Genomic DNA, 53822 nt, shown 5'->3' on the forward strand with positions numbered 1-53822 from the left:
CGGCAACATTGCCCTCAAGACCGCCGAGGGCACCGCCAAGCAGTTCGCCCAGTATTTGCGCGCCGCGATGGGCCGGACTTGGCGCTCGCGGCTCGGCTACCTGCTGGCCAAGCCGGCATTCGATACGCTGCGGGAAAAAATGGATCCGCGGAAGGCCAATGGCGGCGTCTTTCTTGGCCTCAACGGCGTTGTCATCAAAAGCCATGGTGGCGCGGATGCCGAAGGCTACGCCTCGGCGATTGATATGGGTTACGACATGATCCGGTACGAGCTTCTCGCCAAGATCGGCCAGTCCTTGGCGCGCGATCTGAAGGCGCGCGCGGCCGCCCAGGCAGGCAGAGACGCGGTGACGGAACCGGCGGCGAATGGGGCGTCCACGTGAGTGTTATTCGGTCGGTTATTCTTGGCTGCGGCAGCTATCTGCCGGCGCGCATCCTGTCCAATGACGAGTTGGCCAAGACGGTCGATACGACCGACGAATGGATCGTGCAGCGCACCGGAATCCACGAGCGCCACATCGCGGCCGAGGGCGAGCTGACCTCGGACCTGGCGACCCACGCGGCCAAGGCGGCGCTGGCTCATGCCCATGTCGAGGCGGACAGCATCGACCTGATCATTCTCGCCACCGCCACGCCCGACCAGACCTTTCCGGCGAGCGCGGTGACGGTGCAGAACAACCTCGGCATTTCGACCGGCGTCGCCTTCGACCTTCAGGCGGTCTGCTCGGGTTTTGTCTATGCGCTGGCGGTTGCCGACAGCATGCTGCGGACCGGGCCGCACAAGCGGGCGCTGGTGATCGGCGCCGAGACCTTCTCTCGAATTCTCGATTGGAGCGACCGCACCACCTGCGTGCTGTTCGGCGACGGCGCCGGCGCCGTGGTGCTGGAGGCCCAGGAGCAGCCCGGGACCAATACCGACCGCGGCTTGCTCACCACCCATCTGCGCTCGGACGGCAAACACCGCGCCAAGCTCTATGTCGACGGCGGTCCGTCCTCGACCCAGACCGTCGGCCATTTGCGGATGGAAGGACGCGAGGTGTTCAAGCACGCGGTGGCCATGATCACCGACGTGATCGAAGACGCGTTCGCTGCCACCGGCACCAGTGCCGCCGATATCGACTGGTTCGTGCCGCATCAGGCCAACAAGCGCATTATCGACGGATCGGCCCATAAACTGGGCATTTCTCCGGAAAAAGTGGTGATGACTGTGGACCGCCATGGCAACACCTCCGCCGCCTCGATCCCGCTGGCGCTGGCCGATGCGGTAGCCGACCGCCGCATCAAGCGTGGCAACCTGATTTTGCTCGAGGCGATGGGCGGCGGCTTCACCTGGGGCTCGGCTCTCCTACGCTGGTAGGGTGAAAAATGCGGCGCCCGGCGGGGGTCCATTGCCTCAAATCGGCCGTTGACCGCACCCTGTAGAGCTAATATCGTCGATTATTCAGCGAGATATCTTCGCCATGGGTTGGGCAGGGCGATGTCCGGTAAAACAGTAACGAGAGCGGATCTCTGCGAGGCAGTCTACCAGAAGGTGGGGCTGTCGCGGACCGAATCCGCGTCTTTGGTCGAATTGGTCCTGAAAGAGATCACCGATTGCCTCGAACGTGGCGAGACGGTGAAGCTTTCGTCATTCGGCAGCTTTGTCGTGCGCAAAAAAGGGCAACGGATCGGCCGAAATCCGAAAACCGGCAAAGAAGTTCCCATTTCGCCGCGCCGGGTGATGGTGTTCAAGCCGTCCGCCATCCTCAAGCAGCGGATAAACGGGCATAACGTCGCCGACGAAGTCGAACGCGCGTAACAAAGCCGCCGCTTTCGTGTAGATTCTCCGCTCCAAGCTCTAGGCAGGTGAGGCCGCTTTGGACAACAAGGCGCCGGACGCATTCCGCACCATCAGTGAAGTGGCCGACGAACTCGATCTGCCGCAACACGTCCTGCGCTTCTGGGAAAGCCGCTTCGCCGAAATCAAGCCGATGAAGCGCGGCGGCGGCCGCCGCTTCTACCGTCCCGACGATATCGATCTTCTGCGCGGCATTCGTCATCTGCTGTACGGCGAGGGCTACACCATCCGCGGCGTGCAGCGGATCCTGCGCGAGCAGGGCATCGATTTCGTGCAGTCGATCTGGCAGGAGGGCGCCGCGCCGCTGCCCGCCGACGACGCCGAAGATGACCTTGAAGAAGCGATCGAGGCCGAGGACGAAGAACTCGAAGAGCCGCGCGGCTTGCGCGATCGCATCTCCTCTCTGATCGGCCGCGATCTCGGTGACTCCGGCGACGTCGATAATGATCGTCAGGAACCGCCGATGCAGAGCGCGCCGATGCCGCGCATTGATCCCGGTGAGCGTATCGGCACCGCGCCGCGGCCGGCCGATCGGCCGACGCCGCTCGACATCGCGCCCAGAACTGAACCAAGAACCGAACCAAGAGCCGAGCCGCAGCCGGCGCCGCAGGCCGCTGCTTCGGTCGCCATGCCCCAGGACAAGCTGGAGCGCCTCAAGTCGCTGCTCGATGAGCTCAAGGAATGTCGCAGCCTCATCGATGCGGCGCTCGCGCCGGCGAGCAAGTAACGGACCTCCATCGGCACCGAACTATCGCTCATTACCCTCGGCCGCGGTCGATTGGCGGCAGCTTAGGTGCATGTTAGGCAAGGCCGCTTTCCTTCAGTCGCTATGCAGGCCTGTTCCAAGGATATCTCATGACCGAGCCCGATCCGCTTCTCGTCGAACATCCCACCGACGACATCGTCGTGTTGCGGCTCAACCGGCCGCAGGTGCGCAATGCGCTGAGCCTGACGTTGCGTCAGCGGCTGGCGGAGGAGGTCCTGCGCTACGGCAGCGACGCCAAGACGCGCTGCATCGTCATCACCGGCGACGACAAGGCTTTCGCCGCCGGCGCCGACATCGGCGAGATGGCCAAGGCCGGTCCTATCGAAGTGATGGCGCGCAATGTGCAACAGTATTATCGGCCGGTGGTCGAATGCCCGAAACCGGTGATCGCGGCGGTCGAAGGTTTTGCGCTCGGCGGCGGCTTCGAACTGGCGCTGTGCGCCGATTTCATCGTTGCCGGCGAGGGCGCCAAGCTCGGCCTGCCTGAGGTGAAGCTCGGCATTCTCGCCGGTGGTGGCGGCACCCAGCGGCTGGTGCGGCTGGTCGGCAAGCAGCGCGCGCTGATGCTGCTGATGACGGGACGTTTCTTCTCCGCAGCGGAAGCGTTAGCGATGGGCGCGATTGCCGAGATGGCGCCGACCGGACAGGCGCTGGCCCGCGCGCTCGACATCGCCCGCGAAATCGCTGCGATGCCGCCGATTTCGGTGCAGCAGATCAAGGAAATCGTCAACGCCGGCCTCAACGCGCCGCTCGAAACCGCGCTGATGCTGGAACGCAAGGCGTTTCAATTGCAGTTCGCGACTCAGGATCAGAAGGAAGGCATGGCCGCCTTCATCGAGAAGCGCAAACCGACCTACGAAGGCAAATAGGCAAGATTCGTAATGACCGTTGACCTGTTGAAGTCCGATCTCGTCGTCGCCGTATTCGGCGCCGGCACCATGGGCCGCGGTATCGCGCAGGTCTGTGCACAGGCCGGCATCGATACGCTGCTTTATGACGCGCGAGCCGGTGCGGTCGATGAGGCGATCGCCGCCGTTGGCAAGGGCCTGGACGGTCAGGTCGCCAAGGGTCGCATCACCGAGGACGCCAAGCGCGCGGTCATGGCCAAGCTCAAGCCGATGTCTTCGCTGGCGGAGGCCAAACCCGCGGGCCTGGTAATAGAGGCCATCGTCGAGGATCTCGGCGTCAAACGCGACCTGTTCCAGAAGTTGGAGAAAATTCTGGCGGCGGACGCGGTGATCGCCACCAACACTTCGTCGCTATCGGTGACGGAGATTGCCGCCGGCTGTTCCAAGCCGGAACGCGTCGGCGGCCTGCATTTCTTCAATCCGCCGCCGGTCATGAAGCTGGTCGAGGTCATCGCCGGCCTGCGCAGCGATCCGTCGCTCGCCGACGCGCTCATCGCCGTCACCAAGCGCATCGCCAAGACGCCGATCGTGGCGACGGATACGCCGGGCTTCGTCGTCAATCACGCCGGCCGGGCCTACGGGCCGGAAGCGCTGCGCATCGTTGGGCAGGGCATCGCCTCGCCGCGCGAGGTCGATGAACTGATGAAGGAAGCCGCCGGCTTCCGCATGGGGCCGTTCGAACTGCTCGACCTGATCGGCGGCGACGTCACCCATGCCGTGATGGAAAGCATGTACGGCCGTTACTACGAAGAGCCGATGTATCAGCCGTCGGCGCTGCTGGCGACGCGGGTTGCTGGCGGTCTGTTGGGACGCAAGAGCGGCGCCGGATTCTACGACTACAAGAATGCCGAGGCCCCCAGTGCGCCGACCATCGCCGTCGTGCCGCAGCCGGTGCCGACCGCAGCCTGGGTCGCCGATGAAGACGGCGGCCGCGATCTCGCCGCGGTCCTCGAAGCCAACGGCGTCAAGGTGACGATTGGCGGCGCGCCGGCCAAAGGCGCACTTTGCTTCGTCACACCGCTTGGCGAGGACTGCACCGGCGCCGCGCTGCGATTGAAGCTCGACCCGGCAAACGTCGTCGCGGTGGATATGCTCGGCCGCTTCGGCAAGCGCCTGACGGTAATGAAGAACCCGCTGACCGCGCCGGACATGCTCGGCCAGGCCGTCGCCGCGCTCGCCGCCGGCGGCGCAGTGGTCACTGCGATCAACGATTCAACCGGCTTCGTCACGCAGCGGCTGCTGTCGATGATCGTCAATATCGGCACGCGCATCGCCGAGCTGCGCGTCGCCGCGCCGGCCGATATCGATACCGCGGTCGAGCTCGGCCTCAATTATCCGAAAGGTCCGTTGGCGCTCGGCGATGCATTGGGATCGTCACGGGTGCTCGCCGTGCTCGACGGCATGTTCGCGCTGACGCATGATCCGAAATACCGCGCCACGAACTGGCTGCGCCGCCGCGCCGCCTTGGGCGTTTCGTTGCGAACCCCTGATTGATCTTCCGGCCTTAGCTTGCCTGAGCGCCGCGGGCGCGGCCGGCCAGATGCTTCTCCACCAGCGCAAGCACGGACGCGCTCGCCGGATTGGTCGTCTCGATCGGCGAGGCCATCACGAGATCGACGTGAACGCCTTCGGCGCCAACCAGCGGGCGCAGAACCGCGCCCGCCGGCGCGCAGGCCTTGGCCGACTCCGGGACCACAGCCATGCCGACACCTGCCGCGACGCAGCCGAGGATCGCATGCGTCTGCGTGATGTACTGAATGGCTGACGGATAGACGCCGGCCGCCTGAAACAGTCCGGTGACCATGCCGTGGAAGTAGGGGCCCTCGACCGGCGGATAGGTCACGAGCACATTCCCGCCGAATTCATCGATATTGATATGGCGCCGCTTGGCCAGACGATGTTTCGCCGGCACCGCCGCCAACAGCCGCTCCCGTAGCACGCGCGTCGTTCTGATATTGGGCAGCGCAACCGGCGGGCGCAGCAGACAGATGTCGACCTGTCGCGACGCCAGGGCGGCGAGTTGCTGCGGCGTCGTCATCTCGCGCAACGTCAGCGCGATGGCCGGATAATGCTTGCGCAACAGCGCGATGAGCGACGGCACGAAGGCGTAGCTCGACAACGCGGTGAAGCTGATCGTGATCTCGCCGGCATCGCCGCTCGCGATCTGCCGGGTCTGACGATAGGCATCGACCGCTTGATCAAGGATGCGCTGCGACAGTCGCGCAAAACTCGCGCCGGCGGCGGTCAACTGTACCGAGCGGCGGTTTCTTGCCAATAAAGCGGCGCCGATTTCATGCTCGAGCGCCTGGATGTGTCGCGACAACGGCGGCTGACTCATGTTCAGCCGGCGTGCCGCCCGCCTGAAGTTCAGTTCTTCCGCCAACGTGACGAAGCAACGAAGCTGGACGAGCGTGAACATTGATACCCATCTTGTATCAATTGATAACGAACTAAATAAAGACAGGTATCACCGTAGGTGTCTAGTCTGAACGCAACAATGCAGGCCGGAACTTCGGCCAAAACATCAGGGAGGACTCGATGTCTAAGAAGGCTTCCGACGGCCTGTCACGCCGTCACGTGATGCAAGCCGGCTTGGCGGCTGTCGCGGTGTCCGCGAGTGGCGGCATCGCTTTCGGCCAGAGCCGCAAGACGACGATGACTCCCGCCGGTTTCGAGACGTCCGCCGACCTGGCCAAGGCCGAGGCCGAGGGCGAGATGCTGTTCTATACCCATGACAGCGATCCTGCCGGCGCCGCGATCGTCGCCGAGTTCTCCAAGGACTTTCCCAAGATCAAAGCGTCTTATCTGCGCGCTCAGAACGGCGCGCTGTACTCCAAGCTGCTCGCCGAACGCAGCGCCGGACGTTTCGCCGTCGATGTCGTGCAGTTTTCGGAAGTGTCCACCGCGATCGATTTCAAGAAGAAGGACGGCTACGAGCAATACGATTCGCCGCAGAGCAAGGCTTATCCGAAGGAGGCCTTCGGCACCGGCGCCGGATATTACTTCTACTCCGGCATCGATTTCGTGGGCATCGTCTATAATTCGGAGAAGGTGACCGGGGCGGATGTCCCGAAGAACTGGAAGGATATGATCAAGCCGCGCTGGCGCAATGTGATCAGTTCGAAGCAGTCGACCAGCGGCATGCAGTTCGTGCAATGGTACGAACTCAAGCGCCTTTACGGCGACGATTACTGGAAGGAGTTTGCCAAGCTGCGGCCGCACGCCTTCGACTCGCGTGCGCAATTGTTCGAACGTCTCGCCAAGGGCGACGATCAAGCAACCATCCTCGGCGAATGGGCTGGTTACCAGCTGGTCAAGGATCGCGGCGCGCCCGTGGTGTTCGTCGCGCCGGAAGACGGCTGTCCCGCGACGCCGCTGGTGACGGGCATCGTCAGCAAGGCACCGCATCCGGAATCGGCCCGGCTGTTCCTCGACTGGCTGATGTCGTCCAAAGGCCAGGCACTCTACCAGTCCAACAAGTTCCTGTATTACCCGTCGCTGCGCAAGGATGCGCCGCCGATGCCGGGCGGCATGAAACTGGCGGACTACAAACTGCTGTTCCCGCAGGATATGGATGCCTACGAGAAGGCGCATCCCACCTACGTGAAGGAATGGAACGGGATGATTGGCTTGTAAGAGCCGGTCATGCCTCGCAGCGAAAGCAGTTCGGCTCAGCTGATCGTCGGCGGGGCGGTGGCGCTCGTTGTCGCCGCCCTGGTGCTGTACCCGGTCTTCTACCTGTTCCAGGCAGCCTTCGACGTTGGCGATCCCAACGTCAGGCCGCCGACTGCGTACGGTCTCGACAATTTTCTGACGCTCCCGAAATACTGGGAGATCATGGTCAATACGCTTGTCGTGGCCTCGGCCGCGACGGTGATGGCGTTGGTCTTCGGCTTCATCGCGGCCTGGATCCTGACGCGCACCAATGTGCCGATGCGCGGCACGCTCGAGCAGCTCATGGCCGTGCCGTATTACGTGACGCCGCTGCTGGGCGCGCTGGCGTGGAGCCTGCTCGGCGCACCGGAAAGCGGCTTCATCAACCAGCTCTGGCGCGCGATGGGCGGCAAGGAGGCGTTGTTCGATATTTCGGGCCCGCTCGGAATCGCCTGGGTGATGGCGCTGTTCGAGGGCGCGGTCGCCTTCGTCATGATCAGCGCGGTGATGAAGTCGATGGATCCCGCGCTCGAGGAAGCCAGCCAGGTGATGGGCGCCGGGCGGCTGCGCACCATGCTGCGCGTGACGTTGCCGCTGGTCGCACCCGGCGTGCTCGGTGCCGCGGTTTATGTCTTCGCCGAGATGCTCGGGTCGTTTTCCGCCGCGCTGGTGTTGGGCTCGCCGAACCGCTTTTACGTCCTTACCACGGCGATCTACCAGCTCGTTTCGCAATACCCGCCACGGATGCCGCTGGCGGCCGCGATGGGCGTTTCCCTGTTCGCGATCATGTTCGGCCTGGTCTTTCTGTATCGCCGGCTCACGCTCAACCGCAGCTTCACCACGATCAGCGGCAAGGCGTTCCGCCCGCGGCCGATGGATGTCGGCCCGCTGCGCTGGGTGCTGTTTGCGGTCTGCGCGGTCTATCTGTTCCTGTCCGTGTTCCTGCCAATGGCGACGCTGATGTTCGCCTCGGTGCAGCGACTCGCGACCGTTATGCCGACATTGTCGAACCTGACTCTGGAACATTACACCACGGCGTTCTCGCTCAACGCGGTGCGCTCGGCGATGGGCAACAGTCTGTGGCTGGGCTTCTGGACGGCGACGATCGGCATCGTTCTGACCGGCCTGATTGCCTGGTTCATTCAGCGCTCGAAGCTGCCCGGCCGCCACTTTCTCGAATACATCGTGATGTTCCCGCAGGCCGTGCCGCGTCTGGTCTTTGCCTTCGGCATGATGTGGGCCTGGCTGGTCTTTCCGATCCCGATCTACGGCACGCTGTGGTTGCTGCTGATCGCTTACCTCACGGTGTTCCTGCCGCTCGGCGTGCGCACGATCTCCGGGGTCATCGTGCAACTCGATCGCAGCCTCGAGGAGTGCGGCGAGGTGTGCGGCGCCAACTGGTTCTACCGCATACGGACAATTACCGCACCGCTGCTGCGGCCCGGTCTGGTCGCGGCATGGTTCCTGATCTTCGTTGCCAGCGTGCGCGAACTCGGCGCGTCGATCCTGCTGATGGGACCGAACAGCAAAGTGCTGACGCCGGCCATCGTTGAATCGTTCTTTTCATCGTCGAGCGAACTGACGGCCGCGATGGCGCTAATTCAGACCGTCGTCGTTGGCGCGGCGATGCTGCTGTTCCTGATCTCGACGCGTCGCCTGTCCAGAATCGAGAGCTGACCATGACCGCCGCGCCTCATATCGAAGTCGAAGATCTGGTCATTCGCTACGGCGCTGTGCAGGCCGTCGGCCCGGTCAGCTTTCAGGTCAAGGCGGGTGAACAGATGACGCTGCTCGGGCCGTCCGGCTGCGGCAAGACCACGACCTTGCGCGCCGTCGCCGGTCTCGAGAAGCCGCACTCCGGCCGCATCCGCGTCGGCGGCCGCGTCATGTTCGACGGCGAGGCGGGTATCAACCTGCCGGCGGAAGAGCGCGGCCTGTCGATGGTGTTCCAGTCTTATGCGATCTGGCCGCACATGACGGTGTTCGAGAACGTCGCCTATGGCCTCAGGGTACGCCGGAAAAGCCAGGCCGAGATTCAGGACCGGGTCAGGGAGGCGCTGGCGCTCGTCAAGATGGAGGCCTTCGCCGATCGCCATGCCTCGCAATTGTCCGGCGGCCAGCAGCAGCGTGTCGCCGTGGCGCGCGCCTGCGCCTTCTCGCCCTCGGTGCTCTTGTTCGACGAACCGCTGTCGAACCTCGATGCCAAGCTGCGCGGCAATATGCGTATCGAGTTGCGCGAACTGCAGCACCGGCTCGGCGTTACGTCGCTCTATGTGACGCATGATCTCGAGGAGGCGCTGGCGATGTCGGATCAGATCCTGGTCATGAATGCCGGCCATATCGAGCAACACGGGTCGCCGGATGCGATCTACAACAGTCCGCGCACGACTTTCGTCGCCGACTTCGTCGGTTCGTCCAACCTCATTCGCGGCAAGGTCCTGCGCGAGCGTTCGAGCGCCGACATCGTCGTCATCGAAGCGGACGGCGGCGAGGTCATCCATGCCGCGACCTGCGGCCGCCAGGTCGGCGACCAGGCGTGTCTGTCGGTGCGGACCGTTCACCTCGACATTGCCGACGCCGCGTCGACGCCGCCCCGTCACCCGAACCACTGGCCGGCGACCATCCAGCGCTCGGTCTTTCTTGGCGACCTGACCCAGATCCACGTGGTCTGGGGCGGGCGTGAATTGATCATTCGCCGCGCAGGTCCGCAGCACTGGCAGGAAGGTCAGCAGGTGATGCTGAGCGCCGATCCAGCCCACTGCACCTTGCTTGAGGACAACTGACGCGGTCGTCTCTAGAGAGCCTGATATGAAGCATTCGCCGACCCCTGACACGGTCACCCGATCCGTGGCCGAATGGGAGCGTTTTGCAGCGTCGCTATTCGCGGCCGCTGGCCTCGCGGCTGACAAGGCGGCGTCGGTCGCGCGTCTGCTCGTGCTCACGGACGCGATGGGACGCGGTACGCACGGCCTCGCGCAGTGCCCGGCCTATCTCGACGAACTGGCGGGCGGCGGCATGAGCAAGGAGGGCGAGCCCGAGATCGTTCGCGATACCGGGGCAACCATCGTCTGGGACGGCCGCTATCTGCCGGGCCTCTGGCTGATGGAGAAGGCCCTCGAAACGGCCTTCGCCCGTATCGAGGCCCACGGCGTCGTCACCTTCGCCATGCGGCGCAGCCACCACATCGGATGCCTCGCCGCGCTCGCCAAATATGCGACCGATCGCGGATGCTACATCATGCTGGCGTCGTCCGGCCCGCACACCAAGTTCGTGGCGCCGTTCGGCGGCAGGCAGGGGCTGTTCAGCCCCGACCCCTTTGCCATCGGCTTCCCGGCCGGGGCCAGCCCGGTGCTGTTCGATGCCTGCGCGTCGCTGACGACCGTATCGATGACGCGCACCAAGGTCGCCGCCGGCGAGCAGTTCGAGCATGCCTGGCTGCTCGACAGTGCGGGACGACCAACGCGGGATCCGGCGGTGATGGAGGGCAGCGGCAATCGCGGCAGCCTCATGCTGCTCGGCGGCGCGGAGGCCGGCCACAAGGGTTTCGGCCTGGCGCTGATGGTCGAAGCGCTGACGCAAGGCCTGTCCGGATTCGGACGTCGCGACGCGCCGACGCGATGGGGCGCCAGCGTCTTCATGCAGGTGATCGACCCGCGGGCCTTCGCCGGCCCTGAGGCCTTCGAGGCGCAGACCGCGTTCTTCGCCGACCAGTGCCGGGCCAATGCTCCCATAGACCCAGCGGCACCGGTACGACTGCCGGGCGATCAGGCGGCGCGCAACATCGCTATGGCGATGGAGCAGGGCATCGCTTTGCCAAGAGCGACCGTAGCCGAACTTGAACGTTGGGCGAAACGGCTTCAGCTGTCCGATTGACCGCCGATGCTGAAATGCCTGTTAGCCGCGTTTGGCGCGGCAGAACTGCATCATGTACAGCGCGCGATCGGTATTCGGATCGGCCCCGAGGGCGGTAAGCCCGGCGGCCTCGACGGCGTCACAGCCGGCGTCGGCGGCCTCCGGCGAGACGGCTTCGATCAGGATCAGCCATTTGGGAATGCCGACCGTTCGGCCCTTGCGCTCGGCGGTCTCGACATCGCTGGCCGCATGATCGGCGATGCACAGATGAACTCCGACCACGCCGGGGGTGTCGATGACGCTCGGCAAGGCCTTGTGGCGCAAGGCGCGTTCGAGCGTTTCGTCCTCGCCGGCGCGCGGGCCGAACTGCAGCGTGATCAGGTAACCGCCATCGCCGCAGGACTGGCTGAATTTCAGACGGCATACGCCACGCGACGTGGCGCGGAAATAGGCGGGTACGACGCTTTTTGTCCATGGCGTCGGATTATTGAGACGATTGAAATAATCCTGGCCGCTGAGCACTTCGGGACTTTCGGCCTCATACAGCGTGAAGTATTCGGGGTGACCGTATTTGGCAATGTAACGGCGGCCCCGAATGAAACCCGGAATACCCGCCCGCTCGGGCATGTGTTCCCGATCATGCCATTCGTAGAACTGCTCACGCCCCTCTGGAGCGATACCGTTCCAAATGGCGACCACGCCGTGTCCGAATATCGACATTTACGCCTCGTTGCGGATGATCAGTGACCCAGCGATTCCGAAAGCCCTGAGCCCTGGTGGAAAACGCCGCGCGACAGGAAGATGTTCGTGATCTCTTCGGTAATCCGGAGAAAGGTCGGATCACGTCGCGCGCCGAGTCCGCGAGGCCGCGGAATATCGACTTCGATCACTTGTTCGATCCGGCCAGGGCGCGGCGACATCACGACGACACGGTCCGCGAGCAGAACCGCCTCGTCGATGCCGTGCGTTACGAACAGCACGGTCTTGCGGGACTTGAGCCACAGGGCCTCGAGATCCACGCGCATTTGCTCGCGAGTCAGGGCATCGAGCGCGCCGAAGGGCTCGTCCATCAGGAGCAGCGACGGATTATGGACCAGCGCCCGGGCGATGGCCGCACGCTGGCGCATGCCGCCGGACAATTCGCGCGGATAGCGATTGAGAAAATCACCGAGGCCGACCGCTCCCAGTAGATTTCGTGCCCGATCGCTGAAATCCTTGGCCTTGATGCCGCGCAGTTCGAATTGGATCAGGACATTGTCGAGAATATTGCGCCAGTCGAGCAGGACCGGGCTCTGGAATACAATGCCGACATCCGTGAGCGGACTGGTGACGACGCCGTGAGGCGTCGTCACAGTGCCTGTCGTCGGCTTTGAAATGCCGGCGACGATGCGCAGGAGTGTGCTCTTGCCGCAGCCCGAGGGGCCAACAATCGCGATAAATTCGCCGTCCTTGATCGTGAGATCGACGGACGACAACGCGACGATCGGTCGATCCTCGGTGCCGAATGTCTTCGACACACCTTCGGCGCGGATGGCCGATTGCTTTGTCGACAAGTCGGTCACGTCCGGAAGCCGGTCGGTCGTGTTGGCATTGCGGGTCCGATTACTCATTCTTTCGGCATGTAGTCGTTCGAGTAGAACGCCGAGGCCGGCTTGTCGGTCTTGAGGTCACGGTACTCGGTCAGGATTTTCATGGTGCGCTCCCAGTCCTCGGGTTCGCTGTATCCGAAAGGCTTGCCCTTGCCGTGCGCCGACTTGATGAAGGAGATATCGGCTTCGAGCTGGCCTTTCTGCGACACACGATCGAGATCCGGCCGGGTTTTCAGCAGGGCATCGATCGCGGCATCTGGGTTCTTGATGGCTTCCTGCCAGGACTTGGCGGTTGCGCGCAGGAAGCGCTTCACCAGATCGGGATTCTTCTGGGCAAAAGCATTGCTCGTGACGACGGTAAGTCCGACCGTGTTGGCGCCGTGGTCGGCGAATTTCATGCCGACGGGGTTGCCGCCCTTCTGTTTGACCAGAAAGTACTGGTCGTCGAGACCGCCGATGATTGCATCGACCCGTTTCTCCAGCAGCGCTACGACCTTGCCGGCAGGGTCGATCTGGACCAGCGAGATCTTGCTGCGGTCAATGCCGGCGCTCTTGGCGAAGGCCGGAAACAACTGGGTCAGCGCGTCGCCGGCGCTGATCGCCATGCGTTTGCCTTCGAGATCCTTGGGTCCCTTGATGCCGGTCTCGGCAAGCGAAATGATGCCGAACGCACTATTGGCGTGGATCGTCATGACGGATTTGACGTCGGCTCCCTTCGAGGCGAGGAGCATGACGCTCGAAGAGTCGGCGACGCCGAAGTCGTCCGATCCGGCCGCGACCGTCTGAACGGTGTTGGCCGAACCACGGCCTTCGTTCAGCGTGAGCTCGATGCCTTCGTCCTTGTAGTAGCCGCGCTGCACGCCGAGGTGGAACGGGGCATGGAAGCCGCCGTAATACCAATTCATCCGGAACGTGACCTTGTCGAGTGCCGCTGCCGGGCCCGACATCAGAATGGTGGCAGCCGCCAAAGCGGGCACCAGCACTTTCAGCATCTTCATGGTTTCCTCCCTCGTTTTGTTTATTTTTAGTCGGTCGCTCAGGTTACGTCGGTGTGACCGCCTGGCGGAAGCCGCCACGGCACGAAAATTCGTTCGAGCAATTCGGCCATGAAGTAGATGGCGACGCCGATGGCGCTCAGCAGGATGATGGCGGCGAACACCATGCGGGTGTTGAGGTCGCCGTTGTATTGCAGGAGCAGGTAGCCGAGGCCGCGATCCGAAGCGACGAACTCGGCGACGACCGCCGCGGTCGCCGAAAGCGCCGCGCCGACCTTCAATCCGGTGAAGATCTCGGGCAGGGCGTGGGGCAGCCGGATCTTGAAGAAAGTGCGAAAACCGTTGGCGCCGGTCGTTCTCACGAAATCGACAATCTCGGGGTTGATCGACTTGAAGCCGGCGATGGCGGACACGACGATCGGGAAGAATGAAAGCAGAAACACCAGCAGCACCTTCGGGGTGAACCCGAATCCGAACCAGATGATGAAAAGCGGCGCCACGGCGATTTTCGGCACGATCTGCAGGAATACGACAACCGGGTAGATGGTTTCCTCGAAGAGGCGTGAAAAGGCGATCAACAGGGCGAGTGGAATGCTGATGGCAATGGCGAGCGCATAACCGGCGATGATCTCGACCGTGGTCGTCCATGCATTGGTCAGCAGGTTCGGCCAGTGCTCGATAAAGCCGTAGAACACGCTGATCGGCGACGGCAACACGTATTCCTTGACGCCGCTCTGTACCGCCAGCTCCCACAGCGCGAACAGCAGGACGAAGCCGACCAGAAAGCGTGAGCGTCGGAGAATGTGACCATTGATGATAAGCCGGGCCGACAAGCCCCGCGGTTTGCTGATTTCGTCAGGCCCGGCCATCTGATCCTCACACTGTCGAAGCGAAGCCACCGCCGTCCATAAGGAGGTTCTGACCGACGATGAAACTGGCATGCACGCTGCAGAGGTAGGCGCAGGTGTTGCCAAATTCCTCGGCGGTGCCGAAGCGGCGGGTCGGGACTTGATCGGTTTGCTGCTTGACGAAGGTCTCGTAATCGATGCCGGCCTGCTCGGCGCGGCCGCGCATCGGTCCCATCTGACGCTCGGTCGCGAAGGGACCGGGCAGCAGATTGTTGATGATGACATTGTCCTTGGCGACTTGGCGGGCGAGGCCGGCGACCATGCCCGTGAGACCGGCGCGCGCGGCGTTGGATAACGGGAGGTGGTAGAGCGGTGTCTTCACTGACCGCGAGGTGACATTGATGACGCGGCCGAACTTCCGTTTCGCCATGCCGTCCACGGTGGCCTTGATCAGCATGATCGGCGCGACCAGGTTCGGCACGAGCCCCTTGAGCCATTGGTCTTCATCGAGGTCTCGAAAATCGCCGGGCGGCGGGCCGCCGGCATTATTGATGAGGATGTCCGGCTCGGGACAGGCCTTCAGCAAAGCGTCGCGGCCTTCCGGCGTCGTGACGTCGGCGACCACCGGCGTTACGTTGACGCGGCTGTTCTGGCGGATCGCGTCGGCCGTGGCCATCACCTCGGCCTCGTGACGGCCGTTGATGACGACGTCGACACCTTCCCGCGCCAGTGCCTCGGCGCAGCCGCGTCCAAGGCCCTTGCTCGAGGCGCAAACAATCGCGCGGCGCCCCGCGATTCCAAGATCCATACTTCAACTCCAGAACGACACGTGAAACTGACCGAGATCAGACCGGGATCCACGCCAATGCGCGGGTCTCGGTGAGGCGCCGCGGCAGGGCTTCCCAGCTGTCGCCGCCGTCGTCGCTGCGGAAATACTGGCCGAGCGCGGTCGATGAGAAGAGCAGGTCGGGGTTGGCGCGATTGGCAGCGACAAGCCAGGCCGAGCTTTGCAGATCGCCCGGCAGACCGGCGTTTTCCCAGTGCTCACCGAAATCGCGGGTACGCAGGAGGCGCCCCCATGATCCGGGAGGGCCATCGCCGTTGGCGACAAAGGCCACGCCGGAGTCGTCGGCACGCGGCGTGATGGTGCGGGTATAGGGCTTTTTGGACGCAAAGGGCATCCGCGCCCAGCTATCCCCGTTATCGCGACTGATGTTGAGGCCTTCGTTGGTTGCGGCAAACAGCACACGTTCGTTGCGGTGATGCATGATGCCCACATCGTGGACGTCGTCCGAGATCAGACCTGACGAGGTCATCGTCCAGGTTTTGCCGGCGTCGTCGCTGCGATAGACCCCGCCCACCTCAAGGCCCGCCCAGACCAGATTATGCTCCTTGGGGTCGAATAGAATTTTGGTCACTCGCGGCGAGCCGACATAGAGACAGGTCGCGGGGATGCCGGTGTTGCACCTTTCCCACGACTGGCCGCCGTCGGTGGAGCGGAACACGTTGCCCGGCCGTGTCCCAGCGAGGACCAGATCCGGTTCGCTGGGGCTGCGCGCGATAGACCACACTTGCATGGCGTCCATGGGCGACTGCAGATGTGTGAACTTGTGGCTTGCGACATCGAGGCGATGAACGCCGCTGTCTGTGCCGACGAGAATTTCGCCGGGCCGGTCGGGATGCCAGTTGAGCGCCCAGACGCGGGTTTCGCTGTAGAGGCCTGTCGAGCCCCAGAGACGATCGAAGGTCTGGCCGAGATCGTTGCTGAACCAGACCGAAAAACCACCAGTTCCGACATAGAGACGCGGTGTCACGGCGTTTCCTCGTGTTTGCGCATGTCCGTCATTGGTTGGCGCGGACATTGCGAACCTGTACTTTGTCGAGTAGACCAATCGCCAATATTGGTCAATCAGTCTGAGGCTTTGAATCATGCGAAATCCGCAGATTAGCAAACCAAGTGATCGAATTGGTTTGCATCGTGGCGACTCCGCCGCGGCTTTGCGTCGAATGCGCAGCATGATCGAACGCGGACGCTTTCAAGGTCGGTTGCCGCCGGAGCGCGAGCTCGCCGTTGAGTTGCAGGTCGGTCGCACGACATTGCGCAAGGCGCTCGAGGTGCTCGAGGCCGAAGGCCAGATATGGCGTCACGTCGGTCAGGGGACTTTCGTCGGCCGCCGCCCGCAGGTCGCGGGCGTTGAGCAAATGCTGAAGCTCGGCAAGGTGTCGCCGAAGGAGTTGCTCGACGCGCGCCTTATCCTTGAGCCGTCAATTGCGGCGTGCGCCGCGGCCACGGCGCGATCTTCCGATATCGCGCGCATGAAGATGTGCGCGCTCAAGCGGGAAACCACGAAGGAGCCCGACGCCTACAATCTGTGGGATCACCAGTTTCATCTGGCGATTGCCGAGGCGACGCAGAATCCTATTCTGTCGGCGTTGCTTGAGCAGCTCAATTTGCTGAGGCGGACCCCAACTTGGGCGACCTACAAAAAGGACCGGATGCGGGATCCGTTCTATTCGGTTTCCAAGCGTGAACATCGGGCGATCATCGCCGCTATTGAGCAGCACAATTCGGCCGCCGCATTTCAGGCGATGAAAACGCACATTATGGGTGTGCAGGACGGGTTCTATGGCTGGGCCGAACAGGCGTCGGCGACGCAAGGCGCCGTGACGTAGCGCGGCTGGGGAATTCCCCAATCGTCGCGCTTACATAAGTATCTGACAAAGCTGATAAAATGGTCGGGGCGGCGAGATTTGAACTCACGACCCCTAGTCTCCCAGACTAGTGCGCTAACCGGGCTGCGCCACGCCCCGACCGGAACGGCGCGGACTATAGGGACGCGCCTACCGCGGCGCAACCGGGGAAGCGCCGAAAGTCCGTGGTGCCGCCATGCCGAGTTTCATGGTCCGGGTCGCCGCGGCGAGGCCCCAAATCACGCCCAGCACCAGGAAGAAGCTGCGCCAGTGGTCCGTGTCGATGATGAAGCCTTCCAGCACCACGCCGAGGAACGTGCCGGCCGCGGTAATGGCATAACCCTGCCACGGCGTGCGTTTGACGGCGTTGGCAAAGCCCACCCACAAGGTTGTCAACACCAAGAGCACATAGGCAAACCCGCCGCCCCAGCCATAGACCAGGAAGGCCTGCAGATAGACGTTGTGCTGCTGCAGACCGAAGACGCGGGCGAATTCGAACGGGCCCATGCCGTTCGGGAAGTCGAGCACCGAGCCGATGGCCAGTTCCTGCAATACGAAGCGACCGCCGGTGCCGACGTCATAGCTCTGCACGAGCTGGGCGCGGGTCTCGAACATGGTGGAGAGCGACGTTGCGGTCAGCAGAAACACCAGAAGAACGGCGAGCACGGCGGCGCCGACGACGCTGATGGTGACGATGCGGGTGCGCACACGGTGCGTCGGCGCTGTGACGAAGCTGAACGCGACGACGATCAGCAGCCCGACCGAGAAGTTGAACCAGGCGCCGCGCGAGAAGCTGAGCAGCAGACCGAACATGATGATGCCCGTGGCGATCAGGCTGCGGACGTCGATGCGCTGGGTGAGCATGCGCTCGAGCAGCATCAGCGCCGGCAGGATCAGGAACGGCCCGTAGACGTTGGGATCCTTGAACGGCCCCATGGCGCGATCGTAAAGCGTGAACATGCCGGCGCCCGGAAACAGATGGAAATACCCGGCCGTGCCGCAGAGCGCCGCGATCGCGGCAGCGACCACATAGGCTTTGCGCATCGTCGCCATGCGCTCCATGGTTTTGTCGGCGAAGATCAGCGCGAAGAGAAGTGCGGCAATCGCCAGATAAACCGAAGTTGCAGCATATTGCTCGGTCTTCTCCTGGCCCGGAACGTTCAGCAAGGAGAACAGACCGAAGACGTTCCAGACGATCAGCAGCGTGAATGGGATCAGCAGGATGCGGTGGAAGCGGATGCCGGCCGCGAGCGCGGCAATCGCAAGAACGCCGACCAAGCCGTCGTGCGGCGACGGCTCGATGAAGGCGACGCAGCTCGCCAGCACGGTGACGAACAGTACAGCCGTCAGCAGCCGTTCGCGGAACGGCGCCTTGCTGCACGCCGCAGCCGGCGGGGCGATCGCATAAGGGGCCCGCGGCGCCAGGACCGCGACCGGAGCCATATCGCGGGCGGTGATCAATAGGCGTTCTCGGACTTGAGCAGCGAGACCGGCGTGCGCAGCAGGATCGAAAGGTCAAGCAGCAGCGACCAGTTTTCAATGTAATAAAGGTCGTGCTCGACGCGCGCCTGTATCTTCTCGTGGGTGTCGGTTTCGCCGCGCCAGCCGTTGATCTGCGCCCAGCCGGTGATGCCGGGCTTGACGCGGTGGCGGGCGAAATAACCGTCAACCGCATCGGCGTAGAGCCGTGCCTCGGCCTTGGCATTGACCGCGTGCGGTCGCGGCCCGACCAGCGAGAGGTTGCCCTTGAATACCACGTTGAAGAGCTGCGGCAGTTCGTCAATGCTCGTCTTGCGGATGAAACGGCCGACCCGGGTGACGCGCGGATCGTCCTTGGTGACGAGTTTGGCGGCGGTGGCGTCGGTCTTGTCGGTGTACATCGAGCGGAATTTATAGACCTCGATCAGGTCGTTGTTGAAGCCATAGCGCTTCTGCCGGAAGATCACCGGGCCCTTGCTGTCAAGCTTGATGGCGACGGCGGCGGCCAGCAACACCGGCGACAACGCGATCAGCGCCAGCGTGCCGATGACCTTGTCGAACAGCCACTTCATCACAACGTCCCAGTCGGCGATCGGACGGTCGAACACGTCGATGACCGGGATCTTGCCGATGTAGGAGTAGGAGCGCGGGCGGAATTGCAGCTTGTTGGTGTGCGCGGCCAGACGAATGTCGAGCGGCAGCACCCACAGCTTTCTCAGCATATGCAAAATGCGATTTTCCGCCGTGATCGGCAGCGAGAAGATGACGAGATCGACCCGCGTGCGGCGACCAAATTCGACGAGGTCATCGACGGTGCCGAGTTTCGCCAGACCCGCGCATTCGTCACCGCCGCGGTCACCGCGGTCGTCGAACATGCCGACCAGCTCGATGCCAGTATCTTTTTGACGGCGCAGTTCCGTGATGACGCGTTCGCCCGGCTCGCCGCCGCCGACAATAACGGTGCGGCGGGTGAGGCGGCCTTCGTGCGTCCAGCGGCGGACGATATAGAACAGGACCTTGCGCGAGGTGATCAACGCGGCAAGGCCGAACACGTAGTAGGCGCCGAGCCAGACCCGCGAAAACATCTCGCCGGCCTTGAGGAAGAACGACGCACCGATGACGATCAGGAACACGACTGACCAGGCGGAAGCAAGACGCATGTACTGCTTCTCGTGGCCGCGGAATGCGTGCACCTGGTAGATGTCGGCGATCTGGAAAGCCAGCGTTGCCAGCGTGGCGACCACCAGTACCGCCGCAAAATAGCGCGGCAGCTGTGGCTGGATCGGCTCGATATAGACGAGAAAGATCGCGAGCCCGACGAGGACCATCAGCGCAAATTCGGCGACGCGCACTGTGCCGGCGAGCACGATCGGCGAGATCGGCGCGGCCATCGGTTTGTCGATGATGGCGCGAGCTTTATCGGAAAGCGTGCGCGCCGTGGATTGTTCGCGCGGACCTTCGCGCAGCCGGTCGAGGACCGCAGCGGCGCCGGCGCCGGCCGCATCGAGGGCGGGACGGGATTCGGTGTCGAACATTTCGGTTACGCCATACTGAGACGGCCACGACGACAGCCGCCGAACTTCGTAAATACGCGTAAATATCTACGGAAAGACTCTCAAAAAAGGTTTAGCGAACATCGCGAAATCCGGTTAATGGCGGCCCGATTCACGCACGTTTTGCAGGGCTGTCTGGTAACCATCCAGGACCCCTGCGACCATGGCGTCGATCGAGAATGAGCGGGCGACCCGCTCGTTCAGTGCCAGCGTCCGCTGGCGCATGGCGTCGGGGTGGTCGAGGGCATCGGCGATTGCCGTCGCGATGGCCGTTGAATTGCCGGGCTCGACCAGAGCCTCGGACAGCGGGCCGTAGATCTCCGGGATACCGCCGACGCGCGTGGTGACCAGGGGAACTTGGCCGGCCGCGGCTTCCAGAACGACATAGGGTAGCGATTCCGCGCGCGACGACACGACCATCAGACGGCCAAGCTTTAAGGCCTCACGGGCCGACATGGCGCCCGGAAAGGCGATGGAGTCGGATAATCCCGCGTTAGCGACCCGTTGGATCAAGGCGTCGCGGTCGGCACCGGCGCCGACCAAGGTCGCGGTGAGGGGTCGGCCCTGTCGGCGCAGCGAGGCGATGGCGTCGATCAGGAGATCGATGCCTTTGACGTGGCGCAGTTCGCCGATGAAGATGATGTCTGTGGCGTCCTTGGCCGGGACTACGGGCTCGAATTCGGCCTTTGACACGCCGTTGTGCACGACGCGTAGCAGGCCGTGCGGAAGGCCAACTTTGCTGCGCGACATATCGGCGCTGTACTGGCTTTCGAACAGCAGCAGGTCGCTGCGCCTCATCAGCAGGCGTTCGGTGGTCAGATAAATCTTGCCGGCGAGGGTGTCGTGGCCGAACAGCAGGCTGCCGCCATGCGGCGTATAGGCGCGCACCGCACCTCGGTTGCCGAGTGCCAGACGGGCATAGGCTCCGCCCTTGGCGCCATGGCCGTGCAGGACGTCGGCCTTGACGGCGCTGCTGCGCCGCATGACGTGCAGAACCGGCCTCCAGTCGCCGGGACCGACCTGCCGGCTCATCGGGATTCGCGTAATGCCATGGGCCATCAGGGGCGCAATTGCGTCGAAGGCCGCCGCCGCCCGGTCGCCACCGGTATTGCTGTCGGCGATCAGGCCGACCCGGTGGCCGCGCTCGGCCTGCGCCCGGGCAAGGTCCATCACATGGCGGAAGAGGCCCCCGACCGGCGCGCGGAAAACGTGGAGAATGTTCAAAGAACTCATGCGGCCGATATTTGGGATCAGTGATTGAGGCGAAGCAAACGCGTTCCCGCTAAGCGCCCGTGCGGTTAACAAAACCTTTCGATCCTTCCGTGACCGCCGGATTAACGGCGTAGCAACCATAATCGGGTCACATCCCATCACCGTCTCTGGGACGGGTGTTGGAGTCGCCATGTTCTTCCGTAAGAAGACCCAAGCCGCAGCGCCGCAGCCGGCGCCGAGACCGGTTGTCATCCCCGCGGTGTTGCCGACGATTTCCTCAGGCGACATGGGCGGCGAACCGGACCTGCGCAGCATCGGTCGCGCCTTGTGGCGGAAGAAGACGATGATCTTCGGCGTCACGTTCTTCTGCACCGCAGCCGCCTTCCTCGTCGTCAACGCTGTGACGCCGCGCTTCCAGTCGGAAACGCGACTGCTGCTCGAGAGCCGCGAAAACGTCTTCATGCGGGCGGATGCCGATAAGGGCCTCACCGACCGCGGCACGATTGATCAGGAAGCCGTCACCAGCCAAATCCAGCTCGTGCTGTCGCGCGATGTGGCGCGCGAGGTGATCCAGAAGGAGAATCTCGACAAGCTCCCCGAATTCGATCCCGCCGTCGGCGGTCAATCGGTCAGCCAGATTCTGCTGGGCATGATCGGTCTCGGCCGAGACGTCTCTTCGATGTCGCCGGAGGAGCGCACGCTCGCCGCCTATTATGACCGCGTCAACGCCTACGCGATCGAGAAGTCGCGCGTCATCGGCGTGGACTTCAAATCCGCCAACCCGGATCTCGCCGCCCGCGTCGCCAATGCGATTGCCGAGGCCTACCTTTCGTCGCTGCGTTCGGCCAAGACCGACCAGACCCGCGCCGCCAGCACCTGGCTGGCCAGCGAAATCGAAAAGATGCGCGTCAAGGTCGCCGACGCCGAGGCCAAGATCGAAGCCTATCGCTCGCAGTCCAATCTGTTCGTCGGCTCGAACAATACCTCGCTGCCGAACCAGCAGCTCACCGAAATCAACTCGCAGATCGCGGCCGCGCGCGGTCAGAAGGCCGATCTCGAGGCGAGGGCGAAGCAACTGCGCGAACTGGTGCGTTCGGGGCAGCCGATTGATTCCTCCGATATCGCCAATTCGGAATCGATGCGCCGACTCACCGATCAGGGCGCGGCGTTGCGCGCGCAACTTGCCGAACAATCGACGACGCTGCTCGACCAGCATCCGCGCATCAAGGAATTGCGCGCCCAGATCGCCGAGGTCGAACGCGCGAAGCGCGCCGAGGCCGATCGGCTGGCGCGTCAGCTCGACAACGACGCCAAGGTCGCATCCGACCGGCTCACCGCGCTGACCGCGAGCCTCGATCAGGTCAAGAAGGTTGCTTCGACCACCAACGAGCAGGACGTCCAGTTGCGTGCGCTGGAGCGCGACGCCAAATCGCAGCGCGACATTCTTGAATCCTATCTAGTGAAGTACAGCGAGGCCTCGGCCCGCGACAACATCAACGCCTCGCCGCCCGAGGCGCGCATCATTTCGCGGGCGACGCCGGCGATCAAACCGACTTATCCGAAAAAGCTGCCGACGATTTTGATCGCGGCGTTTGCGGGGCTGGCGCTGTCGACCGGCTTCGTCGTCGCCGGCGCGCTGCTCGGGGCGCCGCCGGTGGGCCCGGCCGCTGGCTATGGCTATGCGCCGGTAGGATTCGTCCAGCCGAATTTCGCCGATCCGCATGCGCCGCTGCCGATTTCCACCATGCCTGCAAGCGGCATGGCCATGACAATGGCGCGACCATTGCCGCATGTGGCGTCGCCGCCGCTGACGCCGCAGATGAAGCCGGCCGCGGCGTTTGGCGCGCCGGTGCCGCCGCTGCCGGTGAGCACGATCGAGCAGATCGTGCAGAGCCTGCGCCACGCCGGTGAGGCGGGCCGCCGCGTCACCGTGGCGGGCACCGCGCGCAACGCCGGCACCACCTACGCCGCGATCACCCTGGCGCGGTCGCTGGCCGAGGGCGCCAGCGTCGTGCTGGTCGATTTTGCCTTCGGCGCGCCGAACCTGTCGGTGATCTCGACCGATCCGAATGCGCCCGGCGTTGCCGAACTGGTCCGCGGACAAGTGAACTTCGGCGACATCATCAGCCGCGACCAGTATTCGCAGGTTCACGTCGTCGCCACCGGCAATGTCTGCAACGATGCGGCGGCGCTGGCGGCCTCGCCGTATCTGTCGACGATCGTCGAAGCGCTGGCGCAGAGCTACAACTACGTCGTCATCGATGCCGGGTCGGTGGCGGATGCCCCGGTCGAATATTTCGCGCGGCTGGCGCAGCGCTCGGTGCTGGTGACGGCCGATCCCGCCGATGTGCAGACGCGCTCGGCGCGCGAGCGCATGGCGACGGCGGGCTACGGCGACGTGGTGCTGCTCGCCGGCGCGACGCAGGCGAGCGTCGCTTAACCGGCCTTGTCGGCCTTCATCAGCCGCGCCTTGATGCGGCGCGCGGTGACGATGACCTTCCAGAGCACCGGATTCTGCTTTACGGCGCGCTTGGCGGCGGCGAATCCGCGCCGCGCGGCCGCGAAGGCCTGGCCCTTGGCGCTGAGCGGCCAATAGCTGTCGAACATCGGATCGGCGTCGCAGAACAGGCTCTTGTAGCTTGCTTCGCCGACGCCGAGATCGAAGGTGTGCAGGCCGCGCTCGCAGCAGTCGCGCACGACGCGCACCAGCAACTGCTCGCCGGGGCTTTCGGTACCGAAGCGGCCGTGAACGATCGAGGAGAACATGGCGCTGAACCGGCCATCGGCGCAGACGCCGCCCATGGTGGCGACAATCGTGTCGTCGACCGACAGCGTATAGAGCTCGATCAGCCGCGAGCTATCGGCCGGCGTCAGCGCACCGGCGGTGACGAAATCGCGCACGTCCTGCGCGGCGAATACGTCCGGCAGGCCGATGGCGCGCATGCGTGCGCTCTTCTGGGTGAAGAAATCCTCGGTGACGCGGCGGATGTCCTGTTCGTTCGTGGCGCGGGCGAATGTGACGTCGCCGAACTCCGCCAGCGTGCGTTCCTTCTTGCGCATCTTGCGGCGGCCGACCGCGCTGGTGCGGTCGTTGAACAAGGCTTCGAAGTCGGGGGAGAGCGGGCCGGAAAAGCCGAAACTGGGCGATGGCTGGTGAGGCAGCAGCGCCAGCGGATTGTCGCGGCCGGCCCAGGCCAGCGGCTGATTGCCGAGCACGACGACATCGGCATGCCCGCGCAAGGCGGCGCTCACGGCATCAAGATCCTGCGCCGTGACCGCGCCGAGGAAATCGGCGCGCCACAGGCCCATGTTGAAATTGGCATGTTTGCCGCCGAGGAATTCGACGACGCGCAGGCCGGCCGCGCCCCGGCGGCGGCCGAACGGCAGAAGAAACAACGGGGCGCCGGCGGCATCGAAACCGACCACGATGAAGGGCGCGACGCCTTCGCCGGCGCCGATATGACGCTGCCACAGCGCGAGGAAATCGAAGGCCTGGTAGGGCGTCTTGAAGGCGCCGCCGCGTTCCAGCGCGCGCCAGAACGGCTCCGCCGCCGCCATGTCGCGGAGGATATCGACCCGGGTCAGACCGGCCGAGGCAGCCGCCGGCACGGCGGTATCGGCGGGCACGGGGCGGGTGGCGATAGCAACGGACATGCGACAAAACCGCGGTTGGAGACGGGTCGCGGCACCGTCGCAAAGATTTATCAATAGAACGTTGTGAAGATCGCCGACTTTCCTAACTATTTGTTTTTGCGCGACGTTTTCGGGTGCGTCGGGTTGTATTTAGCAGAACCTGCCAAATGTTTTACATGGCCGCGTTCGGTTTGCGTTCCGTTCCCGGTCATGCGCAGCACCGTCGCATCGGCCCGAATGCGCTGATCGGCCAGTCGGCGATAGATACGAACGGTCTGTTCGTGCAGGCCGTAGAGGTTGGCGATCTCGCCATCGCTCAAGCCCTTCATGCCGGCATTGACGACCGCGGTGGCGCGCAGCCCGTGCAGCGAAAGGCCGAGCTCGGCGATCGGCGCCAGCGCCGGATTATTCTTCCGCTCGTACCAAAACCACCACGACAGTTCGTTGCCGCGCTTGAACGCGCGGCCGTCGGGGTGCGGCACGATCGGCGCGAACGGCTCGATCTTCCATCCTTGCATGGTCGCCCAGACGGCAGGATCGAGGCCAACCCAGATCACCTTGTCAGTTTTCTTCCGGCGCAGGTTGATGCCACCACCCTCCAGGTCGCGGCCTTGGAATTTCACGAGGTCGCTGACGCCCTGCGCCGTGTTGGCACCGACGTAAACGGCGCGCTGCAGCCACGGCGCGCCGTGCTCAATCGCAAGCTCAACCGCCCAGGCGGGCCATGGTTCGTTGCCGCCGCCATCGTAATGCACCGCGACGCCCGTCATGATCGTGCGGGGCAGCTTGTCGCGCACGATCGCCCAGGACTCGATGGCGCCGAGCAAGGTCTTGGCGTTGACCCGCACGCCCGGTTTGGCGGCGAGCCCATCAAGGAAGGCCTGCGAAATGCTCGGCCGTATGTCGGCGATAGCGATGTGACAGATAGCGTCCGCATCCTTGGTCCGTTGAATATAGAGCCGCGCCGTGCGCTCGTAGCTGACATAGGTCGACGGCTCTACCGTGCCGGACTCCTTCAGCCATGCCAAATATTCTTGGGTCAGATCACCGAACGTCGGATTCGTCGGCGAGGTCAGCGCACGCCATGCCTGCCAGAATTCGGGGGATGTTGCGTCGTCTGGAAGCTTGCTGCGTTTGCCCGGATTCTTCGATCCGCGGCGCGGCTGGTGATAGTGATACGTCTTTTCCCAAAGCGAGCCGTCCGGCCGGCGCCGGCGAACCGTCACCGCATATACGTCACGCGGCAGACCCACGGCTTGCTCTCTCCGCCGCAAGGCGCACTCTTTCCGTTATGTCGCCGGAACCGCCCGGCGCCTGGGGCGGCGAGTGTGCCTTAACCGCCCCGGGGCCGGCAACCGGCCAGCCGCGGATGTACACCTTGACCTCTTCCCAATCGTAAAGCGGTACGCCCTTGCCCTTGCGCGGCCGGGGGAGCAGGCCTGCGGCGACGTATTCCTCAATCGTCGTCTCGCCGAGGCAAATGTGCGCGGCGAGCGTCTTGGCGTCCTGATAGGGCGGCGGGTAAGGCAGGCTCATCGCCGCACCCATTCGCCGGACATCTTGTGCTTCCAGCCGCTCGCCTTCGTCCCGGCCATCGGCCTCGACTTCGGCACCCTGGCTCCGATGAACCGCTGCCGCACGCGCTTGATCTTCCAGTAGAGCGGTGTGTCGTGTTCGTTGTTATGGCGAAGGTTACAGGCTTCGTGAGCGATGCCGGTGACGTCGCCGCCCATGTGACGGGGAATGGCCGGGTCGTGGCTTTCGTGCCAGCGGTCGCGCCGGCCGTCGATCGGCGCGCCACATAGATTGCAGATGGGAAGATCGCCCAGGCCAGCGGCGCGCGCCTTATCACACTCTGCGAGGTAGAGCTTTTCGCGGGCTGTGGATGAGAGGCGGGGCATCTCTAAACCTCTTCCCTCTCTTCGTCCGCGTACACGGTCGGTGAATCTTCGAAATCATCCGGGTTGAGCGTCGCGGCGACTGAGACGAGCGCCTGCAGCGCGATCAACTGGCGGTCTTTGTCGTTGAGCACGAAGAGACGGAGCGCGGTTGACAGGCTTCCGCCCGTGCGGTCGGCATCCACCTGGGCGACGATGGCGCCGATGGTGGTGCCGCGCCTTGCGGCGATGTCGCCGATGGCTTCGTAAAATGCCTTCTCCAGTGAGAATGTCGTCTGTATGCCGCAATGCTTCGTGACGCGCTTTTCTGGCGCGGTGCGGATCAGCTTTGGACGATGGACATTCTGTCGGAGCATGGAGTGTTGATGCGTGTTCAGCGCGCAGCTTTCAGCGACCGGATAGCGGCGCAGAAAGCATTCGTATTGACATTGTCGGGGTAGCTCGCCTGCAACATCGCGGCGGCCTCCTCTAAGGCTGCATCGCGCGCCGCGACGACCTCGGCGCACTTCTCGTCCCACTGCTTCTGGAAACGCAGCGCGGCGGCTTCACTCATGCCGGCGTCGGACAAGGCAAGAAAATTGCTCGCGCTAGTCAGCGGGTTGGCGCGGACAATGGTGCGGCGTGCCTTATCGTAAACAAGGCGGCCGCTTCCGCTCATGTCGATGTTGGGTGCTTGGTCAGGCATCAAACGGCTCCCTTGTCTGGCGTCACTGGCGCGTCGGAAGCGGAAAGCCGGATCGACGGAAACGGCCACGACCGATCATCATCGCCAATCCACCACCCGCTCTGTTTCCAAATGCGTCCGCAGTCAGTCTTGACGATGCGCCCGGAGGCCATGACCACTTTTCGTTGACTAAGAACCTTGTGCTCGCGGTCGAGCACATCAACCACATCGCCAACTTTGAAGGAGCGGGTCGGCGTTATCGGCTGTTTGTAGGTCAGGTCCGTCACGTCACTATCCTCTTAGTTGTCGTAACTCACGCCTTCCCGATCTCCCGCAAATGGCGGGAGTGTTCGCGAATGGCATTGGCTTGTGTGTTTTCGCCGTAGCGGATACCGGCGGACCATTTGCAGGTGCAATGAACCGTTGCCGTGGCACCGACGTGTGAGCCGATCCAAGCGAGATGCAGATCGTGCTCTTCGACGAGTGTGTCGGCGACGGCGTCGGCGATCCTGGCGCCTTCGGCGGTCAGTGTGTGGAAGGTCTTGCCTTCCGGCTTCTCTGTGAGTCCGCGTTCGGCAAGCGATCGGAATGTCGAGAGGGTGAATGGCGGCACTTCGAAATTCCGTCGCAGCCGGTGCCAGATATGCTGATGGCAATGCTCATGGCTCGCCTGCATCAAGGCCATCTGTTCGGATTGCGTGAACTGATCAAAGTTCATCGCGGCGCGTTCGTCCGCGCGACTGGCTTCGATCTCTTCGGCGGATAGGATCTTGCCCCATGGCTTGACCGGGGCGGTGCGCGCGTTCATCCGCGCGTTGAATTGATCGGGCGATTCTCGGCGCGCTGCGGCGCGGCTGTAGCTTCTACGCATGACACAAACTCCACGGTTACAAACAATTCCGTCCGCGCCTTGCCCTGAATACGCGGGCAACAAAGGCGCGGACGGATACCCTCCGAATGACAAACTCGGACGCCACGACGCTACGTTCACGATCGCCCGCGCATTGATCAGCGTGAGCGAGAAAAGGCAGGCGCAGATGAACACCGTCGCCAGCTTCATAAGATCTTGCGCCGTGGCCTTTGACCGGGGTGGGTTACCTTCGGCAGGCCACGGCGCAAACCCGCCGGACATGGGGTGACGGCTTGGGAGCGTCGGGGAACGCTCTTTGTGTCCGGAGGGGAACATGGTCATTCTCCGACCGTCAGTGAGACGACGGGATGAACGGAGCCCTGAATGTGCAGGAAGATCGGCTTGCCTTCCGCGAGGCGCTTCAACTCAGCGGGCGAAGGTTGCCACGCCGATATCATGAAGCCGTCGTGGTCAAGGATTTCGAGGGTATGGCAGACGCCATCCTTCTCGTGATCCCATGTTATCGGGGCTCCGAGACGTCGTGTTGCGTCGGTGAGCGGAAGACTTTTCATGCGCGCCCCGACACTTCCGGCTGACCTTCAAAGCGCGCGATCTGCTCGCGAAACAGCGTGCAGATATCCTTGCGGTCGGCGCCGTTGGAAATGTAGTTGGCGCGGCCTTCGTGGCCGTCATACGGGAAGACCAGCAAGACGAAGCCGATCTTCTTTGCGTTGCCGGTCAGCCCGGGGTTGAGGGCTTCATCGAGCGCGACGGCAAGCGCCTGCATCAGGTCGCGATGCTTTTCCTCGATCGGAGCATCGCCAAGACTGGTCGCCATCTTCCCTCTCCCGTCTGAAAAGCGGTGAGGGGAGGCATCTGCCATGTCCCTCTCCGATATTCGGTAGAGGGAAGGTTACACCTAGTGCAACAGCCGTCAAGCCGAAAGTTGCGGTACATGCAACAATCTTTTGGCTAGGGGCGGCTCATGGCATAGGCTGCCAGCATCAGTAGGCCGATAGCGAAAACTGTGACGGCGGCGCGCCCAAGCTTGGCCATGGGGCTGCGTTGGTCCCACGATGGCAGGCGCTCGAAGCGAGAATCGTGAGCCGATAAATCGGGCTCCCGGGCGGGCAGGGCGAGGACCAGTAGCCCGGCCAGCATCGGGCTAAAGATCACGGCGCCGACGAACCATAGGGCAGGATTTCGGTTCCTGGTGTTTGCTGCGACGCCGACGATCACCGCGAGAGCCAGCCAGAAAACGACAATCCCCATTCCCATGGCTTAGCCCGTTTTGTTCAACGTTTTCGCTATTTCTATGATTTGCCGCCGGGTGCCGGGCTTCGCCTGGTCCCAGATCGTCCAAATAGAATCCTCATCGGTCGGATTGCGCATGATGAGAGAAGCCGGATCGGTGCCAAGCGCGTCAGCGCAGGCTTCCAAAAAATCCTGTGAATAGGGCTGCAGCCCCGTTTCGATTCGCGAGAGCTGCGCTTTCGACATTTCAAGCCGTTCTGCCAAGCGATCCTGCGTCAAATCGCGGAATTCGCGCCACTCGCGAATGAAGGTCTTGCGTCGGCGCGCGGATGGTTTTTTCGCAATTCTGTGTGACATGTCAGCATGTTACGCCATGCGCAACATGCTGTCGTGAACACTGGGTGCAACAAGACTTGACTGAAGGGTTGCATGTAGCGTAACAAAACCTACATGGCTGAACCGCTCAAGGCCCTGCAGGACTGGCGCAAGCGCGAAGGCGTCTCGTTTGACGATCTCGTTGCGAAGCTGCGTCAGCGCGGGATCGAGACGACCAAGGCGACGCTGTCGCGAGCCGAAGCCGGGAAACATCCCCTTGACGTCAAGGTGGCGACACACCTTCGCGCGCTGACCGGTCTCAGCGGAACGGATTTGCGGCCCGACCTTGCGGACCTCATGCAAGTCGAGGTGAGCACATGACCTCACACCGCGATCATATTCGCCGGCTCCATGGTCAGCAGCGGCCCGGCATCCATCGCGGCCATCAGTCTGTCGTGCACGGCCTTGAGGCGCTCCGGCTGCCATTCGACACGGCAGGTGACGACGCCGATCAGCGAGCCGTCCGGTTCGATGTGATGGGTGAGCAGGGTGAGAAGCACATTGCCATTCGGCAGGTTGTGCATCAGCAATTCGTGGCCGGGAACGACCGGCACACAGTGCGGATCGACGATATCGGTTACGCCGGGCGTGCCGACGCGCGCGGAAGAGTGCCGCTCCATCTTCTAACCCCCCACCGTTGTACCCCGGCTTATATGCGCCGGTTACACGATTACAGCGGGAAAGATGGAACAGTTCTACTGAAAATTTTAGGTGAGTTTTCACCGTATTTTCAGGGCTTTTTGCTAGCCGCGCGTTTCGGTTTTGACACCACACGCGGGCCGGCGGCGCACGCAAACTCCCTATCCATCGCCGCCGGCCCGCGTCATCGCCAACCCCAGGGGGACCAGGGTGGCGAAGCCTCAGTTCTGTTTTGTAATGCGTATGAGGATCGTTGTTCATGTCAGTCAGTCTCGCTGCACGTCCGCCCGCGCGGGCGGAAAAGTCTTCCGCAATCTCGGAAAAGGTTTCCGAGCGCTCGGAAGCCATGCGTCTCGTCAAACTTGCTGCCGAGCCTCGGCCCGTCGGCGATAGCGTCAGCGCTGCAATCGGCCGCGCCGCAAAGCGCCTCGACTGGTCATACGCGCGCGCCGGCGACATCTGGTACGGCGAAGCTCGCCGGATCGACTGGCGCGAAATGGACGCGCTTCGCGCCATCGAGCAGGAGCGCGATCACGCCGCAGAGCGGGCGGAACAGCGCCGGCACATGCAGCAGCTTCACGCGCTCCGCGCAAAGCTTCAATTCAACGATCCCGACTTTCACGCGGCCGATATCGACGCGATCAGTTGGCTGCTCGATCATCATCGTTAACGGAATTCTGGGCGGGGTTGTCGGTGCCTGCAGCGGAATCAAATGCGGAGAGAACCGTCGGCAGGGATCGAAGCCTGATGAGATCCACGGAACGCCGCAAGCACTAGGCGTGACAGCTCGGAGAGACGGCAACCAATTCGGAATGCAGGCGCGCCAGCTTCGGCAGGGCCTTAGTCGGCCGGTAATAGATTCGGCTGCCGCACGGAGAGGGTCGCCCGGCGGCGCGCTGGTCCTCTCAACCAATTTCAGTTCCGGCGACGGCCTTGGCATCCATCAGCCCAGGTCGAATGAACAGGGAAGGGCGCGTGACCGCGTCATATGCCCCGCCGTCGCCGGAAAACATTCCATGCGAGGTGCGGCATGAGCTCGATCCCGGAATTGACCCGTCGGCCGCTTCCTTCGTTCGACGAATGGCTCAACACGCATGGCAACGGCAAGCGTGGCGACGGCTTTGAAGCCTTCCGCGATCTTGCGGAGCGCACGCACGTCCAGAAGCTCGGTGCTTACGACGAGGCGACGACCTCATTTTTTCGCATGGTCACCGGCTTTCAGATCGCGATCGTTGAACTTTGCAACATCGAAGAGCGGTTCGGACGAAAGCCTCATGAGATCATTTCGGTCATGCCGAGAGCGCTCGCGTGCTGCGCGGTCTATGCGACCGCCTCCGTCCTTCAAGACGAAGCGCCGATGCGCCGCCTAGCAAAGATCCTGACCGAAGAATTTCGTTTCGCCGCGAAAGAGGCGGCCGACCAAATCGAGGCCAGAAAGCTGAAACAATCGGAGGCCTCTGATCACCAGTCGTGATCCATCAGCTTACTGATGCGGTCATTGTCTCAAAATTCTTCTGCCCCTGTACCAAGTGCGTAACCCGTAAATCTTTTGTTGCGTGCGTGATCGAGTTTCGAATGACCGGGATAACCCCGGCCAATTCTTACCCGAGGGGGAAGCTATGTCTGAATTTCAGTTCAAAGTGTCGCAGCGTGTTTTTCTGCCGGCCGAGCTGATTGCTCACTACGGCAGCGGCGCGCTGATCCAAGGCGTCATCACGTCGCGCGAAAGCTTCCTCGGCCGCGAACCGAAGTATAATTTTCAGTTCCTGGCGCACGATGAAGTCGGCGAAAACGGCGCGCTTCAGGTGTTGCCCGGTAGCTGTGCCGAGTCGGCGCTGATCGCGGCTCAACCCGAGTTCGCGGCGGCTGCGACGGCGAAATCCAAGTCCAAGCGCAATCGTCGCTAACCGGACTCCGCCGCCATGCCCGTCACGCCCATACAGCGCCTGCAGTGCGCCTTGAAAGCCCGCCCGCGTCGTGATCGCCCGTCGATCGCGCGCGCGGCCGGCGTCGGGCCCACGGCGCTTGCCCGGGCCGCGGCAGGCCAAGACGTCCGGGCCGACGCATATCTCAAGATTTGCGCCGGCCTGGGCATCGACTCACGAACCGGAGAGGCGTCGCCGAGCCGGCGTCTCGGCGATCTCAACTGGAAGATGCTCGGCCTTGCCATCGAACTACGCCGCCGGGTCCGCAAGCTTGGCTCGCAGCGTCACGTGGTCGCCCTGATCGGCGGACGCGTCTCACTCGCCACGCTCTGCCGCGTCGAAAACGGCAAACCGATATCGGTCAACAACCTCCTGACCATCTGCGAATTCCTCGGCATTCCGCCGGAGCACTACTGCGCCGAGCCGGATTTGTCCCACGTGAAACGCATAAGTGAAACAAACGAGGGGAGGGCGGCATGACGGTCGAATTCGAAACCCTGCGCGAAGCCAACCTCGTCCGCCAGGCCGAATGGGATAAGGCGGGTGGTATCGATCTGGCCTATCGCGGTAATGAAATGGCCGGTGAGATCGGCGAGGTGTTCGAAGTCGCCTATTCGCTGATCGACCAGATGGCGCGCTTTGCTGAAGACCTCACCGACCTGCGCTCGCAGCTCGCCGACGAACTAGCCGATGCCGAAATCTGCATCGACCTGATCGCCATGAGCGAAGACCTGCCGGCGGTCGAGGCGCAGCTCGATGTTCGTCCCGAACACCAGGGTCGCTATAGCCTGCTCGACAAGGCCATGATTGCCATGGCGCTTGGCGCCGGCGCTGGGCAGGCCTGCAACATCATTAAAAAGCTGGCCCGCGAACGGCTCGGCATTCGCGGCTCACGCGCGAGCAAAGCGGACTTATCCGCGGCGCTGTCAAAAGCCCTTCACGCTGCGCACCTTCTGGCATGGGTTGAGGGCATCGACTTGGATGCCGCCGTGCGCCGGAAGTTCAACGCGACGTCAGCGAAGGTTGGACTGCAAACCCGCATGAAGGTGGCCGCGTGAAACAGTCCCGCGCCATGTCGCTTGTTGAAAGCCTCGCGAATATCGCGATCGGCTACGGCATTCAGTGCGCAGCGTTCGCGCTGTTTCTGCCGCTCTTCGGTTTCCGCCCGAGCCTGCACGACACACTTGTCTTCGGGCTGATCATGACTGTGGTGAGCGTAGTGCGTTCATACGCGCTGCGTCGTCTCTTCGAAGCCATCCGCATCAGGGGTGCAGCATGAAAGACACGATTATCGCGACCGCGCAGTTCATCGGCATCATGGCCATCCCCGTCGGCATCCTCGTCATCGTCATGCTGCGGTACTGGAACAACCGCCTCAACCGCGCGGACGAAAGCGACGTCACCGGCATCAACGCCATCCCGGCCGAATGGCCTGCCGATTCGCTTTCTCGTGAATTCGAACAAGAGCCGAGGGGGATGTGATGGCGCCAAGACCTTGGACGAAGGCCGACAACGATCTTTTGCTCGATTGGTACGGGTTGAAACACATCGGATGGGGCTCGATCGGGCTCAAGCTCAATCGCACGCCGCAGGCATGCGCCGCTCAATACCAGCGCCTTCAAAATCCGCAGCGCGAAAAACCCTTCATGACGCTGTCGGAGATTCACGACGCGCGCCTCACGGAACGCGGGCGCAAGCGTGAAGCCGAGCGCGAAGCCCGAATCCAAGCGGCAACGGCGCGAGCCGAGGCGGAATTAGCCGAAGGCCGCATCACCTCGACCTATTTCGGCGATCCGCCTCCTGGCTGGTCTGCGCTCGACCGCAAACGGAAGGTCGAGCACGCATGAGCGCTCGCATTCCCGAAACAGCAATCCGCTGCGCCTATCTCTGGCCGTGCAATCTCGCGCATGCGGCATTCACGCTGTCGAAGTCGTGGTCCACGAAGATCACCGCACATGATCTCGACGTGCTGTTCGACGCGCACTGCGTCAATCACCCGCTGCTGCATGAACTCGGCGCGCGGCCGGTCAAGGGATTCGACCAGGCCAACGAGCACGTCAAGCTGGCGAAACGCCTTATGGAGGATGACCACAATGCTTGCGCCGAACTCTGAGCGTGAACGGCTTCCCGACTGCGTAGGCTGTCGCAAGCCACTGTTCGTCGGCGATATGGGCTTCGCCTATGAGGATGAACTCTGCTGCGCCGAATGCGCGCCGACCTACGAACAGGCCAAAGCCGAGTGGGAAGAGCAAAAGGACGAGCCTCAAGACAACCCCGAAGCCTACGCCGAATTCTGCAAAGCCTATGACGCGCACATCGCCGCCGGCGGCAAGCCGAGCGATCAATGCGTCACGGTGCTGTGATGACCGATGCCCTGACCCTTGTCGTCGGCACATTCATGGCGGTCGTGGCCGGCGCGATGGCCTTCACCTTCGGCGCCGCCATCGTATGCCGCTGGCTCAAATGGGCGCCCGTCAACATCAACGTCACGATCAACCCGTCGGAGGAACCGTGACGCAGCTCGCCCTTTACGAGACCGCGCGCGCCGCGCTCGCCGAGTGCCGCCGCGTCGACGAGGTCAAGGAAATCCGCGACAAGGCGGAAGCCGTCCGCGCCTACGCCCGCATGGCGCGCGACGTGCAGCTCGAGATGGACGCCGCCGAACTGCGCCTGCGTGCCGAACGACGCATGGGAATCCTCGTCGCCAGCATGAAAGCCACGGGCGAACTGCACGTCGGCGGCCGTCCGAAAACCGGTACCGATGAGGAACCGGTTTCCAAGGTCAAGCTCGACGATCTCGGCATCGACAAAAAGCTCTCCGCGCGCTCACAGAAGGTCGGCGGCATCGCCGAGCAGGCATTCGAGGCCATGGTCGCGCGGACGCGCCAGCGCATCGCGGACGGCGCTGGCAAGGTATCTCTCGACGTCATCAACGATCTGAAAAAGGCGGATGCCAAGGCCGCGCATGCCGCCCGTGTTCATCAAGGTTGCGACGTTGACGACCTCGCTACACTGATCGCCGAAGGCCGGAAGTTCGGCGCCATCCTGATCGACCCGCCATGGAAGTTCGCCGCCCGCGGCGCGGGCGGCGACGGCCGATCTGCCGGCGAGCACTACACGACGTCCGGCCTCGATCCGATCAAGGCGCTGCCGCTCGCCGATCTCGCCGCCGACAACTGCGTCATGTTCATGTGGATGGTCGATTGGTGCCCAAAGTGGGCGTTCGAACTGATCGAGCATTGGGGCTTCGATCACAAGACGACGGCTTTCACCTGGGCCAAGGAAAATGCTTCGGGTGAAGGCTGGCACATGGGGCAGGGTTATTGGACCCGCTCCAATCCGGAAGATTGCTGGCTCGCAACGCGCGGTCATCCGCAGCGCATGAATGCCGACGTGCGGCAACTCATTGTCGCGCCGGTCATGGAGCACAGCCGCAAGCCCGATGAGATCCACGACCGCATCATGCGGCTGGTCGAAGGCCCGTATCTCGAAATCTATGCGCGCCGGCCGCGTGACGGCTGGGTGACGTGGGGCAATGAAATCTCACGCGAGCAATTCGCGCGCGACGCCGCCGGCCAACCCATCACCCACGATGAAAAGACAGGGGAGGTGGTGGAGTGACCCGTCACCGCTGGGATCACGACAAAGAAAAGCGCCTCGCCGCATGCGAAAGCCCGGACGGAAACGGACGGACGGAACGCCCATGCGAGCGCTGCGGTCTCATCAAGATCACCGTGCATCCGCCTCAAGGCCTTCCCTGGAGAGAGTGGCGAACGAAGGAAGGTTACCCACGGCAGGGCGAGATGACGCCGCCGTGTGTCGCGCAAACGGTGCCTGAGATTGCTTCAGAGACGACGGCAGAGGTGATTGCGGTATGAACACCGAAGGTCTGACAAAACAGCAAATCCGCGTGCTCGAATTCATCATCGAGTCGATCGAGCATCGAGGTCTGTCGCCGACGCTCGAGGAAATCCGTGTTCACCTCGGCCGCAAGAGCCGTGGCAGCGTGCATCAGATCCTCGTCGGCTTGCGTGACCGCAATCGGATTCGGTGGACCGAAGGCTGCAACCGCTCCATCACCATCGTCGGCAACAAGGCACAACATCGCTTGCCGGCCGATCTTCAAGCCAAGCTGGAAGCCTATTGCAAGGCTCACAATGAGCGGCCGAGCGATGTGCTGGCTGATGCCCTGACTTTGCATTTTGACGCGCTGGAAGCAGCTGGCACGAACGCTGAGGTGGTCGCCTGATGAACCCACTCTCCACCATCATCGCCGCCGCGGTCGCCGACGCCGTTGCCGCCAATGTCCGGCTTTTCGATCCGAAGAAAATCGAACGCGCTCCGGACGCACTAACGCGCGATATCGTCAAGGCCCTCACACGATCGACGAAGGAAGGCGAAGCGGAAGCCCAGACGGAAGCGGAAGACGCCCCGTTCGAATGGCTGCCGGCCGATAGTCGCCGGGCAAAGGCTTACGTCAATCTCCGCATTGCAGCGCATTGCCTGTCACGCGCTGCGGAAAAGGATGGGCTCATTTATGTGCCGCGAGAGGCGGACGGCCCGGCCATGCTCGCTTTCGCAGATTGGACGCCAGCGCAAGGGGTAATCGGCATATCGAACGTCGCCCAGATGACCGCGTGGCGCGACTTCTATGACCGCGTGCTGCCGAATGTCGCGCGGCGCCCGCAAGGCAACTCGATGACCGCGCCATGGCCCTGGCCGCCCTCGAAAGAGGGCAAGACCTATGACGCCGACGCCCAAGAGGAAATGCCCGCGCCGTGACTGACCGCCGCTATTCCATCACGCCCGCGCGGGCCTATACCGACGCGCGCCTCGAGGGCCGGGATCTTCACGTCCTGGGCTTCCTTGGCATGCACACCGACAAGCTCGGCTGGTGTTTCCTGTCGCAGGGCACGATCGCGACGGCGCTGCGCTGTGGCCGCGCGACAGTGCAGCGCTCGCTCGATCGGCTTATCGACGCCGGCTATGTCCAGAAGCGCGAGTTTATCGGCGCGCGCCCCCATGCGTGCCACGCATACCGTGTTATTATGGACCTTGACGACCCAGAAATCGAACCGCCGGCCGATGCCGGCGCCGACGATGATGGCGGTCCGAGGTGCCCACCAGCGGGCACCTCACCCGGAGGTGCATCACCAGCGGGCACCGGTGCCCAGCCAAGGCCGGGCACCTCCGACGCCGAGGTGCCCACGCATGCACGGGCACATAACGACCAAGACTCTGGTGGTAGTGGTGGTGACGCGCGCGCGCGAAGCCAGATCAGCCCTGAAGCATTTCAGCTTGCCGACGAGATCGGCGTCATCGCCGGCTATCCAAAACGGATCGACTGGCCTCTCGGCTGGTGCGGAGCGCCAGAGCGAATTGATCGGTGGTTCAAAAAGGGCTGGCGAAGCGAAACCGCAATCGCGGTAGCTCGGGCTGTGATGGCTGGCAAACGCGATGGCCCTCCGCAGACGATCCAGTATTTCGAAAAGGCCATTGATCGCGAGATGGCGCGCCTATCAGCCCCCATGCCGACGACGGAGCAAAACGATGTTCAAACAGGTCGCGCTCGTAGCCCGGGAAATAATCGACCCTCAGGCAACGCCTTCGCCGGCATCTCTGCCAGTTTGCGCGGCAGACAAGCCACCGGCGCGGATTGATCGAACCTGCGATATAGACATTCCTCGGGCCGTGTGGTCACGCATCAAGATCGATGGCGAGCCACGGAAGGTGATGCGAGCGCTGTTGCCATCGGAGCGCAGCGCGCTCGGAAGGCGGCAAGGCAAGCTGACATCGGCGCTGGCGCCAGTGCAGGAAGCACAGACAGACCGCGTTGCCTTGGCGATATCCGACATGTTCGCAGGCTTTCGCTCTGTCATGCGCAACGTCGATCCCGAGTCGGCTGTGGCGATGATCGACGGCATGCGCCGGATGCTGGCCGATCTGCCGGCCTGGGCGATCGAGGAAGGGTGTCGCTCGATCCAGCGGGGCCGTTCCGGCCTCGATCACAAGTACATGCCGAACGACAACGAAATCTATGACGTGTGCGAAGCGCTGGTGAAGCCGTACCGCGAGCGCTTGCTCGAATGCGATGCGCTGCTGACCGCGCCAATCGAAGCCCGGGCGGAAGCCCCTAAGCAACTCGACAAAGCAGGGTGAGGAATGGACATGCTGGCGAAACCTGAGATTTTCACCGAAAACGATCTCAAGCGTGACCGCGTGCTCGACGCTATCGCCCGGAGTCCTCTGGCCGCGAGCCCTCCGAATAAAACGCGCGGGCGCTATTACATCGTGACGACGCTGGCCAACCATGAGGGCATCGTCTGCGGGCACATGATAGCGCGCCGCTTTGGGCTTTATCAGCCTAGAAAACCGTCGTCCTATGTGATCAAGGGCAGGAAGCGCCAAGTCATGCGCAGTCTCGCCCCGGGCTACCTGTTCGTCATGAGTTGGGACATCGAGCGCGACTATCGCCTCATTCTCTCAATCCCAGGCGTGACCGGCATCATCAGCACGCCGATCCCGGACGAACAGGTGAACAAGCTTCGCGCCGCCGAAAACCGCGAGCGCCCGATGGTCTACATGGAAGACGTGGTGAAGGTGCGCAAGCGCCGGAAGAAATATTCACAGGTCATCACCCAACGTGAAGCCACTGTGAAGGATAACGAAATCGTGTCGGTGACCTCCTACAGCGCATGGGCTGAGATCGCCGCCCTTGCGGAGCCGGAGAGAATCGGAAAGCTTCACGCTGCCCTAGGGCTCGCAGCTTCGTAGCACTTCGCCATTCCCTGTCGGGCTATCCGATATCGGCGATGCAGACTCGGCGCGGTGCCCAGCCAATCAGGTCATCCCTGTGGATTTGCAACGCATTGGAACTGAGCCCGGCCGTGCCGGGCTTTGTCGTTCATAGGGTAGTAGCCCAGTTGAACCGGTAACGGCAGCGGCAATAACCCCGGGATGCATCGCCCCGATGGGCTGCCTCAAGTATCAAGGCCCGGACGCCACAAGCATCCGGGCCTTTGTCGTCTAAGGATAGCGGCTGCGTCGATCACCATCTTCACAGCCATGCCCTCCTTGGGCGTTTCCTCCCTAGACTTGGGCCGTTGATCGGGGATCGATCAGCGGCCCCTTTCATTAGATGGGCCGGTACGAGAACAGGGGCAGCGCACGCGAGCGCGGGTACACCAGGCGCTGGGACAAGGCCCGGGCCACCTACCTACGTAGCCACCCGCTCTGCCGCATGTGTGAGGGCCAAGGCCTGACAGTCGCGGCAACCGTGGTCGATCACATCATCCCGCACAAAGGCGACCAGAAACTATTCTGGGATATCGAGGGCAACTGGCAACCGCTCTGCAAGTTCCACCACGATAGCGCCAAGCAGGCCGAGGAAGGTCGGGGCTATAGCGGTGAAGTTGGCCTCGATGGCTGGCCTCTGGATCAAAAACACCCTGCCAATCGAATTCGCCCACCCCCGGGGGGTGGGTCAAAAGTCTGAGGCCCGTCGCGCCGGGACCGGTGGCGACCATTCAAACCAAGAAAGTCGGAATTGAATACTAAAAGCCCACTGGTGATGTGATGAGAGGAGCCAAGCCAAAGATCGGCAACGTCGTTCCCATGAAGGGAACGGACCTTGCGGCCAACGAAAAATCCCGCCGGGACCGCGCGCGCAAGCTAGCGTTGAAGCTGCGGCCGAAGGATTTGAACGACGAGGAGAAGAAGGAATGGATGCGGCTCGGCTCGATGCTCGCCGATCCGGTCCTCGATCGGTTGAAGCCGCACTTCGTCGACGCCGCGCTCATGCTTGTCCGTGTCAGCCTGCGCATCCGCGCCTATGACCGGTTTTTCGCTGAGAACAAGGTCGACATGGCGGAGGCCTATCCTGGCGCCGAGCGCGTGACCGGCGAGCCCGGGCTCGACGCCGAGATCTACATGGTCGAAGGCCGAAACGGGATTCAGCTCAAGAGCCACCCACACGTCGCGCAGCGGAATGAATGCTGGCGCCAGTGGCGTTCGCTGATCTCATTGTTCGGCCTGACGCCGACGGACGAACGCAACATGGCGCCTGGCCAGTCCGATCTTTTCGACCCGGCCTCCGAGTTCGATTGATCCCGTGTCTGAAGACCAAACGACCGCTTATGCGGTCGCTGTCGTCGCGCGTGAGATTATCGCCGGGCCCCACGTCCGTGCCGCGTGCCGCCGGCACCTCAAGGATCTGAAAGACGGCGCCGCCCGCGGGATGGCCTTCGACGTTGCCGAAGCGCAGCGCGCCATCCGCTTCTTCGCGACCGTGCTGACCGTCGAGGTTGAGGAAAAGGGCGACGATGGTGTCGCGACCTCGCGGGCCGTGCCGTTTGTGCTGCAGCCCTGGCAATGCTTCATCGTCGGGTCGTTGTTCGGCTGGAAGAATGCGAAGGGCTTCCGCAGATTCCGCAGGGCCTATTGCGAGATTGGCAAGGGCTCCGGCAAGTCGCCGATGGCGGCTGGCATCGGCCACTACATGCACGGCTTCACGAAGAAGCTGCGCTCGGAAGTCTACTCGGCCGCGACGGATATGGACCAGGCCAACATCCTGTTCCGAGACGCGGTCGCGATGTGGGAGCGGTCGCCGGCGCTGCAACAGCGCCTCGGCCACAAGGGCGAAAACCCGGTCATCGAGCTGACGCACCCGCGGTCGGGATCGTTCTTCAAGCCGATCTCGAGCGACAAGAAAGGTAAGTCCGGCATCCGGCCGATGTGCGCGCTGATCGATGAGATCCACGAGCACCCGAATAATTCAGTGATCGAGATGCTGCGCGCCGGCACGAAGGGCAACCAGCAGGCGCTTATCTTCGAGATCACGAACTCCGGCTTCGATCGCAAGTCGGTCTGCTGGCACGAACATGAGTACAGCCTCAAGGTTGTGCACGGTGACGAGCGGTTGAGCGTCGAGGAAACCGACACATGGTTTGCCTACGTCTGCGCGCTCGATGAAGGCGAAGAGCCGTTCGAAGACGAAAGCTGCTGGATCAAGGTCAACCCGAATCTCGGCATCTCGATTCAGCCTGACTACATCCGCGAGCAGGTCGCCGAAGCCAAAGGCATGCCCTCCAAGGAAGGCATGGTTCGCCGTCTCAATTTCTGCCAGTGGACACAAAGCGAGTCGTCGGCAATCCCGCGTCAAGTCTGGATGGCTTGCCAAGCCGTCGGCAACAAAGCCTTCGACCCGGAGGAACTGACGGAGCGCAACGTCCCGTGCTTCGGCGGACTCGATCTCTCCAAGGTTCGCGACCTGACAGCGTTCACCTTGACGTGGATGCTCGAAAACAAAAAGGACCAGTGGCGCTTCGCCTCGAAGACATGGTTCTGGACGCCGAAGGATACGCTGCGCGAGCGCGCCAAAACGGACATGGCGCCGTATGAGGCATGGGTAAAGGAAGGCTTTATGGAAGCCGTTCCGGGACCGCGCATCAAGTATTCCTGGCTGGCCGATGCCATCCCGGAAATCTGTGCGCGGTACCAGCCGCAGATCATCGGCTGTGATCAGTACGGGCTTGAACAGTTGCTCGATGCGATGGCGGAGAAGGGCGCGGAATTGCCCGGCGCTGTGGTTCATCCGCAAGGCTTCAATCGCCGGAAGGTCGGCGAGCGCGAAGACCTGAAGCAAGACGATAGCGGCGCCGAAGAGCTCGTTCTTTGGATGCCGGACTCGATCAACAAGCTCGAAGCCGCTCTCCTCGAAGAGCGTATCGCGATCGATGTCAACCCGGTCATGACATCCTGCGCCGCCGGCGTGATCTACGAAGAAAACAAAACGGGTCACCGCATGTTCAACAAGGCCAAAGCGACGGGGCGCATTGACGGCATGGTGTCGCTGGCGATGAGCATTGGCGTGGCAACGGTGCAGCCCGACAAGACGTCGATCTACGCCACCCGCGGGGCTTTGGTTCTCTGATGGCCTTATGGTCGCGACTGTTCAATCGGCCGTCGGCTGCGCCGCGCAACGCGACACAGCAGGATGGTGGTGGTGTTCTCATCACCAACTCGGCCGATCTCGATCAGTATCTCAAGGACGGCAGTACGACCAAGGCCGGCATGGTTGTGACGCCGGACACGGCCATGCGGAACGGCGCGGTCTATGCCTGCGTGCGCCTGCTGTCCGGCCCTCAGGCGACCCTGCCGCTGCAGATCAAGCGCCGCGTCGATGAAAAGACACGTGCCGATGCGTCCGATACTCCAATCTGGAAGGTCATCAACCGCAAGCCTAACAGGTGGCAGAAGCCGCACCAGTTCAAGCGCATGATGGCGGCCCATGTGCTTCTTCGCGGCAATGCCTACGCGCTCAAAGTTATGTCGCGCGGTGAGCTACAGGGGCTGATCCCGCTCAATCCAGATCGGACGAAGACCGTTCAAAACGATGATATGTCGTTGACGCATCAATACACGTCGCCGACGGGCCGGCGCATCGATTTCAAGCAGGATGAAATCTTTCACCTCTACGGCCTGACACTAAATGGCTATGAGGGCGTGACGCCGATCACGTTTGCGCGCGAGACAATCGGTCTTGCCCTGGCGCAGGAAGACTACGGCGCGACGACGTTCAAGAACGGCGCCCGCACGCCCGGTACGCTGACGCACCCGGCCAAGCTCGGTGAAGATGCGCAGCGTCTGTTGAAGGCGAGCCTCGACGAATATCGCGCCGGCGGCGATAGCGAAGGAAAGTTCCTGATCCTCGAAGAGGCGATGAAGTTCGAACGCCTCGGAATGACAGCCGTTGACGCGCAGTGGATCGAAAGCCGGAAGCTGTCGCGCTCCGATATCGCGATGTTTTATGGCGTGCCACCGTCGATGATCGGCGACAACTCGGGTTCGGATTCGAACTGGGGTACGGGCCTCGAGCAGAAGGCCAATGGCTTCGTTACCTTCACGCTCGAAGACTACCTGACGATGTGGGAAGAGGGGATCACGATCGACCTCAACTCCGACCCGGATATCTATGCCCGCTACAATCGAGCCGCCCTTGTGAAGGGCGATCTCAATGCGCGCTGGAATGCTTATGTGCGCGGTCTTCAGTGGGGCGTCTGGTCACCGAACGAAGTGCGTGCGCTCGAAGATCAAAACCCCCGCGAAGGGGGCGATATCTTCTATCCGCCTCCGAACACAGCCGGGGCTTCGGCCGATGCCGGCGCATCCAAAGGAACAGGGCAATGACCCTTCGCAAAATGCCTGAGGCGAAGTCTTTCGCTCGCCCGCAGAATTTCCAGTGGGATGCGCCATCCGACGTGCTGGCCAAGTGGGCCGAGCGCCCGCTCGCCGCCGAAGGCGATGATCCGTCGACGATCTCGATCTATGACGTGATCGGCGAGGATATGTGGACCGGCGGCGGATTCACCGCCAAGCGCATGGCCGGCGCGCTGCGCGCCATCGGGAAAAACCCGGTGAACGTCAAGGTCAATTCGCCTGGCGGCGACATGTTCGAAGGCATCGCGATCTACAACCTGCTGCGCGAGCATCCGGCGAAGGTAACGGTCGACGTCATGGGGTGGGCGGCTTCGGCGGCGTCGATCATCGCCATGGCTGGCGACGAAATCCGCATGGGCCTCGGCACCTTCATGATGGTGCACAACGCATGGGGCATGGTGATCGGCAATCGCCATGACATGGCCGATGCTGCGAAGCTCTTCGAGGGCTTCGATTCGGCCATCGTCGATATCTATGCCGCCCGCGCCAACATCGATCGCAAGGCCATCGAGAAGCTGATGGATGCGGAAACCTTCATGGGGCCGTCCGAAGCGGTCGCCAAGGGCTTCGCCGATTCCGTCGCCGAAGATCTGAAGCCGGCCGATGCCCAGGCTCGCAGTGTCGATCAGCGCCTGATGGCGCGCCGCCAGACCGAGTCGGCTCTCGCCAAGGCTGGCTATCCCCGCAGTCTGCGCAGCGAAATGATGGCGCAGCTCATGAATTCGCCCGAGCGTGATGCAGGGCAAGACTCCGGCGCGCGCGATGCAGCCGTCAACGCAGGTCTTCTCGACCTGATCAGCACCCTCAAATCATAGGTTCGTCCATGAAACACGTTAATCCGCGCGCGGCTATGGCCGCGTCGACTGCGGTCGCGCCCGTACTCAATGCGCGCGCCCGTGGTATTGTCTTCGGCGTCCGCGCCGATGCCGGCAACGCCGACAAGATCCTCGCCGAGCTCAAGCAGACCTTCGAGACCTTCAAGGCCGAGCACAAGGCCGAACTCGAAGCTGTCAAAAAGGACGTGGTGCAGACCGAAAAGGTCGACCGCATCAACGCCGAAGTGACCAAGCTGCAGGGGGCGATCGACGAGGTGAACGCGCTCGTTGCCGCTCTTCGCGTCAGCGGCGGCGGCGGCAAGGACGATCTGTCGGCCGATGAGAAAGCCCACGCCAAGGCCTTCAACTCATACTTCCGCAAGGGCGCCGAAGCCGGCCTCCGCGATCTGGAAGTCAAGGCCGCGGCGACGACCGACAACGATCCGAACGGCGGCTATCTGGTCGACAAGCAGACCGAGCAGACCGTCGATCGCGTGCTGGCGACCGTTTCCGCCATCCGCTCCATCGCGTCGGTGATGACCATCTCGGCGCAGACCTACCGCAAGCTGGTCGGGCAGGGCGGCGCCACCGGCGGCTGGGTCGGCGAAAAGCAGGCCCGTCCGGAAACCACGTCGCCGACGCTGGCGGCGCTGGAATTCCCGGCCATGGAGCTGTACGCCAATCCCTCGGCGACCCAGACCATGCTCGATGACGCCCGCGTCGACATCGCCGCTTGGCTCGGCGATGAAGTCTCGCAGACCTTTGCCGATTATGAAGGCGTTGCCTTCTATTCCGGCGATGGCGTCAACAAGCCGCGCGGCATCTCGTCCTACACGATGGTCGCCGATGCGTCGTACGCCTGGGGCAAGGTCGGTTTCCAGGTGTCCGGTGTGGCGGCTGCGCTCAACGACTCGACGCACAATGGCGCCGATGCCGTCACCGATCTCGTCTATTCGATCAAGCAGGGCTACCGCACCAATGCGCGGTTCCTGATGAACCGGAAGACGCAGGCGGCGGTGCGCAAGTTCAAGACCCTCGGCACCGAGCAGTTGCCGCTGTGGCAGCCCTCGCTGCAGGTCGGCCAGCCGGCGACGCTGATGGGCTATCCCATCACCGATGACGACAACGTCGAGGATATCGGCGCCAACAAGTTCCCGATGTGGTTCGGCGACTTCAAGCGCGCCTATCTCATCGTCGACCGCGCCGGCATCCGCGTGCTGCGCGATCCCTTCACCAACAAGCCCTACGTGATGTTCTACACCACGAAGCGCGTCGGTGGCGGCATCCAGAACTTCGAGGCCGTCAAGGCCCTGAAGTGCAGCACCTGATCGCTGGCTGAAGCCGGCTGATCGAACGCCGGGCGGCCCAGCCGGGCCGCCCATCTTTCCCGAAATGTCCATCTGAAACGAAAGGGCAAGTCCATGAAGGACATGCACAATAATATCAACGTGCTTCGCGCTCTAAAGCCGCAGGCGGTCGGTACGACCGGTGCGGCCAACGGCGTGCTCTCGGCGATCATCGATCGTCAGGGCTTCGAGTCCGTTGAGTTCGCCTATCAGTCCGGCGGCAGCGCGTCGGTTGCGGACACGATCACCCCCGTGGTGTTCGAGGCCGCGGCGACCGGCGACTCGTTCGCGTCCGTGGCGGATGCCGATCTGCTCGGCACCGAGGCGGCGCTGACCCTGTCGACCGCGGCCGGCAAGTATGGCCGTGTCGGCTATCGCGGCAACAAGCGCTACCTCAAGTTCAAGCTCTACGGCGTCGGCACGGCGACGGCCCTGGTGGCCGCTTCCGTGATCCTCGGCAATCCGCAGCAGGCACCTGTCGCCTGATGGTTGCTCTGTCGCCAGTCCTGGCCGCGCGCGGGGTGACCGCGCGCGGCGTTCCGGAGCACGTCGCCATTGTCGGCCTCGGGCCTTCATGCGCGACGTTCTTCGAACTCACGCGCCGGCTCGGCGGGGTGAGCGCGTATTGCGATGAAGTCTGGGGCATCAACGCCATCGGCGACGTGCTCAAGTGCGACCGTATCTTTCACATGGACGATCTTCGCGTGCAGGAAGCGCGCGCCGAGGCGAAGCCCGACGGCAATATTGCCGCCATGGTGGCTTGGCTGAAAAGCCATCCCGGCCCGATTTATACGAGCGTGGTACGCCCCGGGTATCCCGGGCTTGTCGCCTTTCCGCTCGAGGAAGTGCTCAACCGCAAGCACGACGGCAATGGCGGCGCGCCGTATTTCAATTCGACGGCGGCCTATGCGATTGCCTATGCCATTCACGTCGGTGTCAAGCGCATCTCGCTTTTCGGCCTCGATTATACCTTGCCGAACGCGCATCACGCCGAGAAAGGCCGGGCTTGCTGCGAATTCTGGCTCGGCATCGCGGCTTCGCGCGGCATTGAAATCACCGTGCCGGAAACGAGCTCGCTGCTGGATGCCTGCGCGCCGGAAGCCGAACGGCTCTATGGCTACGACTGCGTCGACGTGCACCTTCATGATAGGGAAGACGGGTCGGTGAAGGTCGAATTCGTCGCCAAGTCCGAGACGCCGTCGGCCGCGGAGGTTGAAGCCCGCTACGATCACTCGCAACATCCGAATCCGCTTGTGAGCGGCAAGGCTGCCTGATGTATCGCCCCGTCCTCGTCACGCCGCCGGCAGCAAAGCCGCTCACCCTCGAAGAGGTGAAGGCTCACCTTGACGTGTCCTATACCGATAAGGACACCGAAATCACGCTTTTGCTCGATGCCGCGATTGCCTATCTCGACGGTTGGACCGGCATTCTGGGGCGGTGCCTGATGCCGCAAACCTGGCGGCAGGATTTCGACGACTTCTCCCGTTGCCTGCGCCTGCCGCTGTTCCAGGCCGCGTCGATCACCAGTGTGAAATACGACGATAGTTCCGCCGTCGAGCAGACCGTATCGTCAAGCTTCTACGATCTGCTGACCGATGACCGCGGCGGCTTCGTCCGCTTCAAGGATACCTACAGCTTCGCCGCGGTGAACAGTCAGCGTCCGGCCGTCCGCGTCGCCTATGTCGCGGGCTATGCCGATGCGGCGAGCGTGCCGGCGGCGATAAAAGCTGCAATGCTGCTGCTGATCCGCCACTGGTTCGACAATCCCGGCGCTGTGCAGGTCGGCCAACCGGCACAGGCGATGCCGTTCGCGGTTGATGCGCTGCTGGCGCCGTATCGACGGATTTCGTTCTAGTCATGCAGCGCCGGTATGATCGCCTCGTCACGGTACAGCGCAAGTCGGTGACGCAGTCGGGTTCTGGCGAAGAGGTCTCCACCTGGACGGATATCGCCTATCGGGTGCCGGCACGGGTAGAGCCGACGCGTGGCAGCGAGCGGATGACGGGTGCCCAGGAAGTGGCGCAGCAGGAGTTGACGGTGACGATCCGCTTCCATGTGATTCCGTCGACGTCGCGCCCGCTGACCCCTGAAGATCGCATCATCTATCCCGTCGACGGCCTGAGTCAGAACGTGCAAGCGCCGCCGGCAAACTGCATCCTCGATATCGTTTCGCCCGATGAGGTCGGCCGGCAGATCGACCTTTCGATCAAGACTATTCGCCGGGCGGATGTGACGTCGTGACCGTCAAGGACATTCGCCCCGCGCTGCGCGCCTTCCTGCTGGCCGATAGCGTTATCAGCACGGCAGTGGGTGGCGCGCGGGTCTATCCGACGAAGATGGCGCAGGGCGTCACGGCGGAAAGCCTCGTCTATAACCTGATCAGCGAAGTTGGTGACGTGCACACCGAAGGCCCGGACGGGCTTTGCTCGGCGCGAATTCAGGTCGATGCCTATGCCACGACCGCGGATGCAGCGATGGCGCTGGCTCTGCAGGTCAAGGATCGGTTGTTCGGCTATCGGGGCACGATGGGCAGCGGCGGCAATGCCGTGACGGTGCAGGGCGTGTTCCTGGGCGGCACGGGCCGCACCGAGTTCGATGACATCGCGCAGATGCACCGCGTCAGTCGCGATTTTCTGGTGGGGTTCGAAGACCGTGGCTAGCCAGATATTCAAGGTCGATGGGCTCAAGGAACTCGACGCCGCGCTTGTCGAGTTGGCCGACACTTACGGCGAGAAAAAGGTCAAGCCGTTGCTCACGCGCGTGCTGAAGAAGTCCGGCGAGCCGATCCGTGCCGCGGGCGAAGCCAATGCGCCGAAGCTCACCGGCCGGCTCAAGCTGTCTTACACCGTCTCGACGAAACTCTCACGCAGCCAGAAGCGAGCCAACGTCAAAGAGTCGATGGTCGAGGTCTATGTCGGCCCGGGCCCGCATCCCAAGGGCTTACAGACCGAATTCGGCAATGCTCACCAGGCGCCGGAGCCTCACTTGCGGCCGGCGTTCGATTCTCAGGTCGATCAGTCGCTCACGATCGTGAAGAGCGAGCTCGCCGACGACATCGCCAGAACGACAAAACGGCTCGGCCGCAAGGCCGCGCGCGACGCCGCAAAGATGAAATCAGGCCGATAGGCCTCACGGAATCCCCGTCCCCGCGGGGGTGATCGCGGGCTTTTATATCTCTCACCTCATCGAATGGAGATCGCAATGACCGCGACAGCCGCGCAGCTTGGCTATGGCACTATCCTTCAGATCCGCACGTCGACCGGGCCGGATGTCTGGCTCAAGATCGGCGAGCAGATGAAAATCAAGCCGCCGTCGTTCAAAGTCGACACAGTCGATGCGACGCATACGGAAAGCCCCGATGCCTTCCGCGAATATATCGCGGGTCTTGCCGACGGCGAGTCGATGAGCTTCGATATCAACTATGTCCCCGGCGACAGTAGCGTTGCGACCTTGCTGACCTATCTGCGCACCGCCGTGACGGCGCGCGTGGTGTTCGCCAACGGCTATATTTGGAATTTCGTTGGCATCCAGACGTCGTTTGCGCCGGACGCGCCGGAAGACGGCAAGATGACGGCCGCTATCGAATTCAAGGTCACCGGCAAGCCCACACTGGTGGCGCCGTCCGCGCCGGTCAATTCGGTGCTGCCGGCGATCTCCGGCACGCTCGCCACGGGCGATACCCTCACCGCCTACGAGGGCAACTGGTCGGGCGCGCCGACGTTCACCTATCAGTGGAAGAATGCCACCGTGAATATCAACGGCGCTACGTCGAAGACCTACGTGCTGGCGGCCGGCGATAGCGGCGACTCCATCACCGTCACGGTGACCGCGACTAACGCGGCCGGCTCGGCGAGCGCTACCTCGGCGCCGGTCATCGGGGCCTGATAACTGATGGCAAATCCACATAAAGGCGAAGTTACGTTCAAAGCCGGGGAGGACAGCCATACGCTGTCCTTCTCAGCCAACGCGCTGGCCGAGCTCGAGGACATGCTCGGCGTTGGCGTCAATGAGATCGGCTCGCTGATGGCCGATCCGGCGAATATCCGCATGACGACGATGCGGACGATCTTCCATGCCGGGTTGCTCGACGAGAACCCCGACGTCGATCTCAAACAGGCCAAGGCGATCTTTTCCAAGGTCATGCCGACGGAAGCCGTCGGGCTGATCGTCAGGGCCTTCACGCTCGCGTTTCCCGACGCGCCAGCCGAAGGTGACGCGAACCCTCCGAAGCCGGGTCAGGATGGGACTGGCCAGTCCTCCTAGAGGGTTGGCTGGAAGCCGGGCTCGGCACCGAAGAAGACTTCTGGCGATCGACGCCGCGGCAGATCGACCGCCAGTTCAAAGCCGTGGGGCGGCGATATCAACGCGAGCACGATCAACGCGCCTGGCTCGCCTGGCATATCGCCTACCTGCCGCGATCTGAAAAGCCCGTTCCTCTCGATCGTCTCTTGAGCCGCGCGCGGCCGCGTGAGCCGCAGACGGACGAAGAGGCCTTCGAAATCGTGAAGCTGCTCAACGCCGCCTATGGTGGCACCATCGTCACATAGAAAGCATGATTGAATGGCCGGTAATGCCGTCATCGGTGCGCTGCGCGTTGTCTTGGGGGCCGATACTGCCGCGCTCGAGACGGGGCTGAAAGACGCGCGGTCGAGCCTCGCTTCCTTCGGCGCAAGCGCCGGGGCGGTATTGACTGCGGCGGGCGCGGCGATGGCGGCCGGCCTGACCGCCGCGACATATGCCGTGAAAAAGCAGATCGATTCTTTCGACGATCTGTCTAAGACATCGCAAAAAATCGGCGTTCCGGTCGAACAACTGTCGGCGCTGCGCTATGCCGCTCAACTGTCCGACGTCAGCTCCGAGGCGCTGACCAAGGGGCTTGGCAAGCTGGCGCGATCGGCCGTCGACGCGGCACAAGGATCGACGACCGCCGTTGCGGCCTATCGGGCTCTTGGAATTTCGTTCCGCGATTCAGGCGGCAATATCAAGCAGGTCGGCGACCTGTTGCCGCAGATTGCCGACCGTTTCGCAGCGATGAAAGACGGCACCACCAAGACCGCCCTCGCCATGCAGATCTTCGGCAAGGCCGGCGCGGATATGATTCCGCTGCTCAACTCGGGCGGTGCCGGCTTGCGCGAAATGACGACGGAAGCCGCGGCCTTCGGACTTGTGATCGACCAGAACACGGGCCGGGCGGCTGAGGCCTTCAATGACAACCTGACGCGGCTGGGGAAAATCTTCGAAGGTCTAGTGACACAGGTCACGGCGCAAATGCTGCCGACGTTGCTGCAGTTCAATCAGATGCTGTTGGACTTCGCCAAGAATGGCGAGTTGGTCAAGACGGCCGCGAGCGGCATCGTCGCCTTCTTTAAGGCGCTGGCCGAAGAGGCCATCAAAACCGGCGTGATATTCCATCGTGCGGCGGCCGATCTTTACGCGTTCGCCAACGTGGTCGATAAATTCTTCGGCACCGATTTCGGCGCCCTGAAAAAGGCGTGGGCTGACTTCAATCAGAGTCGAGACGATACCGCCAAAGCCTATGACAGCATGGGCAAGGTGATCGCCAAGTTTAATGAGGATGCGACAAAGGGGTTTCAAGCTCTCGGCGAGCAGACGAAAAAGACCTTCAGTCCAACCATCATCAAGACCACAAAGGACGCGCTCGATTCCTTCCTCGACTCGAAGAACAAGCAGATCGCCGCGTTTCAGGCTGAGGCCTCGACCATCGGTCAGTCGAATATCGTGCAGCAGCAGGCCAAGATCGTGGCCGAAGGTCTGGCGGCGGCGCAGGCCAATCACATCCCGATCACGGAAGCGCTACGGCAGAAACTGCAGCAACTCGCAGAGACGTGGTCGACGTGGAATGAGAGAGCCGTCTTCGGCAAGCAAGTGTTTGAACAGACGCGCACGCCAGCCGAGCAATTCGCCGCGACGATGGAGCGGCTGAATCTCGCATTCGATTACGGCAAGGCAAACCAGGAAGTCTATGCGCGTGGCGTGGCGCAGGCGCAGCAGCAGCTTGTGCAGGCCACACCGGAATTGCAGGCGTTCGAACAAGCCGCCGAGTCGGCATTTGGCAAGGCGCTCGATGGCACGCTGAACCTCAAAGATGCGCTTAAGGATCTACTCAAAACGCTGGCGATGCAGCAGTTCAAGAATCTGTTGCTCGGTACGCAGGGTGGTTCGTCGGGTGGGGTCCTGGGCAGCCTGGCCGGCGGTGGCGGCGGAATTGGCAGTGTCATCGGAGGCATCGGCAAGCTATTCGGTTTTGCCAACGGCGGATCGTTCGGGGTCGGCGGTTCCGGCGGCATCGACTCGCAACTCGTCGCGTTCCGTGCCTCGCCGAATGAAACGGTGAGCGTGACAAAGCCGGGGCAGGGCATAGGCGGCGGCTTTGTCTTTGCGCCGGTCACGAACATCGACGCGAGCGGGTCGAGCATGAGTGAAGCGAAGCTCGGTGCCATTCTCAAAAAGAATAACGAAGCGCTTCTGCGACAGGTCAATAAGACATATCCGTCGCGCGCTCTTTCTAATCAGGCGCTCGGCACATGAGTCTTCTCTATATTCCGCCAGAGATTATCTCCGGACAATCGTTGGCGTGGCAATTATCCGGGCAGGCAATCTCTGGCGGCCAATCCGGAAGCGATGCTATTCCCTACACGCGCACGGACGGCGGCGGTTTGTGGCGCGCCGATTTTGACAGCATTCCGGTTCCTGATCGCGAGTCGGTCCTTCGATGGAGAGCCTTCGAGGCGCTTCTTGATGCCGGCTCGCAAGCCGTCGTCGTCCCATACCGCGATCTGCTTTATGCGCCGCGTGCCGATCTGGCCGCCGCATACAGTTACGATGCCGTCTCGATCCCTCATTCGGATGGCACGTTCTTTTCGGATGGGACTGGATATTCGCAGGGTGCGATCGTCGCGTTGAGCCTTTCGGCGTTCTCACTCCGGTCGACCCAGATCACGATAAGGATCATTGCCGGTGGCGTCTTGCGTCCCGGCATGCATTTCTCGATCGACCATCCGACCAAGCGGCATCGCCTGTATCGCATCAAGCAGGTAACCGACTTTGGGGGCGATTACGTCTGCAAATTCTCGCCGCCCATGCGGGAGGCCGGTCGTATCAACACAGCGCTCGAATTCAACGAGCCAAAGTGCGTCATGCGGCTGGTGTCGCCAGATCAAATGAAGCTGTCGATGCAGTATGGACTATGGTCCTTCCCGAGCGTGTCTTTCGTTGAGACGTTTGTCGTCTAGCCCATGAACCTCCCCTCAGCACTCCGCGCCGAGCTTGCGAAAGACCGCCCGCGCATCGGAATTCTGTTCCGCCTTGCGGGCGATCCGGTCGGCCGCTTCTGGGCCGGCATCGGCGAGGGAAATTTCTACGATCCCGTGGCCCAGGCTGACGGCCGTTACTACGGCATGGGCGAACTGACGAAGGTGCCGTCCGTCTCGCAGCTCATCAACGGCAAGGCGGAACGTGTGGTGTTCAGCATGTCGGGCATCAGCGAGCGCGTATTGCAGATCGCCAACGGCGAAGCGGTTGGGGTACGCGGTCAGGACGTGCGCTTGATGCTGATCGGGTTTGATGCAGATTGGCAATGCCTTGGGCCTGGCGTGCAGCTTTGGCGCGGGGAGGCGGATTATCTGACTGTCTCGCTCGACTCGAACGGCGGCATTCAGACCCGCACGGTCGAGCTATCGGTCGGCTCGCTGATGACCAATCGCCGCCGTTCGCCTTACAGCTACTTCACCGACCCGGATCAGCAGGCGCGTAGCCCGGGCGATATCTTTTGCGAGCGCACGCCGCTCTATCAGAATAGTGTC

69 protein-coding genes and 1 tRNA gene (2 of these 70 only partly in view) are annotated in these 53822 nt (G+C 62.8%); 46 read left to right on the forward strand and 24 right to left on the reverse strand.

The features are described from left to right. The 6 genes from plsX to ASD45_RS08245 form a co-directional block, all read left to right on the forward strand. Window positions 1–382: the final stretch of a phosphate acyltransferase PlsX gene (gene plsX / locus ASD45_RS08220; protein WP_056911042.1), read on the forward strand. It extends 707 nt beyond the left edge of the window; 382 of the gene's 1089 nt are visible here — the last part of the coding sequence; its start codon lies off the left edge, out of view; it ends in the stop codon at window positions 380–382. Further along, window positions 379–1356, forward strand: a complete 978-nt coding sequence (locus ASD45_RS08225; protein WP_056911043.1) for a beta-ketoacyl-ACP synthase III — start codon at window positions 379–381, stop codon at window positions 1354–1356. Before plsX ends, ASD45_RS08225 begins: the two co-directional genes overlap by 4 nt. A gap of 120 nt (window positions 1357–1476) precedes the next feature. Continuing rightward, window positions 1477–1797 (forward strand): integration host factor subunit alpha, encoded by a 321-nt coding sequence (locus ASD45_RS08230; RefSeq protein WP_056911044.1) that lies wholly within the window; start codon window positions 1477–1479, stop codon window positions 1795–1797. Between the two features lie 58 nt (window positions 1798–1855). After that, window positions 1856–2563, forward strand: coding sequence for a MerR family transcriptional regulator (locus ASD45_RS22970; RefSeq protein WP_082540720.1), 708 nt, complete (start codon window positions 1856–1858; stop codon window positions 2561–2563). Between the two features lie 128 nt (window positions 2564–2691). Continuing rightward, window positions 2692–3471: an enoyl-CoA hydratase-related protein gene (locus tag ASD45_RS08240; protein ID WP_056911045.1), complete on the forward strand. Its 780-nt coding sequence runs from the start codon at window positions 2692–2694 to the stop codon at window positions 3469–3471. Between the two features lie 12 nt (window positions 3472–3483). Beyond that, window positions 3484–5004 (forward strand): 3-hydroxyacyl-CoA dehydrogenase, encoded by a 1521-nt coding sequence (locus ASD45_RS08245; protein WP_056911046.1) that lies wholly within the window; start codon window positions 3484–3486, stop codon window positions 5002–5004. A gap of 10 nt (window positions 5005–5014) precedes the next feature. Here ASD45_RS08245 and ASD45_RS08250 read toward each other — a convergent pair whose 3' ends face one another. Further along, window positions 5015–5929, reverse strand: a complete 915-nt coding sequence (locus ASD45_RS08250) for a LysR substrate-binding domain-containing protein (protein ID WP_056911047.1) — start codon at window positions 5927–5929, stop codon at window positions 5015–5017. 119 nt (window positions 5930–6048) lie between these two features. Between ASD45_RS08250 and ASD45_RS08255 the strand changes: the two genes are divergently transcribed. From ASD45_RS08255 to ASD45_RS08270, 4 genes are read left to right on the forward strand one after another with little or no spacing between them, the layout of a single operon-like run. Then, a complete protein-coding gene (locus ASD45_RS08255; RefSeq protein WP_056911048.1) occupies window positions 6049–7146 on the forward strand; it encodes an extracellular solute-binding protein in 1098 nt (365 codons plus the stop codon). A gap of 9 nt (window positions 7147–7155) precedes the next feature. Continuing rightward, window positions 7156–8841, forward strand: coding sequence for an iron ABC transporter permease (locus ASD45_RS08260; RefSeq protein ID WP_056911049.1), 1686 nt, complete (start codon window positions 7156–7158; stop codon window positions 8839–8841). 2 nt (window positions 8842–8843) lie between these two features. After that, window positions 8844–9947 (forward strand): ABC transporter ATP-binding protein, encoded by a 1104-nt coding sequence (locus tag ASD45_RS08265; RefSeq protein WP_056911050.1) that lies wholly within the window; start codon window positions 8844–8846, stop codon window positions 9945–9947. Window positions 9948–9972: 25 nt separating this feature from the next. Further along, window positions 9973–11037, forward strand: coding sequence for an Ldh family oxidoreductase (locus ASD45_RS08270; protein ID WP_082540721.1), 1065 nt, complete (start codon window positions 9973–9975; stop codon window positions 11035–11037). Window positions 11038–11058: 21 nt separating this feature from the next. Here ASD45_RS08270 and ASD45_RS08275 read toward each other — a convergent pair whose 3' ends face one another. From ASD45_RS08275 to ASD45_RS08300, 6 genes are read right to left on the reverse strand one after another with little or no spacing between them, the layout of a single operon-like run. Beyond that, entirely contained in the window at window positions 11059–11736 is a 678-nt protein-coding gene (locus tag ASD45_RS08275) for a hypothetical protein (RefSeq protein ID WP_056911051.1), read from the reverse strand. Between the two features lie 20 nt (window positions 11737–11756). Further along, on the reverse strand, window positions 11757–12626 hold the full coding sequence (locus tag ASD45_RS08280) for an ABC transporter ATP-binding protein (RefSeq protein ID WP_082540722.1): 870 nt from the start codon (window positions 12624–12626) through the stop codon (window positions 11757–11759). Beyond that, window positions 12623–13603, reverse strand: coding sequence for an ABC transporter substrate-binding protein (locus tag ASD45_RS08285; protein WP_056911052.1), 981 nt, complete (start codon window positions 13601–13603; stop codon window positions 12623–12625). Before ASD45_RS08285 ends, ASD45_RS08280 begins: the two co-directional genes overlap by 4 nt. 38 nt (window positions 13604–13641) lie before the next feature. Next, on the reverse strand, window positions 13642–14469 hold the full coding sequence (locus tag ASD45_RS08290; RefSeq protein WP_056911053.1) for an ABC transporter permease: 828 nt from the start codon (window positions 14467–14469) through the stop codon (window positions 13642–13644). Between the two features lie 7 nt (window positions 14470–14476). Further along, the gene (locus ASD45_RS08295; protein WP_056911054.1) at window positions 14477–15256 is read right to left on the reverse strand and encodes an SDR family oxidoreductase; all 780 of its coding nucleotides are present in this window, start codon (window positions 15254–15256) and stop codon (window positions 14477–14479) included. A gap of 37 nt (window positions 15257–15293) precedes the next feature. Then, window positions 15294–16262, reverse strand: coding sequence for a hypothetical protein (locus ASD45_RS08300; RefSeq protein WP_056911055.1), 969 nt, complete (start codon window positions 16260–16262; stop codon window positions 15294–15296). Between the two features lie 115 nt (window positions 16263–16377). Here ASD45_RS08300 and ASD45_RS08305 point away from each other — a divergent pair, with 115 nt between their 5' ends. Beyond that, window positions 16378–17121, forward strand: coding sequence for an FCD domain-containing protein (locus tag ASD45_RS08305; RefSeq protein ID WP_082540724.1), 744 nt, complete (start codon window positions 16378–16380; stop codon window positions 17119–17121). Window positions 17122–17181: 60 nt separating this feature from the next. On the opposite strand, the gene ASD45_RS08310 is transcribed toward ASD45_RS08305, so the two are convergent. The 4 genes from ASD45_RS08310 to ASD45_RS08325 form a co-directional block, all read right to left on the reverse strand. Further along, window positions 17182–17259: transfer RNA gene (locus ASD45_RS08310), tRNA-Pro, on the reverse strand. A gap of 30 nt (window positions 17260–17289) precedes the next feature. Next, window positions 17290–18600, reverse strand: a complete 1311-nt coding sequence (locus tag ASD45_RS08315) for a hypothetical protein (protein WP_056911057.1) — start codon at window positions 18598–18600, stop codon at window positions 17290–17292. Next, on the reverse strand, window positions 18597–20153 hold the full coding sequence (locus ASD45_RS08320) for an undecaprenyl-phosphate glucose phosphotransferase (RefSeq protein WP_056911058.1): 1557 nt from the start codon (window positions 20151–20153) through the stop codon (window positions 18597–18599). The genes ASD45_RS08315 and ASD45_RS08320 overlap by 4 nt, the downstream gene beginning before the upstream one ends. Before the next feature lie 114 nt (window positions 20154–20267). Then, the gene (locus ASD45_RS08325) at window positions 20268–21755 is read right to left on the reverse strand and encodes a glycosyltransferase family 4 protein (protein ID WP_348271219.1); all 1488 of its coding nucleotides are present in this window, start codon (window positions 21753–21755) and stop codon (window positions 20268–20270) included. Here ASD45_RS08325 and ASD45_RS08330 point away from each other — a divergent pair. Beyond that, a complete protein-coding gene (locus ASD45_RS08330; RefSeq protein ID WP_244485253.1) occupies window positions 21727–23823 on the forward strand; it encodes an exopolysaccharide transport family protein in 2097 nt (698 codons plus the stop codon). The two genes, ASD45_RS08325 and ASD45_RS08330, sit on opposite strands and share 29 nt — an antisense overlap. Here the strand turns inward: ASD45_RS08330 and ASD45_RS08335 are convergent. The 12 genes from ASD45_RS08335 to ASD45_RS08385 all read right to left on the reverse strand — a co-directional run bounded on the left by ASD45_RS08335 (window position 23820) and on the right by ASD45_RS08385 (window position 30039). Beyond that, on the reverse strand, window positions 23820–25037 hold the full coding sequence (locus tag ASD45_RS08335) for a GNAT family N-acetyltransferase (protein ID WP_056911061.1): 1218 nt from the start codon (window positions 25035–25037) through the stop codon (window positions 23820–23822). The two genes, ASD45_RS08330 and ASD45_RS08335, sit on opposite strands and share 4 nt — an antisense overlap. Before the next feature lie 86 nt (window positions 25038–25123). After that, window positions 25124–26269, reverse strand: coding sequence for a hypothetical protein (locus ASD45_RS08340; RefSeq protein ID WP_056911062.1), 1146 nt, complete (start codon window positions 26267–26269; stop codon window positions 25124–25126). Further along, window positions 26253–26564: a hypothetical protein gene (locus tag ASD45_RS08345; RefSeq protein WP_056911063.1), complete on the reverse strand. Its 312-nt coding sequence runs from the start codon at window positions 26562–26564 to the stop codon at window positions 26253–26255. Before ASD45_RS08345 ends, ASD45_RS08340 begins: the two co-directional genes overlap by 17 nt. Further along, window positions 26549–26917 carry a hypothetical protein gene (locus ASD45_RS08350; RefSeq protein WP_056911064.1) on the reverse strand — a complete coding sequence of 123 codons (369 nt, stop codon included), beginning with the start codon at window positions 26915–26917 and terminating at the stop codon, window positions 26549–26551. The genes ASD45_RS08345 and ASD45_RS08350 overlap by 16 nt, the downstream gene beginning before the upstream one ends. Window positions 26918–26919: 2 nt before the next feature. Further along, window positions 26920–27270: a ribbon-helix-helix domain-containing protein gene (locus ASD45_RS22975; RefSeq protein ID WP_082540725.1), complete on the reverse strand. Its 351-nt coding sequence runs from the start codon at window positions 27268–27270 to the stop codon at window positions 26920–26922. A gap of 17 nt (window positions 27271–27287) precedes the next feature. Next, the gene (locus tag ASD45_RS08360; RefSeq protein ID WP_156380760.1) at window positions 27288–27599 is read right to left on the reverse strand and encodes a hypothetical protein; all 312 of its coding nucleotides are present in this window, start codon (window positions 27597–27599) and stop codon (window positions 27288–27290) included. Continuing rightward, window positions 27599–27865, reverse strand: a complete 267-nt coding sequence (locus ASD45_RS23385) for a hypothetical protein (protein ID WP_156380761.1) — start codon at window positions 27863–27865, stop codon at window positions 27599–27601. Before ASD45_RS23385 ends, ASD45_RS08360 begins: the two co-directional genes overlap by 1 nt. A 26-nt stretch (window positions 27866–27891) precedes the next feature. Then, complete coding sequence (locus ASD45_RS08365) at window positions 27892–28638, reverse strand: hypothetical protein (RefSeq protein ID WP_156380762.1); 747 nt, start codon at window positions 28636–28638, stop codon at window positions 27892–27894. A 128-nt stretch (window positions 28639–28766) separates the two neighbouring features. Then, window positions 28767–29000, reverse strand: a complete 234-nt coding sequence (locus ASD45_RS08370; protein ID WP_056911067.1) for a hypothetical protein — start codon at window positions 28998–29000, stop codon at window positions 28767–28769. Then, complete coding sequence (locus ASD45_RS08375; protein WP_056911068.1) at window positions 28997–29266, reverse strand: hypothetical protein; 270 nt, start codon at window positions 29264–29266, stop codon at window positions 28997–28999. The genes ASD45_RS08370 and ASD45_RS08375 overlap by 4 nt, the downstream gene beginning before the upstream one ends. A 134-nt stretch (window positions 29267–29400) precedes the next feature. Continuing rightward, entirely contained in the window at window positions 29401–29706 is a 306-nt protein-coding gene (locus ASD45_RS08380; RefSeq protein ID WP_056911069.1) for a hypothetical protein, read from the reverse strand. Between the two features lie 3 nt (window positions 29707–29709). Beyond that, the gene (locus ASD45_RS08385; RefSeq protein WP_056911070.1) at window positions 29710–30039 is read right to left on the reverse strand and encodes a helix-turn-helix transcriptional regulator; all 330 of its coding nucleotides are present in this window, start codon (window positions 30037–30039) and stop codon (window positions 29710–29712) included. A gap of 93 nt (window positions 30040–30132) precedes the next feature. Between ASD45_RS08385 and ASD45_RS08390 the strand changes: the two genes are divergently transcribed. After that, complete coding sequence (locus tag ASD45_RS08390) at window positions 30133–30378, forward strand: hypothetical protein (RefSeq protein ID WP_056911071.1); 246 nt, start codon at window positions 30133–30135, stop codon at window positions 30376–30378. Between the two features lie 2 nt (window positions 30379–30380). Here ASD45_RS08390 and ASD45_RS08395 read toward each other — a convergent pair whose 3' ends face one another. After that, complete coding sequence (locus tag ASD45_RS08395) at window positions 30381–30677, reverse strand: hypothetical protein (protein ID WP_056911072.1); 297 nt, start codon at window positions 30675–30677, stop codon at window positions 30381–30383. Window positions 30678–30955: 278 nt separating this feature from the next. Between ASD45_RS08395 and ASD45_RS08400 the strand changes: the two genes are divergently transcribed. From ASD45_RS08400 to ASD45_RS08565, 33 genes are all read left to right on the forward strand, one after another. After that, the gene (locus ASD45_RS08400) at window positions 30956–31366 is read left to right on the forward strand and encodes a hypothetical protein (RefSeq protein WP_156380763.1); all 411 of its coding nucleotides are present in this window, start codon (window positions 30956–30958) and stop codon (window positions 31364–31366) included. A gap of 360 nt (window positions 31367–31726) precedes the next feature. Further along, window positions 31727–32170 (forward strand): hypothetical protein, encoded by a 444-nt coding sequence (locus ASD45_RS08405; protein ID WP_056911074.1) that lies wholly within the window; start codon window positions 31727–31729, stop codon window positions 32168–32170. A gap of 145 nt (window positions 32171–32315) precedes the next feature. Further along, entirely contained in the window at window positions 32316–32603 is a 288-nt protein-coding gene (locus ASD45_RS08410; RefSeq protein ID WP_056911075.1) for a hypothetical protein, read from the forward strand. Between the two features lie 15 nt (window positions 32604–32618). After that, window positions 32619–33101 (forward strand): helix-turn-helix transcriptional regulator, encoded by a 483-nt coding sequence (locus ASD45_RS08415; RefSeq protein WP_056911076.1) that lies wholly within the window; start codon window positions 32619–32621, stop codon window positions 33099–33101. Next, window positions 33098–33679 (forward strand): hypothetical protein, encoded by a 582-nt coding sequence (locus ASD45_RS08420; RefSeq protein WP_056911077.1) that lies wholly within the window; start codon window positions 33098–33100, stop codon window positions 33677–33679. The genes ASD45_RS08415 and ASD45_RS08420 overlap by 4 nt, the downstream gene beginning before the upstream one ends. Continuing rightward, entirely contained in the window at window positions 33676–33900 is a 225-nt protein-coding gene (locus ASD45_RS08425) for a hypothetical protein (RefSeq protein ID WP_056911078.1), read from the forward strand. Before ASD45_RS08420 ends, ASD45_RS08425 begins: the two co-directional genes overlap by 4 nt. Beyond that, the gene (locus ASD45_RS08430) at window positions 33897–34103 is read left to right on the forward strand and encodes a hypothetical protein (protein ID WP_056911079.1); all 207 of its coding nucleotides are present in this window, start codon (window positions 33897–33899) and stop codon (window positions 34101–34103) included. The genes ASD45_RS08425 and ASD45_RS08430 overlap by 4 nt, the downstream gene beginning before the upstream one ends. Further along, window positions 34103–34468 carry a hypothetical protein gene (locus ASD45_RS08435; RefSeq protein WP_056911080.1) on the forward strand — a complete coding sequence of 122 codons (366 nt, stop codon included), beginning with the start codon at window positions 34103–34105 and terminating at the stop codon, window positions 34466–34468. The genes ASD45_RS08430 and ASD45_RS08435 overlap by 1 nt, the downstream gene beginning before the upstream one ends. Then, complete coding sequence (locus ASD45_RS08440; RefSeq protein WP_056911081.1) at window positions 34465–34734, forward strand: hypothetical protein; 270 nt, start codon at window positions 34465–34467, stop codon at window positions 34732–34734. The genes ASD45_RS08435 and ASD45_RS08440 overlap by 4 nt, the downstream gene beginning before the upstream one ends. Continuing rightward, on the forward strand, window positions 34715–34984 hold the full coding sequence (locus ASD45_RS08445) for a hypothetical protein (protein ID WP_156380764.1): 270 nt from the start codon (window positions 34715–34717) through the stop codon (window positions 34982–34984). Before ASD45_RS08440 ends, ASD45_RS08445 begins: the two co-directional genes overlap by 20 nt. Next, window positions 34984–35136, forward strand: a complete 153-nt coding sequence (locus ASD45_RS23390; RefSeq protein WP_156380765.1) for a hypothetical protein — start codon at window positions 34984–34986, stop codon at window positions 35134–35136. The genes ASD45_RS08445 and ASD45_RS23390 overlap by 1 nt, the downstream gene beginning before the upstream one ends. Continuing rightward, entirely contained in the window at window positions 35133–36242 is a 1110-nt protein-coding gene (locus ASD45_RS08450) for an MT-A70 family methyltransferase (protein WP_056911083.1), read from the forward strand. The genes ASD45_RS23390 and ASD45_RS08450 overlap by 4 nt, the downstream gene beginning before the upstream one ends. Before the next feature lie 253 nt (window positions 36243–36495). Then, the gene (locus tag ASD45_RS08455) at window positions 36496–36870 is read left to right on the forward strand and encodes a hypothetical protein (RefSeq protein ID WP_056911084.1); all 375 of its coding nucleotides are present in this window, start codon (window positions 36496–36498) and stop codon (window positions 36868–36870) included. Beyond that, complete coding sequence (locus ASD45_RS08460; RefSeq protein ID WP_056911085.1) at window positions 36870–37403, forward strand: hypothetical protein; 534 nt, start codon at window positions 36870–36872, stop codon at window positions 37401–37403. The genes ASD45_RS08455 and ASD45_RS08460 overlap by 1 nt, the downstream gene beginning before the upstream one ends. Continuing rightward, the gene (locus tag ASD45_RS08465; RefSeq protein WP_056911086.1) at window positions 37400–38281 is read left to right on the forward strand and encodes a helix-turn-helix domain-containing protein; all 882 of its coding nucleotides are present in this window, start codon (window positions 37400–37402) and stop codon (window positions 38279–38281) included. The genes ASD45_RS08460 and ASD45_RS08465 overlap by 4 nt, the downstream gene beginning before the upstream one ends. Before the next feature lie 31 nt (window positions 38282–38312). After that, window positions 38313–38780, forward strand: coding sequence for a hypothetical protein (locus ASD45_RS08470; RefSeq protein ID WP_056911087.1), 468 nt, complete (start codon window positions 38313–38315; stop codon window positions 38778–38780). Between the two features lie 3 nt (window positions 38781–38783). Next, entirely contained in the window at window positions 38784–39395 is a 612-nt protein-coding gene (locus ASD45_RS08475; RefSeq protein WP_056911088.1) for a transcription termination/antitermination NusG family protein, read from the forward strand. A gap of 840 nt (window positions 39396–40235) precedes the next feature. Beyond that, window positions 40236–40727, forward strand: coding sequence for a P27 family phage terminase small subunit (locus ASD45_RS08485; RefSeq protein WP_162249399.1), 492 nt, complete (start codon window positions 40236–40238; stop codon window positions 40725–40727). Window positions 40728–40731: 4 nt separating this feature from the next. Further along, on the forward strand, window positions 40732–42552 hold the full coding sequence (locus ASD45_RS08490) for a terminase large subunit (RefSeq protein WP_082540726.1): 1821 nt from the start codon (window positions 40732–40734) through the stop codon (window positions 42550–42552). Beyond that, window positions 42552–43808, forward strand: a complete 1257-nt coding sequence (locus ASD45_RS08495; protein WP_056911092.1) for a phage portal protein — start codon at window positions 42552–42554, stop codon at window positions 43806–43808. Before ASD45_RS08490 ends, ASD45_RS08495 begins: the two co-directional genes overlap by 1 nt. Then, complete coding sequence (locus ASD45_RS08500; RefSeq protein ID WP_056911093.1) at window positions 43805–44653, forward strand: head maturation protease, ClpP-related; 849 nt, start codon at window positions 43805–43807, stop codon at window positions 44651–44653. The genes ASD45_RS08495 and ASD45_RS08500 overlap by 4 nt, the downstream gene beginning before the upstream one ends. A 35-nt stretch (window positions 44654–44688) precedes the next feature. After that, window positions 44689–45981: a phage major capsid protein gene (locus tag ASD45_RS08505; protein ID WP_056911094.1), complete on the forward strand. Its 1293-nt coding sequence runs from the start codon at window positions 44689–44691 to the stop codon at window positions 45979–45981. Between the two features lie 93 nt (window positions 45982–46074). Beyond that, window positions 46075–46485 carry a hypothetical protein gene (locus ASD45_RS08510; protein ID WP_056911095.1) on the forward strand — a complete coding sequence of 137 codons (411 nt, stop codon included), beginning with the start codon at window positions 46075–46077 and terminating at the stop codon, window positions 46483–46485. Then, window positions 46485–47273, forward strand: coding sequence for a hypothetical protein (locus tag ASD45_RS08515; RefSeq protein ID WP_056911096.1), 789 nt, complete (start codon window positions 46485–46487; stop codon window positions 47271–47273). Before ASD45_RS08510 ends, ASD45_RS08515 begins: the two co-directional genes overlap by 1 nt. Beyond that, window positions 47273–47854: a head-tail connector protein gene (locus ASD45_RS08520; protein ID WP_056911097.1), complete on the forward strand. Its 582-nt coding sequence runs from the start codon at window positions 47273–47275 to the stop codon at window positions 47852–47854. The genes ASD45_RS08515 and ASD45_RS08520 overlap by 1 nt, the downstream gene beginning before the upstream one ends. A 2-nt stretch (window positions 47855–47856) precedes the next feature. Further along, on the forward strand, window positions 47857–48240 hold the full coding sequence (locus tag ASD45_RS08525) for a head-tail adaptor protein (protein WP_056911098.1): 384 nt from the start codon (window positions 47857–47859) through the stop codon (window positions 48238–48240). Beyond that, window positions 48237–48659: a DUF3168 domain-containing protein gene (locus ASD45_RS08530; RefSeq protein ID WP_056911099.1), complete on the forward strand. Its 423-nt coding sequence runs from the start codon at window positions 48237–48239 to the stop codon at window positions 48657–48659. The genes ASD45_RS08525 and ASD45_RS08530 overlap by 4 nt, the downstream gene beginning before the upstream one ends. Continuing rightward, window positions 48652–49125, forward strand: a complete 474-nt coding sequence (locus ASD45_RS08535) for a hypothetical protein (RefSeq protein ID WP_056911100.1) — start codon at window positions 48652–48654, stop codon at window positions 49123–49125. Before ASD45_RS08530 ends, ASD45_RS08535 begins: the two co-directional genes overlap by 8 nt. A gap of 75 nt (window positions 49126–49200) precedes the next feature. Further along, window positions 49201–49884 (forward strand): phage tail tube protein, encoded by a 684-nt coding sequence (locus tag ASD45_RS08540; RefSeq protein ID WP_156380767.1) that lies wholly within the window; start codon window positions 49201–49203, stop codon window positions 49882–49884. A gap of 6 nt (window positions 49885–49890) precedes the next feature. Next, a complete protein-coding gene (locus tag ASD45_RS08545; protein ID WP_056911102.1) occupies window positions 49891–50262 on the forward strand; it encodes a hypothetical protein in 372 nt (123 codons plus the stop codon). A 297-nt stretch (window positions 50263–50559) separates the two neighbouring features. After that, window positions 50560–52548 carry a hypothetical protein gene (locus ASD45_RS08555; protein WP_056911104.1) on the forward strand — a complete coding sequence of 663 codons (1989 nt, stop codon included), beginning with the start codon at window positions 50560–50562 and terminating at the stop codon, window positions 52546–52548. Next, the gene (locus ASD45_RS08560) at window positions 52545–53252 is read left to right on the forward strand and encodes a hypothetical protein (RefSeq protein WP_156380768.1); all 708 of its coding nucleotides are present in this window, start codon (window positions 52545–52547) and stop codon (window positions 53250–53252) included. Before ASD45_RS08555 ends, ASD45_RS08560 begins: the two co-directional genes overlap by 4 nt. A 135-nt stretch (window positions 53253–53387) precedes the next feature. Next, on the forward strand, window positions 53388–53822 hold the 5' portion of the coding sequence (locus ASD45_RS08565; RefSeq protein WP_210168892.1) for a hypothetical protein. Its footprint extends 18 nt past the window's final position; the window shows 435 of its 453 coding nt (coding positions 1–435); it begins with the start codon at window positions 53388–53390; its stop codon lies beyond the right edge, outside the window.

It is taken from the genome of Pseudolabrys sp. Root1462 (genome assembly GCF_001426945.1).
In the GTDB taxonomy this organism is placed as follows: domain Bacteria; phylum Pseudomonadota; class Alphaproteobacteria; order Rhizobiales; family Xanthobacteraceae; genus Pseudolabrys.

Bases quoted from the DNA above. Each gene is read 5' to 3' on its own strand.
- ASD45_RS08495 (WP_056911092.1), top strand. From the start codon at position 42,552: ATGGCCTTATGGTCGCGACTGTTCAATCGGCCGTCGGCTGCGCCGCGC.
- ASD45_RS08360 (WP_156380760.1), bottom strand. From the start codon at position 27,599: ATGCCTGACCAAGCACCCAACATCGACATGAGCGGAAGCGGCCGCCTT.
- ASD45_RS08370 (WP_056911067.1), bottom strand. From the start codon at position 29,000: ATGAAAAGTCTTCCGCTCACCGACGCAACACGACGTCTCGGAGCCCCG.
- ASD45_RS08365 (WP_156380762.1), bottom strand. From the start codon at position 28,638: ATGAAGCTGGCGACGGTGTTCATCTGCGCCTGCCTTTTCTCGCTCACG.
- ASD45_RS08415 (WP_056911076.1), top strand. From the start codon at position 32,619: ATGCCCGTCACGCCCATACAGCGCCTGCAGTGCGCCTTGAAAGCCCGC.
- ASD45_RS08250 (WP_056911047.1), bottom strand. From the start codon at position 5,929: ATGTTCACGCTCGTCCAGCTTCGTTGCTTCGTCACGTTGGCGGAAGAA.
- ASD45_RS08385 (WP_056911070.1), bottom strand. From the start codon at position 30,039: ATGTCACACAGAATTGCGAAAAAACCATCCGCGCGCCGACGCAAGACC.
- ASD45_RS08255 (WP_056911048.1), top strand. From the start codon at position 6,049: ATGTCTAAGAAGGCTTCCGACGGCCTGTCACGCCGTCACGTGATGCAA.
- ASD45_RS08435 (WP_056911080.1), top strand. From the start codon at position 34,103: ATGGCGCCAAGACCTTGGACGAAGGCCGACAACGATCTTTTGCTCGAT.
- ASD45_RS08350 (WP_056911064.1), bottom strand. From the start codon at position 26,917: ATGCCCCGCCTCTCATCCACAGCCCGCGAAAAGCTCTACCTCGCAGAG.
- ASD45_RS08405 (WP_056911074.1), top strand. From the start codon at position 31,727: ATGAGCTCGATCCCGGAATTGACCCGTCGGCCGCTTCCTTCGTTCGAC.
- ASD45_RS08460 (WP_056911085.1), top strand. From the start codon at position 36,870: ATGAACCCACTCTCCACCATCATCGCCGCCGCGGTCGCCGACGCCGTT.
- ASD45_RS08475 (WP_056911088.1), top strand. From the start codon at position 38,784: ATGGACATGCTGGCGAAACCTGAGATTTTCACCGAAAACGATCTCAAG.
- ASD45_RS22975 (WP_082540725.1), bottom strand. From the start codon at position 27,270: ATGCTCCGACAGAATGTCCATCGTCCAAAGCTGATCCGCACCGCGCCA.
- ASD45_RS08410 (WP_056911075.1), top strand. From the start codon at position 32,316: ATGTCTGAATTTCAGTTCAAAGTGTCGCAGCGTGTTTTTCTGCCGGCC.
- ASD45_RS08275 (WP_056911051.1), bottom strand. From the start codon at position 11,736: ATGTCGATATTCGGACACGGCGTGGTCGCCATTTGGAACGGTATCGCT.
- ASD45_RS08330 (WP_244485253.1), top strand. From the start codon at position 21,727: ATGATCTTCGGCGTCACGTTCTTCTGCACCGCAGCCGCCTTCCTCGTC.
- ASD45_RS08265 (WP_056911050.1), top strand. From the start codon at position 8,844: ATGACCGCCGCGCCTCATATCGAAGTCGAAGATCTGGTCATTCGCTAC.
- ASD45_RS08260 (WP_056911049.1), top strand. From the start codon at position 7,156: ATGCCTCGCAGCGAAAGCAGTTCGGCTCAGCTGATCGTCGGCGGGGCG.
- ASD45_RS08540 (WP_156380767.1), top strand. From the start codon at position 49,201: ATGACCGCGACAGCCGCGCAGCTTGGCTATGGCACTATCCTTCAGATC.
- ASD45_RS08320 (WP_056911058.1), bottom strand. From the start codon at position 20,153: ATGTTCGACACCGAATCCCGTCCCGCCCTCGATGCGGCCGGCGCCGGC.
- ASD45_RS08455 (WP_056911084.1), top strand. From the start codon at position 36,496: ATGAACACCGAAGGTCTGACAAAACAGCAAATCCGCGTGCTCGAATTC.
- ASD45_RS08485 (WP_162249399.1), top strand. From the start codon at position 40,236: ATGAAGGGAACGGACCTTGCGGCCAACGAAAAATCCCGCCGGGACCGC.
- ASD45_RS08445 (WP_156380764.1), top strand. From the start codon at position 34,715: ATGCTTGCGCCGAACTCTGAGCGTGAACGGCTTCCCGACTGCGTAGGC.
- ASD45_RS08520 (WP_056911097.1), top strand. From the start codon at position 47,273: ATGTATCGCCCCGTCCTCGTCACGCCGCCGGCAGCAAAGCCGCTCACC.
- ASD45_RS08545 (WP_056911102.1), top strand. From the start codon at position 49,891: ATGGCAAATCCACATAAAGGCGAAGTTACGTTCAAAGCCGGGGAGGAC.
- ASD45_RS08400 (WP_156380763.1), top strand. From the start codon at position 30,956: ATGTCAGTCAGTCTCGCTGCACGTCCGCCCGCGCGGGCGGAAAAGTCT.
- ASD45_RS08500 (WP_056911093.1), top strand. From the start codon at position 43,805: ATGACCCTTCGCAAAATGCCTGAGGCGAAGTCTTTCGCTCGCCCGCAG.
- ASD45_RS08335 (WP_056911061.1), bottom strand. From the start codon at position 25,037: ATGTCCGTTGCTATCGCCACCCGCCCCGTGCCCGCCGATACCGCCGTG.
- ASD45_RS08560 (WP_156380768.1), top strand. From the start codon at position 52,545: ATGAGTCTTCTCTATATTCCGCCAGAGATTATCTCCGGACAATCGTTG.
- ASD45_RS08420 (WP_056911077.1), top strand. From the start codon at position 33,098: ATGACGGTCGAATTCGAAACCCTGCGCGAAGCCAACCTCGTCCGCCAG.
- ASD45_RS08510 (WP_056911095.1), top strand. From the start codon at position 46,075: ATGAAGGACATGCACAATAATATCAACGTGCTTCGCGCTCTAAAGCCG.
- ASD45_RS08230 (WP_056911044.1), top strand. From the start codon at position 1,477: ATGTCCGGTAAAACAGTAACGAGAGCGGATCTCTGCGAGGCAGTCTAC.
- ASD45_RS08430 (WP_056911079.1), top strand. From the start codon at position 33,897: ATGAAAGACACGATTATCGCGACCGCGCAGTTCATCGGCATCATGGCC.
- ASD45_RS08515 (WP_056911096.1), top strand. From the start codon at position 46,485: ATGGTTGCTCTGTCGCCAGTCCTGGCCGCGCGCGGGGTGACCGCGCGC.
- ASD45_RS08280 (WP_082540722.1), bottom strand. From the start codon at position 12,626: ATGAGTAATCGGACCCGCAATGCCAACACGACCGACCGGCTTCCGGAC.
- ASD45_RS08440 (WP_056911081.1), top strand. From the start codon at position 34,465: ATGAGCGCTCGCATTCCCGAAACAGCAATCCGCTGCGCCTATCTCTGG.
- ASD45_RS08380 (WP_056911069.1), bottom strand. From the start codon at position 29,706: ATGGGAATGGGGATTGTCGTTTTCTGGCTGGCTCTCGCGGTGATCGTC.
- ASD45_RS08240 (WP_056911045.1), top strand. From the start codon at position 2,692: ATGACCGAGCCCGATCCGCTTCTCGTCGAACATCCCACCGACGACATC.
- ASD45_RS08390 (WP_056911071.1), top strand. From the start codon at position 30,133: ATGGCTGAACCGCTCAAGGCCCTGCAGGACTGGCGCAAGCGCGAAGGC.
- ASD45_RS08290 (WP_056911053.1), bottom strand. From the start codon at position 14,469: ATGGCCGGGCCTGACGAAATCAGCAAACCGCGGGGCTTGTCGGCCCGG.
- ASD45_RS08295 (WP_056911054.1), bottom strand. From the start codon at position 15,256: ATGGATCTTGGAATCGCGGGGCGCCGCGCGATTGTTTGCGCCTCGAGC.
- ASD45_RS08375 (WP_056911068.1), bottom strand. From the start codon at position 29,266: ATGGCGACCAGTCTTGGCGATGCTCCGATCGAGGAAAAGCATCGCGAC.
- ASD45_RS08305 (WP_082540724.1), top strand. From the start codon at position 16,378: ATGCGAAATCCGCAGATTAGCAAACCAAGTGATCGAATTGGTTTGCAT.
- ASD45_RS08505 (WP_056911094.1), top strand. From the start codon at position 44,689: ATGGCCGCGTCGACTGCGGTCGCGCCCGTACTCAATGCGCGCGCCCGT.
- ASD45_RS08525 (WP_056911098.1), top strand. From the start codon at position 47,857: ATGCAGCGCCGGTATGATCGCCTCGTCACGGTACAGCGCAAGTCGGTG.
- ASD45_RS08555 (WP_056911104.1), top strand. From the start codon at position 50,560: ATGGCCGGTAATGCCGTCATCGGTGCGCTGCGCGTTGTCTTGGGGGCC.
- ASD45_RS08245 (WP_056911046.1), top strand. From the start codon at position 3,484: ATGACCGTTGACCTGTTGAAGTCCGATCTCGTCGTCGCCGTATTCGGC.
- ASD45_RS08285 (WP_056911052.1), bottom strand. From the start codon at position 13,603: ATGAAGATGCTGAAAGTGCTGGTGCCCGCTTTGGCGGCTGCCACCATT.
- ASD45_RS08345 (WP_056911063.1), bottom strand. From the start codon at position 26,564: ATGGGTGCGGCGATGAGCCTGCCTTACCCGCCGCCCTATCAGGACGCC.
- ASD45_RS23390 (WP_156380765.1), top strand. From the start codon at position 34,984: ATGACCGATGCCCTGACCCTTGTCGTCGGCACATTCATGGCGGTCGTG.
- ASD45_RS08270 (WP_082540721.1), top strand. From the start codon at position 9,973: ATGAAGCATTCGCCGACCCCTGACACGGTCACCCGATCCGTGGCCGAA.
- ASD45_RS08395 (WP_056911072.1), bottom strand. From the start codon at position 30,677: ATGGAGCGGCACTCTTCCGCGCGCGTCGGCACGCCCGGCGTAACCGAT.